Here is a 57,671-nt window from a genome sequence, read left to right on the forward strand (position 1 = left end):
CGATGTAGAAAGGTAGTGAATGTAACAGTGAACGTATCTCGAAAAAAAGGACCATTATATTTACAAATTAAGAATATCTTAAAAGATCGGATTTTACACGGTGTATATCCTATTAAAACGAATATACCTTCTGAACCGCAACTGGAGAATGAATTTAATGTCAGTAAAATTACCATCCGAAATGCAATTAAAGAACTTGTTCAAGAGGGATATCTCGAAAAGAAGAGTGGTAAAGGGACAAAAGTCATTCGCAATACTTCCGCTTCAAAACTTTCTAAAGGGAAACGTTTTACAGAAGTTTTAGTAGAAGAAGGTCATAAAATTCAAAGGCAGTTGTTGCAGGCAGAAGTTGTATGCAATGAAGAGGGAACAGAACCGTACCGATTATTTGGAGAGCATTGTCTTCGTGTTGAGCGACTTTATCATCTTGATGATGTACCGTATATCCATTATACACATTATGTAACGACACAAATTGAAGGCACTGAACGCTCAGACTTAAATACTCAATCCTTGTACGAAGTGATTGAAGAACAAGATATTTCTTTAGAAAAGTTTCGAGATCAGTTTGCTGTTGCTATTGCCCCTTCTTATGTAGAAGATAGATTACATGTAAAAAGGAAGACACCTTTACTAAAAAGATTACGCTATTCTTATGATGAAATGGGTAATTTGATTGAATATAGTGAAGGGTACTACAATACGGAAATGCAACATTATGTTGTAAATTATGATGTATAAAGGCAGCGAGAAAATGTAGCACTCTTTTCTCGCCGCTCCTATGAAAGCGTTTACTGCGCGGGGGAGAGAGGGATTCAATATGGATATATATGTATTAACTATTACTTTATTATCTATTGTAATTGTTATTTTAGGAGTATCATGGTGGAAATGGCATGCCTTTATTAGTTTAACTGTTGCAAGCTTATTTTTAGCCATTATGTCGGGATTATCAATGGATAAAATTGTTGGTGCTTATGAAACTGGGGTTGGAAGTGTTTTAGGGCATTTGGTTGGAATTTTAGCATTAGGGACAATTTTAGGGAAAATTATGTCAGATTCAGGTGCTGGAATGCAAGTAGCCGATTTCTTTGTTCGATTGTTTGGAGTGAAGAAATTACCGTGGGCAATGTTATTTTCAGGTTTTATCATTGGAATCCCTGTCTTCTTTGAAGTAGGAATTGTCATCTTATTACCTCTTGTTATTTCTATTCGTAAAACAACAAAACAAAATATTTTGCTAATTGCAATACCGGTTATTGCGGGGCTATCTATTGTACATGGTCTTGTACCCCCACATCCAGGAGCTATGACTGCAATCGGTATTTATAATGCTGATCTTGGAAGAGTCCTTCTTTACTCACTCATTATTGCCCTACCTACAGCTATCATCGCAGGTCCATTGTTTTCAAAATGGGTGCATAAACGAGTGATTCCTGAAGGAGAGCCAGAGTTAGTTCGTGTGAATACAAGTCTACAAAAATTACCAAGTGTAGGAGTTTCATTTTTCGTTATTCTATTACCTGTTCTATTGATGATCTTGTCTGTTGTCGCACCATATATCACAATGCCTAATGCATTGATGAATTTCTTTGTATTTATTGGTAGTCCTGTCATTGCGCTTCTCATCTCTTGTTTCGCAGCCTTCTACCTACTTGGAATGCGTCAGGGGATGGATAAAAACTTCATTAAAAAATTAACAGATGAAAGCTTATTACCAGTTGGCTCAATTATTTTGATTATTGGTGCTGGTGGTGGTTTCAAACAAATTCTTATTGATAGTGGCGTAGGAACAACGATTGCGAATATGTCTGAAAGTTTATCTCTATCCCCCATTGTTTTAGCATTTATGGTAGCCGGATTAATTCGAATTGCAACAGGTTCAGCAACAGTTGCTTTAACAACAGCAGCCGGAATTGTTTCCCCTATTATTGCAAATATGTCAGGCGTGAACTTGGAATTACTTGTTATAGCAACGGGAGCAGGATCACTCATGCTCTCACATGTAAACGATGCTGGTTTCTGGCTAGTAAAAGAATACCTAGGATTAACAGTAAAAGAAACCTTTAAGACATGGACAGTAATGGAGACATTGCTTTCATTTATCGCTTTCGGAGCTGTGTTACTGTTCGATATGTTCATTTAAAGACAAACTCCTTCTACAGATCTGTAGAAGGAGTTTGTCTTTATTTTTATAAGGAAAAAGTACTTTGATGAACACGTAAATTTGAAGTACAGATATGGGAGCGGGAAACTTTGGTGAAACGGATATACTAGGGATATAGTCGGAAGGAAGAAACAAGAAAATAATAGAAGACTATATACATAACTAAATTCAATTTGATATAGTCACAGTACACCTAGGCCATCGAAATTTCTATATGTTATATCTTCATGAAAAACGGGAACAATAAACATAACGTATATAGAGGAGGAAAAAAACTTGCTACCAGAACAATCATTTCAACCACTTGTTCCAAGATGTAACACTGAATATGAACCATTACGTGATGTGTTTTTATGTGAACCAAAGCATATGACAATTGTCGATGTGATTAACGAAACACAGAAGCATTTTAAAGATGAAAATATTAACGTCGAAAAAGCCATGGCACAGCATAAACAGTTTGTAGATACGTTAAGAAAGTATAATGTAAATGTTCATCTTTTAACTCCTGGTGAAGATCGTCCAGAGCAAGTTTTTGCAAGAGACATCGGCTTTACGATTGGAGATAAAGTGTTTATTGCTGGTATGAGCAATGATATTCGTTTTGATGAGCAGAAAGTGTTAAAGCAGGAGTTAAAAAACTTAGGAATCGATTACATAGATTTACAAGGGACGAACATTGAAGGCGGAGATGTTGTTGTTGATGGAGATCATGTTTTTGTTGGAATTAGTGACCGTACAACAGAAGAAGCAGTAGACGTATTGAGAGGGCACCTGGAAGGTTACGAAGTTGTTCCTATTCCATTTCATCCTAAATATCTCCATTTAGACTGTGTATTTAATATTTTATCTCCAAAGGAAGCTCTTGTATTTAGAGGAGCAATGGAAGAGAAATATGAAACTGTATTAGCGAAACATTATGATTTAATTCATGTTGAAGAAGATGAACAGTTTACGTTGGGAGTGAACGTGCTTTCAATTGGAAACAAAAAGGTCATCAGCTTGCCAATTAACAAGAATACAAATAAAGAATTGAAAAAACGCGGCTATGAAATCATTGAAGTGGATATTACAGAAATTATTAAATCAGGCGGTTCCTTCCGCTGTTGTTCAATGCCTATTGTAAGAAAATAAAAGAGCGGCTTTTAAAGCCGCTCTTTTATTTTATGCACTTTTAGAATTACCTTCTTCTTTATTCGTACTATAGAATAGTGTGTTTACAACATCATTTCTAGAACGCTGTGCTTTTTTTACAAAGAAAGGGTTTATAATGGCCATTGTTACAACGTTTGCGCTAAGGCCCCAGAAACCTTCATAGATACCAAAGGATGAACCTGTTGAATAAACCGTAAAAGTTACAATAAGTCCAACTAAGAGTCCAAAGGCAGTTGCTTCTTTTGTTTGATTACGCCAAAATAAGCTGATGACAATTGCCGGGAAAATCTGAACCATTCCAGATACTCCTAAGAGTTGTAAAGAAACAAGAGCTTGTGGGAAAAGGAGCCCAAATAAAAGAGCAAGGCCAATAACAACAAATACCATTGAACGAGTTACAAGTGTTAATGTTTTAGGATTTACATCTGGCTTAATCAAATCGCGATAAATGTTATTCGCAAATAGATTTGATGCTCCGATTGCCATGATTGAACAAGGAATTAAAGAAGCAAGAGCAATTGTTGAGTAAGCAAGTCCTTGTCCAACTCCACCATATGAAATTTGAATGAGATTTAATAGAGCGAACTTTGGATTTGTATCTTCAGGAAGAACCAGAGCAGCGACAAATCCAAGGAAAATAACGAGAATAAGCACAATATTATATAAAGGCAAGAAGATAGCATTTTTGCGAAGTGAATCTGCACTTTTTGCTGTAAATACACCTGTTGCTGCATGAGCCCACATAAAGAGAGCAAGTGCTGATACAAGGGAAGCGGTAATGAACCATGGAATCCCTTTTGGACCTTCCGTTGGGAGTGTAAGCATTTCAGGTGCTTCTTGTGAAATCTTATTAATCATTGTTCCCCAGTCCCCAAAATGAATAATAGGAAGAGACACAACCATGAAAAGCATAATAACCCACACTAGAATATCTTTAATAATAGCTGTATACGTAGGACCTTTAATTCCGCTAAAAAATGTATAAAGACCAACAAGAAGAAAGGAGATAATAACAACTACCTTTACATTGATATAACCTGTACCTGCAGCAGTAAGAGTATCTTGAATCCCGCTAAGCTGTAAGCAAATGTAAGGTATAAGCATTAGTACACCAACAATAGCGATTAAAGAAGAGAGAAACTTACTGCTAAACCGTTCACGAGCATAATCGGCAAGTGTTGTTAAACGATGTTTGTTTGCGACACTCCACAGTCTTGGTAAGAAAAAGTAAGAGATGAAAAAAGCAATAACGGAATACGGAATCGCAAAGAAAGCAGTGCTTCCTCCTTGGTAAGCAGTACTTGTTAAACCGAGGAACGTATATGCTGTATAAAGATCTGCCCCAACTAATAGCCAAACAAGAATACTACCAAAACGTCTTCCTCCAACAGACCATTCTTCAACAGAGCTTCGCGATGATTTGTCCCGCCCTGCTAGAAAACCAATAAAGACAACAGCTAAAATGATACAACATGTGATTAACAGTGCTGTTAAATTTCCTTGCATTACTCAACATCTCCTTCTGTTTTTTGTACACGATAAATAATAAATGTAATAATAGGCGTTAAAATAATCCAAAGAAAGAGCCAAAAATGAAGTAGTGGTAATCCGAAAATAATAGGATGAATGCGGTTTACAAGAGGTAAAAAAGCAAACTGACCTAAAAATGGAATTAATGATAATAAGAATATTGTGAATTTTTTGTTCAATTTAAATCCTCCTATACTTATGTATGTCCAACTAGGTTGTGATAATGTTCACTATGATAGCAATTCTGACATGATTAAGCAAGAGAATATTGTTAAAATAGTTTGATAAAATAGAAATTTTAGAGAATAGCGCTTTCATCTTAAGTTATTTATTTTTAATATTGTTTTTCAATTTACATAAAGAAAAAAGAAAATGTTTATAAAAAATAGGCTACGGACATCTTCCTGACACATTCAATTGTTACATTATGAAAGAAGAACAAAAGAGCTTATGCTTATCTCCATAAAGATGCCTCTCTCCGGCATAAGCTCTTTCCTGTAAAAAGTACATGCCAGACAAGCATTATAAAATAGAAAAAAGGAGTTTAAAAGATGAAGAAACTATTTAAACGTAAGGTTATGTATATTATTTTAAGCGTAGCTCTTGTCGCTCTCATTGTTTGCGGTGGATGGGTTTATTCAAAAGAACAAGTTGTTGCGAGCGTTGACGGAAGCGATATTACCAAAGACGATGTGTATAACCTTCTAGCAGATCAAAATGGAGCAGCAGCTGTTGATACTCTTATTACCGAGAAGATTATCGATAAAGAAGCTGAAAAAGAAGATATTAAGATTACAGCTAAGCAAGTGAATCAAGAGTTGGATGATTTAAAAGAACAATACGGTGGAGAAGATACATTTAATCAGACACTTGAAGCAAGTGGTGTGTCGTTAAGCTCTCTTAAAGAAGACATTAAAAAGAATAAAGAGATTGAAGAACTTTTACGACCATCCATTAAAATTACAGAAAAGGAAATGAAAGAATACTTTAATGAAAATAAAGATAGTTTTGCACAAGCAGCGCAAGTGAAAGCAAGTCACATTTTAGTTGATGATGAAAAAACAGCTAAGGAAATTAAAGAGAAGTTAGATAAAGGAGAAGATTTTGCAACATTAGCGAAAAAGTATTCTACAGACACGGCAACAAGTGAAAGTGGTGGAGAGCTTGGGTACTTTGAAGAAGGCACAATGACTGATGAATTTGATAAAAAAGCTTTCTCGATGAAGAAGGGAGAAATTAGTGACCCTGTCAAAACAGACTATGGCTATCATATTATTAAGGTAGAAGATGTTAAAGAAGCCAAACAAGCAAGTTATAAAGATAGCAAAGCACAAGTAAAAGAAGCAATCTTCAACGAGAAACTTCAAACAGAATATTCAACATGGTTAGAGAAGAAGAAAAAAGAATATGATATAACGAATAGTTTTGAATAATAAAAGACCTTCCTTTTTAGCATACCTATGTTAAAAGGGGAGGTCTTTCTTGTTTGAAAATGAATCTTTTGGATTATATGGAGAAATTCCAAAAAAAGTTTTAGCTATATTATCTATGTGGAGTAATACATATTAACTATATATGTGTAAGAATCTGTAACAAGCTTGTTTACTTTGATAGAGAAAGGTGTTAGAATTTACTAAAATATCAGAAGATTTTGACATAGACGCTCTTTAACTTTATATAATTGAAGTAAGCTTATCTTTATTTAAACATGCATAGATAAAAAGCACTTAGGGGGCCCATTATGATTACATTTGAGGGAGTTAACAAACATTACGGAGATTTTCATGTTTTAAAGGATATTAACCTCGAAATTCATAAAGGAGAAGTTGTTGTTGTAATTGGTCCATCTGGCTCTGGAAAAAGTACAATGCTTCGCTGTATTAACAGGCTTGAAACCATCTCAGATGGCAAGCTTCTTGTGAACAGCGCAAGAGTAGAGGATAAAAACACGGATATTAACAAGCTTCGTCGCAACATTGGAATGGTATTTCAGCACTTTCATCTTTATCCACACAAAACAGTGCTTCAAAATATAACACTTGCTCCAATGAAAGTACTAGGGATTTCCCAAGAAGAAGCAAAAGAAACGGCTATGTATTACTTGAATAAAGTTGGCATTCCTGACAAAGCTTCCTCGTATCCATCACAGCTATCAGGAGGACAGCAGCAGCGTGTTGCCATTGCAAGGGGACTTGCAATGAAGCCTGAAGTCATGCTTTTTGATGAACCAACCTCTGCTCTTGATCCAGAAATGATTGGAGAGGTATTAGACGTTATGAAAGCTCTTGCGAAAGAAGGAATGACAATGGTTGTTGTAACACACGAGATGGGTTTTGCTCGTGAAGTAGCAGACCGTGTCGTCTTTATGGATGAAGGAAGAATCATTGAAGAGGCTACACCGGCTGAATTTTATGCGAACCCGCGTGAAGAGCGAGCTCGTTTATTTTTAAGCCGTATTTTAAATCATTAATTATTTAGGGGGAGTAGCTGTGTCGATGAAAAGATTACTAAAGATAGGACTTATTTCACTACTAGCTGTTGTTTTACTTGCAGGCTGTGGAAGCGGCGGAAGTAAAGAAACTTCTTCTTCAAGTGATGGGAAAAGTACACTAGAACAAATTAAAGAGAGAGGCAAGCTTGTTGTTGGAGTTAAAACTGATACTCGTTTGTTCGGATTGAAGAACCCGAGCTCAGGAGACATTGAAGGATTTGACATTGATATTGCCAAACAGCTTGCCAAACAAATTCTTGGAGACGAAAATAAAATTGAACTCAAAGAAGTTACGTCAAAAACGCGTATTCCAATGCTCCAAAACGGAGAAATTGATGCAATTATCGCAACGATGACCATTACAGATGAGCGCAAGAAACAAGTTTCATTCTCAGATGTTTATTTTGAAGCAGGACAGTCTTTACTTGTGAAAAAAGGAAGCTCTATTAAAGGAATTGATGATATTAAAGCAGGAACTAAAGTTTTAGCTGTTAAAGGTTCAACATCAACTCAAAATATCCGTGAAAAGTCTCCGGAAGCAACTGTTTTAGAATTTGAAAACTATGCTGAGGCATTCACTGCTTTAAAATCAGGGCAAGGGGATACGTTAACAACAGATAATGCTATTCTTTACGGTATGGCAGATCAAGATTCAAACTATACGCTTGTTGGGGAACCATTTACAGATGAGCCATATGGAATTGCGGTGAAAAAAGGCGATGACGAGTTTGTAAAAGAAATCAATAAGGGTCTAGAAAAAATGAAGTCAGATGGAACCTATGATGAAATTTATAAAAAGTGGATTAAAGAAGATCCATCAAAATAGAAAGAATATTTTAAGCAGGATAAGCATTTGCTTGTCCTGCTTCCTTTACTAGAGCAAAGGAGTGAACATCTATGCTTGATTTCTCAATTCTCACCAACAATTGGGATTTATATATACAAGGATTTAGAAACACAGTTTTAGTAAGTTTAATTGCACTTGTAGCAAGTTTTGTATTAGGTGCTATTATTGCTGTTATAAGGATTGCTCCTATTAAAATATTAAATGTGATTGGAACTATATATGTAGAATTTATTCGTAATATCCCGCTTTTGCTTATTGCCTTTATTTTTTTCGTTGGTCTTCCTTCTATTGGAATTCGCTTAACTGGATTTGTAGCGGGAACAGTTGCACTCTCCATTTACACCTCGGCTTTTATTGCAGAAGCCATTCGAGCAGGGATTATGGCAGTTCCTAAGGGACAAACGGAAGCTGCCCGTTCATCCGGGCTTACCTACTTACAAACTATGTTTCAAATCATTTTACCACAAGCAATCAAAATTGTTGTTCCACCGCTTGGTAACCAGTTTATTAACCTTGTAAAAAACTCTTCAATTTTAAGTGTCATAGCAGGACTTGATTTAATGTATTTTGGTGACTTAGTTGCATCTGCAACATTCGTAACATTTGATGTTTACATTTTCGTTGCTCTATTTTATCTTGTGCTTACAATCCCGCTTAGTTTGGGAGTTGGCTATTTAGAAAAACGGCTTGCACGTAGCAACTAGAAAGGAGTGGAACAATGGACTTTATTGGAGCTTATTCAATGGATCACTTGCAATTTTTGTTTCAAGGTTTTTTTGTCACACTAAAAGTTGCCTTTATTTCAATTATTCTCAGCTTTGTTATTGGAAGCATTGTTGGAATACTACGTTATGCTAAAATTCCCTTTGTTTCCCAAGTGCTTGCTGTCATTGTTGAAGTCATTCGAAATTTACCATTGTTGTTAATTATTTTCTTTACGTACTTTGCACTCCCTGAAATTGGAATCAGCTTAGGGATTACAGTTTCTGCTATTGCTGCTTTGACCATCTTTGAATCTGCTATGTTATCCGAGATTGTAAGAAGCGGTTTAAAATCAATTGAAAAAGGACAGATTGAGGCTGCTCGTTCATCAGGTCTTACTTATACTCAAACAATGTTTGGGATTATTCTTCCTCAAGCATTAAAAAGGATGGTTCCTCCGATTGTAAGCCAATTTATTTCCCTGTTAAAAGATACGTCTCTTGCTGTTGTTATTGCATTACCAGAGTTAACTCATAGTGCACAAATTATCAACGGACAAAATATTAACTATGTGTTGCCAATCTTTTTATTTATTGCTGTTATGTATTTTGTTGTAAATTATGGTTTATCTCTTGTAGCAAGAAGACTTGAGAGTAAAACAGCATAGCGATAAAGAAAGGAAGGCGTTTAAGGCGTGCTTCCTTTTTTATTCGGCAATATAGTACCACTCTTGTCTTTCTTCCCTTATAATGAAAATAATGAAGAGAACTTGGAGTACATTCACAACGAGGGAAGAAAGGATTGAACAGAATAGATGATGAGTTATATGAGACAAATCCCTGTCAGGGAAAAAAATATTGTATTAATTGGTTTTATGGGTGTCGGAAAAACAACAATTGGTCAACTTGTAGCAAAAAAACTGTATAGAGATTTCATAGATATAGATGTGGAAATTGAGAAAAATGAAAAAATGCTTATCAAAGATATTTTTAGTAAATATGGAGAGAAAGAATTCCGCCGTATTGAAAGGGAAACAATCTCTGATATTTGTCAGGCTAAACGTTGCAAAGTTGTCTCCCTAGGAGGAGGAGCTTTTCAACAAGAAGAAGTTCGCAACGTTTGTTTAGAAAATTGCATTGTCCTATTTCTTGATTTATCATGGGATCGTTGGAAGGAACGGCTGGATCTTATTATTGAAAGCAGACCTGTTTTACACAATCGTACACTTGAAGAAATGCAGGAGCTTTTTAATGCAAGACAAGATGCCTATTCAAAGCATAACTCAAGAGTTCAGACAGACAATCTTGTAGCTGAAGAAGTTGCTGATTATATTGTTGAGACCTTAAAACTCGGTTGGGATATTTATCAACCTCAAAAAGATTAAGATAGAAGCCTAAAGCGATCAAGCTTTAGGCTTTTTTAATTTTGGAAGATAGAAGTTGACCACTAAATGGAAAAATTTACGATAATTTAATATATAGTTCATTTCGTGCAAATATTCGCCATATATCCTTTTAAATAGAACGAACATATTACAAGGTGGAGGAGATAAACAAATGTTACATAGGTGGTTAGGAAAATGTGGTCTTGTAATGCTTATGCTTCTAGGCATATTTATGATGTATCCACTAACAAATGGACAAGCTGAAGGACCAAAAGATCCGGCTCCTGAAATTGTTCCTAAAAACGCAAATGGGTTGAAAGTTTTATTTGACAATACTCATGCCCAAACAGCAGGAGCAGCAGATTGGGTGATTGATGGAGCCTTTTCAGATTTTGCTAACGGAATTGCCAACAATGGTTATTATGTAAAAGAATTACGAAAAGAGACGCCTATTACCCTCGATGATTTATCTCAATATGATGTGTTTGTAATCCCAGAAGCAAATATTCCTTTTAAAACATCTGAACAAGAAGCAATGATTCAATATGTGAAAGAGGGAGGAAGTATCTTTTTTATTTCAGATCATTATAATGCTGATCGAAATAAAAACCGATGGGATTCATCAGAGGTAATGAACGGTTATCGTAGAGGAGCGTATGAAAATCCTGCAAAAGGTATGACAATAGAGGAAGCTTCTTCAAAAGCGATGGAAGGAGTCGAAAGTTCAGATTGGCTTTCAGATCACTTTGGCATTCGTTTTAGATACAATGCACCAGGAGATATTAATGCAAATAAAGTTGTTTCTTCAAGTGAATCATTTGGTATTACAGAAGGAGTTCAAACAGTTGCAATGCATGCTGGTTCTACACTTGCTATTACAGATCCTTCTAAAGCAAAGGGAATCGTTTACTTGCCTGAGGGGCTGGATGCAGGGGATAAGTGGAATAATTCAGTTGACCAAGGAATTTACTTTGGTGGAGGAGAAGAAGAAGGACCTTATGCAGCTATTTCAAAATTAGGATTAGGAAAAGCAGCATTCATTGGAGACTCTTCTCCTGTTGAAGATATAACTCCCAAGTATAAACGAGAAGAAACAAGTGGAACAAAACGTACGTATGATGGTTTTAAAGAAGAGGACGATGCAACTCTTTTACTTAATACAATCGATTGGCTTGCAAAAGAGGAGAGTTATACTTCGTTTGAAGAAAAGGGTATTCCCCTTGATGAGCCTTCTCCTCTACTAGAAACGGAAGAGCCAGCAAATTCAAAAGAGCCTCAAGCAGAGCCTTGGTCACAGCCTGCAAAAGGGTATAAGTGGTACGATGCTTCAACATTTGCTTCTGGTTCATATGGATCATCAGAAAATCCACCCGTTCAGGCTTCTTATGAACTTATTCATCAAGATATATTGCCAAGTAACGACGAATTCCAACTTCGTATAAGTGCAAAAGGGGTAGAACCAAATGCAGAAATAAGTGGTTTGCAGGTCGGAATGTACGTTGAAGGAGGAATGCAAGTAGCCCAAGTAAAAAGTGAAAATGGTACATGGCCATCCTCTTATGGATACAGCACGCCTTTTTCGTTAAAAGCGGGTCCAAACGGTGAAGCAACTATAGATTTAAAAATGAGAGTGAAAGAAGGGACAAAAGGAGACGTTAATCTACGCTTAAGGAAAGACGGAGAAAATGTACTAACTAAGTCTGTAAAAGTTGATGATGTGGCAATCTCCCCCCTTCCAGAAGAAATTACAAAAATAACAGCAATTAAACAAGCTAGACAAAGTGAACTTGGCCAAATGGTAACAGTTGAAGGGATAGTAACATCTCAACCAGGAATTTTTGGTGGGCAAGGTTTTTATATACAAGATGATACAGGAGGCGTCTATGTTTTTCAGCATGAAGTTGATTACAATGTTGGAGATCAGCTAAGAATAACGGCTCAAACAGATGTATATAACGGAGAATTTGAATTAGTTAATCCATCCTCCATTGAGAAAATTGGAAAGGCACAAGTTCCAGCACCAAAAGTTGTTACCAGCTTAAATCAGGAAAACCAAGGCGAGAAAGTTCAGCTTAAGGAAGGCAAAATAAGCAACATTACTTCTGGTCAAGGAGCGTTTGAGTTTGATCTTAGCCATGAGAATGATATAACAAAGGTTCGAGTTGATCATAGAACAGGAATAACACAAGATGAATTCCAACTTCTATATAAAGAAGGAGAAATAGTTACGATTAACGGAATATCATCTAATTTTAAAGGAACATATCAGCTTAAGCTATTGAGTTTAGATGCTATTGAGAAAGGCGTTTCTCAAGATATTACACCGCCAACAATCGAAGACATGAGCAATATGTCTGTATTTGTAACAGACGAGTTTTTACAAGAAATTCAGGTGAAAGATGATCAAAGTGGAGTAAAGGATGTTATTGTCATACTCAATGGAAAAGAAAGCAATAACCTTCACTTAGCGCCAATGGAGTTACCTCCAGGAAAGTATCCTGTTACAATTCGCGCAACAGATAAGGCAGGAAATGAGACATCTAAAACATATGAGCTTCTTGTTAAGCTTGACGTAGATCATCTTGATGAGTTACTAGAAGCTGGAAAAGAAAGAGGATATCTTAACAATAAAGGAGCGGTTGTTTCTCTTTCAAAGCAGATTTCAAATATACAAAAGGCAAAGTCTTCTTATCTTCAAGAACAAAAGTTAGAAAAACTGCTTCGTCATATTGAGAAACAAAGTGGAAAAAAAGTAGCCGAAGAATTTGTTCCATACTGGAAAATTATAGAGTAAGAAAAAACCTTAGTATAGACCCTATACTAAGGTTTTTTCTGGATATTCGCCCATTCTATCTAGATTACTTCACCATCTCTTCTAAAATACATACGATACAAGTAACAGCTCAGCAAAAAGAGCTGCTCACAAAAAATGATTTTGTAAAAGGAGAGGTTTACTTATGGGTCAAGGATGTAATGATGGTTACGGTGTAGGTTTCGGCGGAGGTTTTGCTTTACTAGTTGTTCTTTTCATTTTGTTAATCATCATCGGCGCATCTTACTGTTGTTAATAAGAAATAAAAGGTGGCTCTCAGGAAGAGTCACCTTTCGATTTTATAAAATAGATGTAATAAATTCTGACGAATTTACAGAATATTAATCCAAATTAACATATAATTTACAGCGAGAAAATATACAGTAAATATTTGGTTGGTAAAGTTTGTATGTACGACAAAACATTACATATTTTTTAGGGGGCATAATATGTTTAAAAAACTGATAGGAGTTAGTATGTCAGTTGCACTTGCTGCAGGTGTACTAGCTGGTTGTGGAAACAATGAGGAAGCATCAACATCTTCTGGATCTAGCGGAGAAGGCGCAGAGAAAAAAGAGCTAACTGTACAATTTGTTCCGTCACAAAACGCTGATACGCTTGAAGCAAAAGCAAAGCCGCTTGAAAAGCTATTAAGTGACGAGCTTGATAGAGCTGTGAAAGTTAGTGTTTCTACAGATTACAATACAATTGTAGAAGCAATGGCTTCAAAGAAAGTAGATGTTGGCTTCTTACCACCAACAGCTTATGTTTTAGCAAAAGACCAAGGAGCAGCTGACGTTATTCTACAAGCTCAGCGCTATGGAGTAAATGATAAAGACGGTTCCCCAACGGACGAGCTTGTTGATTCTTACAAGTCTATGTTCATTGTGAAAAAAGACTCTGGTATTGATAGTTTAGAAGATTTAAAAGGGAAAAAGATTGGCTATCAAAACGTAACATCTTCAGCAGGTTATGTATGGCCAGCAGCCTCTTTAATGGACGTTGGACTCGATCCGCTAAAAGATGTACAACCTGTGACATTGAAAGGTCATGACCAAGCTGTTATTTCTTTATTAAATGGAGATATTGATGCAGCTGTAACATTCCAAGACGCACGTACAATCGTTCAAAAAGATTACGAAGATGTATTTGATCAAACAAAAGTAATTCATTATACAGAACCGATTCCTAATGATACTGTTGCTGTTCAATCTGATATGGACGAAGACTTAAGAAAAGAAATTCAAGAAGCGTTTATTAATATTGGAAAAGATGAAGAGGGTAAAAAAATCATTCGCGATATCTATACACATGAAGGTTATGTAAAGTCTGATGATAGCAAGTTTGAAATTGTACGAGAATATGGAGAAAAAGTAAAAACCGAGTAGTGAAATGAGGATTTTAGAGAGAAAAATCAAGATGGCTGAGCCTTCAGCCATCTTTCTGTTGTCTATACTTACAAGAGTGGGGGATTCCAAATGATTGAATTTAAAAATGTATCTAAAGTTTATCCAAATGGAACAAAAGGACTAAACAATATTAATTTAACGATGCAAAAAGGAGAGTTTATCGTTGTTGTAGGACTTTCAGGAGCTGGGAAATCTACTCTTTTACGTTCAGTTAACCGTCTACATGAAGTAAGCGGGGGCGAGATTATTGTGAATGGAAAATCCATTACAAAAGCAAAAGGGAGAAACTTGTATGAAATTCGCCGTGACATTGGAATGATTTTTCAAAACTTTAATCTCGTGAAGCGTTCATCAGTTCTTCGTAACGTTTTATCTGGTCGTGTTGGTTATCATTCAACATTACGTATGATGTTAGGGATGTTTCCGCAACATGACAAAGAGCTTGCTCTAAAGGCGCTTGATCGTGTAAATATTCTAGAAAAGGCTTATTCAAGAGCAGATGAGCTTTCAGGAGGCCAGCAACAACGTGTTTCAATTGCAAGGGCGCTCGCTCAAGAGGCAAAAATTATTTTAGCTGATGAACCTGTTGCTTCTCTTGATCCTCTTACAACAAAGCAGGTGATGGATGATTTAAAAAGAATTAATGAAGAGCTTGGTATTACGACTGTTGTTAATCTTCATTTTATTGATTTGGCACGTCAATATGCGACAAGAATTATTGGTCTTCGAGCGGGAGAAGTAGTATTTGATGGGAGTGTTGATGAAGCAACAGATGAGAAGTTCGCCGAAATATATGGGCGTCCAATTCAAGATGAAGAACTGATGGGTGTTGCAAAATGAAAACTGTTCAAGTTAAACAAAACAAAACCGTTCACTATAACAAAATGTCTTCAAAGAAAGTGAAACATATCCTAACTTTTATACTTTTACTTCTATTCATTTATTTGAGTGGAAAGCAAGTTGAGTTTTCCCTTTCTAGCTTAGCAACGGGTTTACCTAACATGGGTGACCTTATTGTTCAAATGGTCCCACCAAACTGGGCATACTTTTCAAACATTACAGCTCCAATACTAGACACTTTGCGTATGGCAGTTCTTGGGACAACATTCGGAGCATTGCTAGCTATACCAATTGCCTTATTATCTGCTCGTAATATTTTTCAAACAAAGCTTATTACAATTCCAGCTCGCTTTGTTCTAAATTTAATCCGAACAATTCCAGATCTACTTCTGGCGGCAATCTTTGTAGCGATTTTTGGAATTGGCCCGATTCCAGGCGTATTTGCTTTAACTGGCTTTTCACTTGGGATCATTGCTAAGCTTATCTATGAATCAATTGAATCCATTGATAAAGGACCGCTTGAAGCAATGACAGCTGTTGGAGCTAATAAAGTAAAATGGATTATGTTTGGAGTTATTCCTCAAGTTCTTCCACAGTATATTTCTTTTGTATTATATACATTTGAAGTTAATGTGAGGGCTGCAGCTGTTTTAGGTCTCGTAGGCGCGGGAGGAATTGGTCTGTTTTATGAACAGACGCTCGGATTTTTTGAATACGACAAAACATCTTCACTTATCGTCTATACTCTTATTGTTGTATTAATTATTGATTATATTAGTACAAAAACAAGGGAGAAGTTAGTATGAATAATATATTGTTGCAGTCACCGAAAAGAACAGGGAAAAAGATTCGTAATGGTGCAATTTTAGCCATTGTTATTGCTATTTATATTTGGGCTTTTGCAGGGATGCCAGCTCTTGAATTTAAAGATACGTCTAAAGAAATCGTTTCTGCTATTTTCTCAGGACTTCTTCACCCAGATTGGGATTATGTGTATTACCCAGATGGAGAAGACTTGCTTCGAGGGCTTTTAGATACGTTGGCAATCGCGCTTTTAGGTACTGTTATTGCAGGGTTATTATGTGTACCTTTTTCATTCTGGGCGGCAAAAAATATTGTGAAGAATAAAGGGATTTCTGGTGCAGGAAAGTTTGTACTAAGTTTTATTCGTGTTTTCCCAGATATTATTATGGCCCTTCTTTTCATTAAAGCTGTTGGTCCTGGATCATTTTCTGGAGTGCTTGCTTTAGGTATTGGCTCTATTGGAATGCTTGGTAAACTTTTTTCAGAAGATATTGAGAGCATTGATTTAGGAGCAACAGAGGCGCTTGTTGCAACAGGAGCAAATCCTATAAAAGCAATCTGGTTCGCTGTTCTTCCACAAGTATTACCGAGCTATCTGTCATTTCTTTTGTATCGATTTGAAATTAATGTTAGAGCAGCAACTATCCTTGGGGTAATAGGGGCTGGAGGAATTGGAACTCCTCTTATTTTTGCCCTAAGTGTAAGGGATTGGGAACGAGTAGGGATTATTTTGCTAGGTATTATTATTATGGTCGCAATAATTGATTTCTGCTCAGGGAAAATCCGAGCACGTCTCACATAGAGAAAAAACCGTCTTTCACTAAAGGCGGTTTTTTTGTCCTCATTTTATAAAAGAAAGAAAATTGTTCTATAATATAAGGGAAAATAAAGGAATTATATAGGAGAATTTACACAGTTGAAATTTAAAAGTATAGGCACAATTGTAATGAGTAGCGAAAAAGAGAGAAAAATGTAGTAGATTATCGTTCTATGTTTCGCTAAAGGTATGTTATAATTTGTTTCGTGCTTTTAATAAAAGCACAAGCTGCAGAACGGATGAAAAAAGGAAAAAAGGATAGGCTAAAATGATAAGTCGTTTATTTTAAAGAGATAATGATGAACGAGCTTTTTTAAGTAAAAATAAAAATGCTCTTTTTTAGAGATGCTTTCATAGAAAACGTTTTTAAAATGAAGCATATTTCTAATTTATTATTGTATATAACAGGTAAATGTTCATTTTGGCTCTATGATAAATATTGGAGGGTTTGAAAGTGGCAATGAAAAAGAAAAAAGATAAATTTTCATTACTCTTAATGGAAATTGCGAAAAACTTGGATGAAACAGCAGATTTCTTTGTAAGCTTTAAGGTAACAAATCAATCCACTTTGAAAGAATTTGCGGACAAACTTAAAGAGTTTGAAACAAAAGGAGATAATCACGTACATGTTATTATTCGCGAATTGAATAAAGCGTTCATCACGCCGATCGAGCGTGAAGACATTCTTCAACTTACGATGAGTATGGATGATGTTTTAGATGGTATTGAGGCATTTTCGGCTTCGATGGAAATTTATTCAATAACTGAGACAGATGAGCATATGGATAAGTTTATTGGCTATATCCGCGAATGTGTTCGCGAAATTTTAGTAACAATTGAGCTTTTATCAAACAATCGTCTTAAAGATATTCAACCACATGCGATTAAGATTAAAGAATACGAGCACAATTGTGATAATTTACTTCGTAAATCTTTGAAGAATCTGTTTGCGCTTGTGAAAGATCCAATCAAAGTTATTCAATATAAAGAAATTTATGAAACACTTGAAGAAATTGCAGATAGTTGCCAAAATGTAGCAAACAATCTAGAAACTATCATCATGAAGAACGCGTAATGAGGGATTAGTATGGATTCTTTATTTGTCTTAACTATTTTAATTGTCATTTTTGCTTTAGCTTTTGATTTTATTAACGGGTTTCATGATACAGCAAATGCAATTGCAACATCTGTATCAACGAAAGCTTTAAAACCACGTCATGCAATTATCTTAGCCGCAGTTATGAACTTTATTGGAGCAATGACGTTTACAGGGGTTGCTAAAACGATCACCAAAGATATTGCAGATCCCTTCAAGCTTGATAATGGACTAGTGGTAATTCTGGCTGCCCTTATCGCTGGGATTGCATGGAACTTGATTACTTGGTACTACGGAATTCCAAGTAGTTCTTCACATGCCATCATTGGGGCGATTGCGGGAGCAGTTATTGCTTCTTCTGGTTTTGGAGCTATTAACTATAATGGATTTATTAAAATTATTGAAGCACTCCTTATTTCACCAGTTCTTGCCTTTGTTGTTGGGTTTATTATGTATACTATTATTAAATTGATTTTTAAAGATAGTAACTTAGCCAAAACAAACAAGCAGTTTCGTCGTGTGCAAATTTTGACTGCAGCTGTCCAGTCTTATACACACGGAACAAATGATGCTCAAAAGGCAATGGGGATTATTACAATGGCTTTAATTGCAGCGAACTTACAAGAAACAGATGAAGTTCAATTTTGGGTTCAAATTGCTTGTGCAACAGCAATGGGTCTTGGAACATCTATCGGTGGATGGAAAATCATTAAAACTGTTGGCGGGAAAATCATGAAAATTCGTCCTGTAAATGGAGTAGCGGCAGACTTAACAGGAGCAGCTATTATCTTTGGAGCTACATATATTCATCTTCCTGTTAGTACAACACACGTTATCTCTTCTTCTATTTTAGGAGTTGGCTCTGCTCATCGTGTGAAAGGTGTAAAATGGGGAACAGCTCAGCGTATGGTGATTACATGGATCATTACGCTTCCGATTTCTGCAGCACTTGGAGCAATTATGTATTTTATTTTAGATTTATTTTTATAAGAGAAAGCGTGGGAGGTATTCCTACGCTTTTTTGTTTGTTAAAATAAGGTTAAAAAAGGGGGGAGAGTTTTGCTAGGGCAAATAGTATCCGTTAATGTTGGAAAACCAAAAGAGTTAATTTATAAAGGAAAAAGTATTCAAACAGGTATTGAGAAACAGCCTGTAGATAAACCTCTTTTATTAACTAAAGTAAATTTCGTTGGAGATGGTCAAGCAGATCTTGTAAATCATGGGGGAGAAGATAAAGCAGTATGTGTTTATCCATTTGAACACTATGCTTATTTCAGTAGTGAAGTAGGGCTTTCCCTTTCTTATGGAGCCTTTGGAGAAAATTTAACGCTCCTTGGATTGACAGAAGAAAAGGTATGTATAGGTGATGAATTTCAGATTGGAGAAGCTGTTGTACAAGTAAGTCAGCCAAGACAGCCATGCTTTAAATTAGCTCATCGGCACGACACAAAAGATCTTCCACTTCGTTTTCAGGAGACAGGTTATACAGGGTTTTATTTTCGTGTTCTTTCAGAAGGAGTAGTGTCCAAAGAAGACTCAGTACAATTTTTAAGAAGGCATCAAGATGAAATTACGATTTCATACATAAATGAAGTACAGTATAAGGATAAAAGTAATAAAGAAAAAGTGAAAAAAATTTTAAGGGTGCCATTTCTATCTCAAAGCTATCAAAAGACGTTTATGAAACGGTTACAGTTATTAGAAAAGCAGAACTAGGACAATCTAGTTCTGCTTTTTTAATTGTGAAGGACGTGTAAAGAATTAACATATTTTTTATAAATGAAACCATAAAAAATCAAAAATAAGCCTAGTTATAGCCCTTTTGCTTACTCAATTCTTTAATCATTAGCATATAGGACATTTACATAATGAATAAAAAAGTATAAAGAACATTTATATGTCCTTTATAAATATTCTTTAAAATAAAACTACAAGAAACATGTTATAAATGGTTACGGAAAGAAAGAGAGGTGAACAATTCTATGCGTTTCTTAATTACAAGCAGTAGCGGAATATTTTCACCTGCTGTAGGATCCATCGTTGAAGTTCTTAACCATTTTGGTGAAGTTTTCGTTGTTTGCCCTCATAAAGAGAATTCTTTGGCAGGTTATACGGTTACATTACATAAGCCACTAAAAGTTACAGAGCTAACAGCTTTTGGTGCTGAAATAAAATCATGGGTTGTAAATGGTACTTCAGTGGATTGTGTGAAAATTGGTATTGAGAAGTTGATTAAGAAAAAAATTGATTTTATTGTCTCAGGTATACATATAGGCTCACCGTCCGGAAGAGACCTTGCTTACTGCGGAGATATAGCAGCAGCAATGGAGGGCACATTTTTTCAAATTCCGTCTCTTGCTCTTTCAATAGATGGTATAGAAGAAAATGAGGTAAACTTTTCGTCTTTTAAAAAATATTTTAATGAGCTTATAGAAGTATTCCTGGCTCATAAATATCCAAAAGGAGTTTGTTTTCATATTCAATTCCCCACTTTGACAGAGAAAAACTGTCAAGGTGTAAAAGTGGTGGATTTTGAATTTACTTCTAGTCGCTACAAGTACGTTACCATACATGATGATCATCAGGATTTTTATGTACTACAACAAAAGGTGAGCGAAAGAAAAGATAAAGAAACGAGAGAGAACAACTCAACAAGAGCGAGTTACATAACTGTTACACCTTTAGAAAACTTAATAAGTCAGCGAAAGCATATTCGTCAATTAGAAAGATGGTTCAAAGACAAAAAAATTATAGAGAAGGAGTTGCCATAATGAAGAAAAATTGGTTGCTGAACGCCTGTCTTGTTCCAGTTCTTTTACTTAGCGCGTGTGGAACAGAGAGCAGCAGTGGAGAAGAACGTAAGCAAGGGGATGTAGGAGGCACGCTTGAATTTTATACTTCACAACCTGATGAAGATGTTACAAAGCTCATTGAAGGCTTCAATAAAAAATACCCTGGTGTAGAAGTTAAAGCTTTTCGTTCTGGAACAGAGGAAGTAGTGGGGAAGGTTCAAGCAGAGAAAAGAGCAGGGGATGTAAAAGCAGATGTTATGCTTGTAGCAGATAGCGTTACATTTGAAAAGTTAAAAGAACAAGATTTGCTTTTGTCCTATAAGTCGAAAGAAATCGAGCATATACCAGACGATTTTGTGGATGATGATTATATGTATACAGGCACAAAAATGATGGCAACAGTGCTAGCTGTAAATACGACAAATGTGAAAGAACCTAAAGAAACGTGGAGCGTGTTAACTGATAAGAAAACAAAAGGGAAAGCTGTGATGCCAAGTCCTTTATATTCAGGAGCTGCGGCTTATAATGTGGGTGTTATGAGCAGACAGAAGAATTTAAATTGGGATTTCTTTGACGAGTTAAAGAAGAACGATATGACTGTCGTACAAGGAAATGGCGCAGCATTAAAAGCAGTGGCGAGTGGCCAAAAAGACTACGGACTTGTTGTTGACTATCTTGCTTTACGAGCTAAAAAAGAAGGGTCACCTATTGAACTCATTTATCCTAAGGAAGGAGTTCCGGTCATTACAGAACCTGTTGGTATTATGGAAGGTACAAAAAATGAAAAGGCTGCAAAGGCATTTGTTGACTATATTCTGTCAGAAGAAGGACAACAGCTTTCTGCTAACCTTGGTTACGCACCTATCCGCCAAGAGGTAGAGGCACCGGATGGTTTAAAATCGATGGAAAGTATTCAAGTATTAGACTCCCCGTTATCAGAGCTGTATAAATCTCGAGAAGAAGATAAGGAGCGGTTTAAAAGAATTTTCGGAAACTAGAGAGGTGCTATAAATGGAACGCTTTTCGTTAAGAAGACAAATTTCTTTGTCTTCTCTTTTGTCGACACGTTTAACACATGCTTTATTCATTAAACTTGGGATATTTTGTCTTCTATTTTTCTTTTTTCTGCTTCCTATTGTTCGCCTTATTATAATGAGCTTCACAGAAGGTCATGAAATAAGTTTTTTGAATTATAGCTCTATTTTATCAGAAACTGCTACATGGTCGATGTTAAAGAATACAGCTATCGTTGTTGGGGGAGCAACGATAGTGTCAATTTGTGTAGGGGTTTTGTTCGCTTGGCTTGTTGCTTACACAGATATTCGTTTGAAAAAACTTCTACAACTCTTCATTATGTTACCTTTTTTGATTCCATCCTATATAATGACGCTTGCTTGGACTCAATTCACAGAGAGAAACAGCTTTTTTATCAATTTTCTAAAGCCTTTTTTAGGGGTTTCTCATCTTAATCTTTATAGCTATGGTGGACTAATCTTTTTGCTTGGAATCGTTCATTATCCACTTGTTTATTTGCTGACTCTTCATGTATTACGAAAGATTCCAAGAGACTTGGAATGGGCAGTAAGAGCTTCAGGAGGAACGCGATTTACGATGTGTAAGACCGTTACACTGCCTCTCGCACTTCCAGGTATTATTAGTGGGGCAATGCTTGCCTTCTTAACAACTATTGATAATTTTGGTATACCAGCTTTTCTTGGTATACCAGCTAATATCCCTGTTTTAAGTACGGCTATTTATCAAGAAGTGATTGGGTTTGGAGAAGATGCTTTTGCAAGGGGAGCAGCATTATCAGTCTTACTCGGTGTTATTGTGTGCCTTGTTACTTTTCTTCAATATATATTGCTAAAACGATTTTCTTATCAGGAAACAGGTAGAGTAGAACATGAACCACGCATTTTTTTAAAGAAAGGGAGATGGGCTGTAGAAATAGTGTTATGGTTATTTCTTCTTTTTATAAGCATTATCCCTTTATTTTCAATGGTTGGGACTTCTTTTATTAAGGCATATGGCTTACCATTTTCATTTGAAAATATGACGATGGAACATTATAAATATATTTTGTTTCAGTATGAGAAAGTAAAAATTGGGATTGTAAATAGTTTAAAGCTTGCTTCCTTTACAACTATAATTTGTCTTTTTATTGGAACGGCTATAGCTTATATAAGAATACGATTTGATCGCTATGAAACAAGATTAACGGAAGGAATCATTAGCTTACCATATGCACTTCCAGGTATGGTGCTTGCTCTTGCTATGATTTTAGCTTGGGTCCAACCTATTCCAGGATGGAAACCGGGAATATATGGGACAATATGGATTTTGCTTATTGCATACGTTACAAGGTTTCTCATTTTGCAAGTTCGAAGTAGTATGACGGCTCTTTCACAAGTTTCTACTGAGATGGAGGAAGCTGCACATATTAGTGGTGCTAGAGGTATAGCAAAATGGCGTTATATTATGCTTCCGCTTCTATTTTCAGGAGTACTCAGTGGAGCTTTTCTCGTTTTTATTACAACATTGACAGAGCTTACGGTTTCCTCATTGCTATGGTCGAGCGGATCCGAGACAATCGGATTGTTAATCTTCAATTTCGAACAAGGTGGATACACAACATATTCGACAGCTCTTTCAACTCTCATTTTACTGTTATTAATACTCACAAGCCTCATTATCTATTTGCTTATAAAATGCTTCAACAAGAAAGTAGGGAAAGTATGAATACAGTTGTTAAAAATGTATCAAAAAAGTTTGGAGAAACATCAGCTTTATCCAGAATTAATTTAGATATTGGCAATGGAGAATTCATTGCAATTTTAGGTCCATCTGGGTGTGGGAAAACAACTCTTCTGCGCCTTATAGCTGGGTTCGATTCACCAACGGACGGAGAAATTATAATGAATAAAGAATGTGTGGCTGAAAAGGGAAAAGTAGTTCCACCTGAGAAACGAAATATTAGCATGGTATTTCAATCTTTGGCCCTTTGGCCACATTTAAAAGTAAAAGAGCAAGTGATGTTTCCATTGAAGCACCATAAATTTATTGATCAGGAAATTAAAAAGAATGCAGATCAGCGAGTACAGCAAATGCTTGAACTTGTTGGCTTACAACATTTAGCAACACGTATGCCTCATGAATTATCAGGAGGCCAAAAGCAGCGAGTTGCCATTGCAAGAGCTCTTGCTCCAAAGCCTTCTCTTTTATTAATGGATGAACCGTTAAGTAGTTTAGATGCTGAGCTACGGGCTGAATTGCGCAATGAAATTCAAACGATTCATAAGGTTACAAATACCTCTATTCTCTATGTTACTCATGATCAAACAGAAGCTTTAGCAATGGCAGATCGTATTGTTGTTATGAAAGAAGGAGCAATTGAACAAATTGGTACACCAGAAGATATTTATCATAATCCAAAAACTTCTTTTGTAGCCACATTTGTTGGGAAAGCGAACCTTATCCCTGGTAATTGGAAAGGAAATTATTTTCATCCTTTTTCGCATCAGACGCTAGCATGGAATATTCCTTTTTCAACCTTTTTAAAAGAGGAAGGAAGCTGTGCAATAAGACCTGAACAACTTTTGTTAGATCGCGTAGGAGAAGGAATTCCCTGTACTGTTAAAAATGTTCTTTTCCAAGGAAAAGAAATTCATTACACAATAAAGCTTAGCAACTGTACAGTGCGTGTTATAGGTAGTTTAAAAAAAAGATTTAGCGTTGGAGAGAAAGCTGTCTTAAAGCTGAGAAGTGTTGAAGAACCAAGTCAAGAGATGGCTTCTATTATCGGAGTGAATTGAAAGTAGCTAAAAATTTAAATATAAACTTAAAATTAAAGAACATTAAAAAAGAGGGTTAATAAGACTCTTCAAGAAACTATATATTATAGAAGGTTTATATTACTACTATAAAAAAGGATGGTGCGCAGACATTGAAACGTGTATGTGTTTTTGCAGGATCTAACATGGGACTTAATCCAGAGTATGCTAAACAAGCGAGAGAACTTGGGCGAGTCATTGCAATGAATGGGTTTCATCTTGTTTATGGTGGTTCTAAACTAGGGCTAATGGGAGAAGTAGCAAATGGCGCTCTAGAACAGGGGGGGCATGTTACCGGAGTTATGCCTAGAGGTTTATTTAAAGAAGAAATAGCTCATAGAGGTGTGAGTGATTTTATTGAAGTAGCGGATATGCATGAGCGAAAAGCGAAAATGTCAGAGTTAAGCGATATGTATGTAGCTTTACCTGGAGGATATGGAACATTTGAAGAACTTTTTGAGGTCATCTGCTGGGCTCAAATTGGTATTCATAAAAAACCAATTGGATTATTAAATGTGGAAGGATATTATGATCCACTTCTACAGCTTATTGAACATACTGTTAATTCAGGGTTTATGCCGCGTGTGCATGGACAGTACGTTATGCAAGGATCCAATCCAAAATGTTTATTAGAATATATGCTTGATTTTATTCCAGAAGGATACAAGAGTAAGAGAGTTCCTCCTGCTGGTTGAGAAATAAAACAATAAAATAGAAAAAACGGTCATAACAAGTTATGACCGTTTTGTTTAGACGGAAATCTCCTCAGAAGAGAAAATTTCATTATTTAATGAGACTCTCATAGAACAAAGCTTTCAATACGTCCCATGTTGGTGAAGAGCTTACTTTTGAACGTTAGCAGCTTGTGGACCACGAGCGCCTTCAACGATTTCAAATGTAACAGCTTGACCTTCTTCTAAAGTTTTGTAACCTTCACCTTGGATTGCAGAGAAGTGAACGAATACATCGTCTTGACCTTCTACTTCAATAAAACCAAAGCCTTTTTCAGCGTTGAACCATTTTACTTTACCTTCTAACATGTTATTGCCTCCTACTTGTGGAACAAAACCACTTGAAAATGTATATCCATTTGTACTCTTCTTATTCTAAAAAAGCGTTTTCTAAAATAAAGAAAGAGCTATAATGAACAATTATAGTTTAGCAATTTTTTTGAATAATTACAAGACTTTAAATGTTGTATTTAGGAATAAAATGTTAAGAAAGTGTTTTCTAAGGTATTTTTAGCGATATACATGGATTCTTACTTGTTAAGAAAATGTAACTTCACTAGTAAAATAAATTTCACTCTTGCATAATAGCAATTATTAGAATATATCAAATAAATACAAAGGAGCAGTTATATGGAGCTAGTTATTTTACAAACGAGCGATATACATGGACATGTATTACCAATTCAGTATGGAACAAATGAGAGAGCAGATCTCGGGATAGCTAAAATAGCAACGATGATTAAACAGGAGGAAGAAAAAAGTGAATGTGTGTTAAAAATAGATAACGGAGATTTAATTCAAGGAAGTCCTTTGCTTACATACTATATGAAATATGAACGAAATCATAAAAATCCAATGATCGCTATCCTAAATCATTTAAAATATGACGGGGCAGTGGTTGGAAATCATGAGTTTAATTACGGACGTGTAGCTTTAGAGGAAGCTGTCGCACAATCAGACTTTCCGTGGCTGTGTGCTAACATTTTGGAAAAGGAAAAAGAAACACCTTTTTTAGAAACACCTTATATAATTAAAGAACTAAACGGAGTAAAGGTAGCTGTTTTAGGAGTAACCACTCACTATATTCCAAATTGGGAAGAACCTGCTCATATTGAAAACTTAGTCTTTGCAGATGCTCTAAAAGTAACCGAAAAATGGGTATCATATATTCGTGAACACGAAAAACCCCATCTTCTCGTTGTGTCTTATCATGGGGGATTTGAGCGGGATTTGGAAACAGGTGAAGCTACTGAAACATTAACAGGAGAAAATCAAGCCTATGAGATGTGTCAGTGTATTAAAGGTATTGATGTTCTTTTAACAGGGCATCAGCATCGCTCCTTAGCAGGAGAAGTAAATGGTGTGACAATTGTCCAGCCGAGCTTTTTTGGACAAGAAGTAGGAAAAGTTGTGGTTAAGTTTGTAGAAGAGGAAGAGGGCTATTCTATTCTAAAAAAAGAGAGCATGACACTATCTACAAAAGAAATTGTTGAGGACGAAGAAATAGTAGAACTTGTTCGTTATTATGAAGAAGGAACACAAAAGTGGCTTGATGAGAGAACTGGAACTGCAAAAGAAAGTATGAAAATCGATGATGTCTTCCAAGCAAGAATAAAAGAACATCCACTTATTGAATTTATAAATAAAGTCCAAATGTACGCATCAGGGGCCCAAATTTCTTGTACAGCTTTGTTTAATGACAGTATAAAAGGATTTGATAAAGAGATTACAATGCGTGACATTGTCTCGAATTATATTTATCCTAATACATTAAAAGTTATTAGAATAACAGGATCTGATATGAAGGCAGCTTTAGAAAGATCTGCTTCCTATTTTGCGTTGGATGAAAATGGAGAATTAACCGTAAGCAAAGACTTTTCTTATCCAAAACCACAAGCCTATAATTACGATATGTGGGAAGGCATACAATATAAAGTTGATGTTTCTAAAAAAGTAGGCGAGCGTATTGTATTTCTAGAAAAAGATGGAGCGCAAATAGATGAAGAAGACTTTTATGAAATTGTCACAAATGCGTATAGAGCAGGTGGCGGCGGGGATTATGAAATGTTTAAAAATAAGGAAGTTGTAAGAGATATAACCGTTGCAATGACAGACTTAATTGCTGAATATATTACAACGTTCTCTCCTATAGATGTCTCTGTTAATCATAATTGGGAAGTGATAGCTTCTGAAAAACTAGAATAACGATGTTCTTTAGAAGGAGATGAAAGAATGAATTTTACTAGGTTAGTAGAAGAGAAAATTAAGAAATCAATTGCTGACGGGGATTTTGAAAATCTAGAGGGAAAAGGAGAACCGCTCAAGCTAGAAGACTTATCACATGTGCCAGAGGAACTTCGTACTAGCTACAAAATTTTGAAAAACTCAGGATATCTTCCTGAAGAAATGATGTTGAAAAAAAATATTGCAGAATTAGAAGATTTGCTTGCTGTTTGTGAGGGTAAAGAAGAAAAGGAGCAACTGGAGGAGAAAATAAGTGAGAAACTGCTTCGCTTTAATCTTCTGATGGAGAAAAAGAAGCTAAGCCATTCACGTGCATTTAAGCAATATCAATCTAAAATTCACAACCGCTTGTTTTAATAAAAGCGCTCCGAAGTACAAGAACAATAAGTCAACAGGAGGAGCAACAATTGAAAGCATTTATTATTGGATTACTAACATTGCTTATTGTTTTCCTTGGAATATGGAAAACACAAAAAGCCGTTGGTGAGCAAGGACGATATGAACCTGTTTTGCTTTTCCATGGTTTTCTAGGTGGAGAACGTTCTTATAAGACTCTTATGGAGCGATTTGAGGAAAATGGTCAAGGGTATAAAGCAGCTGTTTGTCGTGTTAACGAACGTGGTGTTGTTTCGTGTGTGCATAAATACCATTTTCAGCAAAAAAAAGATCAGTTTCCTCTTGTACAAGTCATTTTTGAAGATGATCATGCAAGCATAAGTAAACAAGGGAAATGGGTTCAAAATGTAGTAAAAAAACTTAAAGAAAAGGAAAAAATGGAAGGTTACCATCTTGTGGGTCATAGCATGGGCGGACTTGCCGCTATTAAGTATTTAGAAGAGACGCAAGATAAAAGTGTTAAATCTCTTACAACGATAGGTACCCCTGTTGGAGGATTGGATATTGATGAACTTGCTGTAAACTATCCTAAAACAGAAAGCAATCGTATGTCAGAAGGAGCAAAAGATTTACAATATCACTCAGAGGCCATTACAAAGCTTCAAAAAGAAGCGACAAAGCTGAAAGAATTACGTATTCCAATTCTTTCAGTTGCCGGAAATGTAAAACATAAAGGCGGAGATGGGAGCGTTCTGACAGAAAGTGCATTTTCGTTAGAAAACTATGTGCCTAATGTACAGAAAAAAGAGTTTCCTTTATTACACCCAGCTCTTCATGAAAGTTCCGCAGTTGATAAAGTGCTCTATACTTTTTTGAAGGACAGTGAAAAGGATGACCGCATCTAGCGGTCATCCTTTTTATTTGTTAATCAATTTTAAGTGTCCAGTTCAGTTCATCCTCTACAGTACCTGTTTGAATACCTGTAATTGTATTGTAAACGTCTAGAGAAAGCTGACCAACTTTTCCATTACCTACTGTTAATTCACGTTCTCCCCATTTTAATTTTCCAACTGGAGAGATAACTGCAGCTGTACCTGTTCCAAAAATCTCTTCTAATTCCCCACGTTCAGATGCTTCAAAAATTTCTTCAACTGAAATACGTTTTTGTTCTACTGGGATATTCCAATGTTCGAGAAGTTCAATCACTGAAGTTCTCGTAATCCCATCTAGAATACTTCCGCTAAGTTCAGGGGTATAAACTTTCCCACCGATTTTGAAGAAGATATTCATACTTCCTACTTCTTCAACATATTTCTTTTCAATTGCATCAAGCCAAAGCACTTGATCATAGCCAAGTTTCTCTGCTTCTGTTTGAGCACGAAGGCTTCCCGCATAGTTTCCTGCTGTTTTAGCAATCCCTACGCCACCGCGTACAGCACGAACATATTCATTTTCAACGTAAATACTAACAGGTTGAAGCTGCTCGCCGCTGTTGTAATACGCACCAACAGGAGAAAGAATGATCATAAATTTATATGTTGATGAAGGACGCACACCTAAAAATGCATCTGTTGCAATAATAAATGGACGAATGTAAAGAGAACATCCTCCTTCAGTTGGAATCCATTCTTTATCAATTTCAATTAAGTTTTTTAAAGCTTCCATTGCTAAATCTTCAGGGATTTCCGGCATGCTTAAACGTTCGTTAGATAGATTCATTCGTTTTACGTTTTTAAGAGGTCTAAAGAGTTGAACACGATTGTCCGCTGTTCTGTATGCTTTAAGGCCTTCGAATACCGCTTGACCGTAATGGAATACCATTGAAGATGGTTCTAAAGTAAGCGGAGCGTAAGGAGTGATTCTTGGACTATGCCACCCTTTGTCCGTAGAGTAATCCATTGTAAACATATGGTCTGTGAAAAATTTTCCGAAACCAAGTTCACTGTGATTGGGTTTTGTTTTTTTCTGAGAAGTTTTTGTTACTTCAATTGTTTGTAGCATATTTCTTACACCTCTTATAAAAAGAATTTTCAATCTATTTTTTTATTTTATGATATTACTCTATATTAATTTAAGTAATAACGCAATCATTAGAAAACGCTTACAAGATAAAAAATAAGAATTTATTCACTTTCTAAATGGTTTACTATGTTTAATAAATAAAACTTATTATCTGTCATATTAAGAAAATGAGTATGATAGAATAAGAGGATTAAAATTTTTGACGAAAAAAGGAGCGAAAAACATGCTGTATTTAGTTCGCCATGGTCAAACTGATTGGAATAAAAATGGACTCGTTCAAGGGCAGACAGATATTCCATTGAATAGTACAGGAGTTGAGCAAGCTCAAGCGTTAGCAAAAAGATTTCAAAAGGAAAATATTGATGTAATTTATGCTAGTGATCTTAAGCGTGCATATGGAACTGCTGAAGAAATTGCGAAAGTAAAAAACATGAAAGTATTAGAAGGCCTTCGGGAACTTCGGGAACGATCATTTGGGGAGCTAGAAGGAGCGGATCTTCCTTTACTGCAAGAAAAATTTCCTAATCTTAGTACAGATTGGAGAGCGGATCTTCCTCTTAATATAGAATCACTAGGAAATATGCAAAAACGAATGGTGAAGGAACTTACAAATATTATGACCAATCATCAAGATGAGGATGTTCTTGTTGTAAGCCATGGAGCAGCTATTAACGTATTTATTCACTATGTTACAGAGGGGGAAAACGGAACAGGAAAAATGCTTTTAGCAAACACAGCTGTTAGCACGTTTACTTTTGAAAATAAAAAATGGGCCATAGGTACGCTAAATGATGCATCACATTGGATAAAAGAAGCAAAAAATAGCTAAAAAGTTGTGAGAAAATGTCTTAATTTGTTGACATATGTCGAAATGTGTAGTAAATTTGTAAATAACTTATTAATACTGTAACAAAAAACATCTGAAAAAGCGATCAAATTTTACATTTGGCGTTTTATTATTCTCTTTTTTAGTCTTTATTTATTCTGTGATCCCAACCTCACATTACGATCTTCCAGTCATCGTAATGTGGGGTTTTTTAATGTCTTGAAAATATACACTATAGAAGATTAGCGTTGATAGATGAGACGTTTAGAAGCGAAGGAAACCAAGGAAGATAACCGTGTATAAAACGTTAAAAAAGAGGTGTAGAGTCACTTTTTGTAAACGGTTGCAATATAGATGAATTACAGAAGGGGGAGAGAATAATGAAACAGAAGATTTCCATTATTGGTGTGCCGATGGACCTTGGTCAAATGAGGCGAGGAGTTGATATGGGACCTAGCGCAGTCAGGTATGCAGACTTAAATGAAAGACTAAAAAATTTAAATTATGATGTTACTGATGAAGGAGATATCAAAACTGAAATTAAAGAAAGGGCAGATCTTCATGCTCATACATCTTTAAAAAATCTAGAAGCTGTAGTAAAGGGAAATGAGCGACTAAGTACAAAAGTAAGGGAAGTAGTGGAAAAAGGAAACTTTCCTCTCGTGATTGGGGGGGATCATAGTATAGCAATTGGTACGCTTGCAGGACTAGGAAAACGGGCTAACAATCTAGGGGTAATTTGGTATGATGCACATGGAGACTTAAATACACTTGAAACCTCTCCTTCAGGGAATATTCATGGAATGCCGCTTGCAGTTAGTTTAGGAATAGGGCATGAAAAACTAACGAATATAGGCGGATATATGCCAAAGCTAAAACCGGAAAATGTAGTAATAATAGGGGCTCGCTCTCTAGATGATGGAGAGAAAGAATTAATACGTAATAAGGGAATTAAAGTTTATACAATGCATGAAATTGATCGATTAGGAATGACTAAAGTAATGGAGGAGACTATCTCTTATTTAAAGAAACGTACAGATCAAGTTCATCTTTCTCTTGATTTGGATGGTTTAGATCCAAGGGAAGCTCCTGGAGTTGGTACTCCTGTTGTTGGAGGGATTAGTTATAGAGAAAGTCATTTGGCAATGGAAATGCTTGCAGAAGCAGAATTTATTACCTCAGCTGAATTTGTAGAGATAAATCCAATACTTGATGACTCCAACAAAACTGCCGAAGTTGCGGTTGCTTTAATCGGTTCTTTACTAGGAGAAAAGCTTCTTTAACAAGAAAGAACTCTCTAGGTTTAGAGAGTTCTTTCTTGTTAAGGGAAGATCGTTATTTTCTAATTAGAAAGTACAGAGTGAATTTTACGAATAGCCCAATCCAAATCTTCTTCGGAAATAATAAGCGGGGGTGCAAAGCGAATGACAGTATTATGGGTTTCTTTACAAAGAAGTCCTTCTTCTTTCAAACGTTCACAATAAGGACGAGCAGGTGTTGTCAATTCTACACCAATAAAAAGACCGCGTCCTCGAATTTCCTTAATAACAGAGCTGTTAATTTTCTTGAGTTGTTCTTTAAAATATTCACCTAATCTAAAAGAGCGTTCTGCTAAATGTTCCTCTTCTAACACTTGGAGAGAAGCTAATGAAACGGAACAAGCTAGAGGGTTTCCGCCAAATGTCGAACCGTGTGAACCAGGATTAAAAACACCTAGAATATCTTTGTTTGCCACAACACAAGATATAGGAAAAACCCCACCTCCCAATGCTTTACCTAGGATAAGCATATCAGGTTCTACATCTTCCCAATCGCATGCAAACATTTTACCAGTACGAGCTAAACCAACTTGAATTTCGTCTGCAATAAATAAAACATTTTCTTTTTTACATATGTTTGCTGCTGCTTTTAAAAACCCTTCTGGAGGTAAAACAATACCAGCCTCACCTTGAATCGGTTCAATGAGAAAAGCAACTGTGTTTGGTGTAATAGCTTTTTGTAAAGCTTCCAGGTCACCGTAAGGAATTCGCTTTATTCCAGGAAGTAGTGGACCAAAGCCTCGCTTATATTCTTCCTCAGATGAAAGAGAAACAGCTGACATTGTTCTTCCGTGAAAATTTCCATCACACGCGATAATTTCTGCTTTATTTTCTTGAATCTGTTTGTTTGTATATCCCCATCGTCTTGCAGCTTTAATAGCTGTTTCAACAGCTTCTGCACCTGTGTTCATTGGGAGAGCCATCTCTTTTTTCGTCAGTTTACAAATTTTTTCGTACCAAGGGCCAAGTTGATCGCTATGAAAAGCACGAGATGTGAGTGTTACACGATCTGCTTGTTTTTTTAACGCATCAATAATTTTTGGATGACGATGCCCTTGGTTAACAGCTGAATAAGCGCTAAGCATATCCATATAACGATTCCCTTCAGGGTCTTTTACCCATACTCCTTCAGCTTCTGAGATAACAATTGGAAGAGGGTGATAATTGTTTGCTCCATATGCTTCTGTTTGGTTAATAATTTCTTCAGAGTGACTGTATTTTAAGTTCATTGTAAAGCCTCCTAATTTATTCTTAATCATGTGATAGATCCTGTTTATTCGAGCTATAAGAACTTTTGTACTTCTGTCTACTTTATGATGCAAGAACTGTGCCAACTATTTTTGTGCAGTAAGGATAGGGTTGCTCTAAACATATAGAGATAAAAAGCAAAAAAATTAAGCGTTTATGCAGAAAAGTGAGCATTAAAATTTGGCATTTTCTTTTATCTCGTCAGAAATATCATAAAAAATTTTGCGTATTGAAATTGTTTCTGATTAAATAAAAACAAGCAGTGTAAAAAGGAGAGAACTTAAATGTATGAAGAGAATGTAGAATATTTAGAATATTTAAAGCGAACTTATGAGCGAATTATGGATGAACTAGATGTGGGATTACATGTTGTAAATAAAGATGGTAAAACCATTTTATATAACAAAAAGATGATGGAAATGGAATATATGAAAAGTGAAGATGTGTTGGATAAAGATTTACTTGAAGTGTTTATGTTTAAAAAAGGTCAACAAAGTACACTTCTTAGAGCATTAGAGGCAGGGGAAGAAACAAAAAATGAAAAGCAAACGTACTTCAACAACAAAGGGAAAGAAGTAACAACGGTCAATAATACATTTCCTATCGTAGAAAAAAATGAGATTCAAGGAGCGGTAGAAATTGCCCGGGATATTACCAAAATTGAGAGATTAGTAAGAGAGAATATAAAGAGAAAGAAAGAAAGTAAATTTACTTTTGAGAACATCATTGGGAAAAGTCCAGCTATTCAAGATGTAATTGAAAGTGCTAAACGAGCAACGCGTACCTCGTCTTACGTACTGATTGTAGGAGAAACAGGAACAGGCAAAGAACTTTTTGCTCAAGGAATCCATTACGAGAGCAATCGTGCATCACGTCCTTTTATTTCTCAAAATTGTGCTGCTCTTCCAGATAATTTGATTGAAAGCTTGCTTTTTGGTACAAAACGAGGTGCTTTTACCGGAGCTGCTGATCATGCGGGATTATTTCAACAAGCAGAAGGAGGGACATTGCTTCTCGATGAGATTAATTCTTTAAATATTCATCTTCAAGCTAAGCTGTTGCGTGTTTTGCAAGAAAAGAAGGTGAAGAGAATAGGAGATACGAAGGAAACGTCTGTTGATGTAAGAATTATTGCACATATTAACGAAGATCCAATTGATGCTATTGCAAACAAGCATTTACGAAAAGATCTATATTATCGTTTAGGAGTTGTGACTCTTTTTATTCCACCGTTACGTGAAAGAAAAGAAGATATTTCGCTTCTTGCTCGGCATTTTATCCTAAAATATAATAAGCTTTTTCAGATGGACGTTCAAAACATAAGTGAAGATGTTTTACAACTATTTTTATCTTATGAATGGCCCGGTAATGTAAGGGAGCTAGAGCATGTTATTGAGGCTGCCATGAATATTATGGGGGATGAAGAGGAGAGGATTGAACGTTATCATCTACCTATGCAATATAGAACAAAATGGGAAGCGCGTGAAGAAGTAGAAGAGAAAGATCCTTCGTTTAAAATGAAGGCTTTTCAAACTCTTTCTCTGAAAGATCAAATGAAATCATTTGAGAGATATTGTATTGTCCATGCTTTAAGAGAAAACAATTTTAAAATCTCAAAAACAGCTCATATGCTAGGTTTAAGTCGTCAAAGTTTACAATATCGAATGAAGAGGTTAAATATTGAGAAAGAATGAAAGGAAAAAATGTGAGTATACAGTTGTTTTTCTTATAATCTATAACTAAAAAGCTCTCCTGAAAAGCAGAATAACAGGCTAAAAAGAAAAATGTTCGATAATTTAAATATGTATAAATAATCAAAAAATTGTCGAGTTGAGTCATTTACCCTTTATCACTTACACTAAAAGATAAGAAACGAGAGGGGGAGAAACATGAAAAGGGAAATTTCGATTATTGGAGCACCAATGGATTTAGGTCAAGCAAGAAGAGGGGTAGATATGGGCCCAAGCGCAATTAGATGTGCAGGCTTAAGTGAAAGACTACAACGTTTAGGATACGAAGTATATGATGAGGGAGATATTGAAATTGAAATTAGAGAAAGAGCAAAATCAACGTCATCTACTCACTTGAAAAACTTAGAGGCTGTTGCAGAAGGAAATCAACGGCTGTGTACAAAAGTTCAAGAAGTCATTAGTTTAGGGCGTTTTCCACTTGTTGTTGGTGGGGATCATAGCATTGCAATTGGAACGCTTGCAGGTGTATCAAAACGTGCTGAAAATTTGGGCGTGATTTGGTATGACGCACATGGAGATTTAAATACAGCTGAAACATCACCATCAGGAAATATCCACGGTATGCCGCTTGCTGTAAGTTTAGGAATGGGTCATCCGCTTCTAACAAACATCGGTGGATACCTTCCAAAAGTAAAGCCAGAAAACATCGTTATCATTGGCGCTCGTTCTCTTGATATAGGAGAAAAAGAATTAATAAGAGAAAAAGGAATTCGCGTATATACAATGCATGAGATTGATCGTTTAGGAATGACAAAGGTAATGGAGGAAGCGATTTCATACTTGAAAGAAAGAACAGATCATGTTCACCTTTCACTTGATTTAGATGGACTTGATCCAAAAGAAGCACCTGGTGTTGGAACACCTGTTGTTGGTGGAATTAGCTATAGAGAAAGTCATCTTGCTATGGAAATGTTAGCAGAAGCTAATTTTATTACATCTGCTGAATTTGTCGAAATTAATCCTATTTTAGATGACCTTAATCGAACAGCTGAAGTCGCTGTCGCATTAGTTGGGTCTCTTTTAGGAGAAAACTTGCTCTTTGAACAAAAGAACTTGCTCACATTAACTTCTTCTTGATAAAGACTAAAAGATTAAGTGAAAAGAAAACAAGATAACCAATCTCCTGTTAATTTTTAATTGCAGTGATGATTGGTCTCTTTTTTAGTAAGGAATGCCAAGTTTTTTGGCAGGATAATTAAAAATTTGGCATTTATATTAATCTGAATACTCGTTTAACTAGGGATGTTTATATGGCATAAAACTTGCACTATATATTTAACAAGTAAAAGATAGCTTACTCACTTGATCAGGGATAGAAAACGAAGGGGTGTTTCTATGGGAAGAGAAAAAGAGCAACAATATGAATTAAAGAGGACAATGAATTCCAGGCACTTGTTTATGATTTCTTTAGGTGGGTGTATTGGGACAGGCTTCTTTATTGGGTCAGGATATACGATTTATGAAGCTGGTTCAACAGGAGCCATTTTTGCATACTTAGTTGGTGGATTTATTATGTACTTAACCCTGCTTTGTCTAGGTGAACTTTCTGTTGCAATGCCTGTGTCAGGATCATTCCAAACATATGCAACAAAATTTATCGGATCTGGAACAGGATTTGCTATTGGGTGGCTCTATTGGTTAGGATGGGCTGTAACGATTGCTTTAGAGTTTTTGTCGGCTGGACAGCTTATGCAAAGGTGGCTTCCGGGTTCACCTGTTTGGATGTGGTGTATCATTTTTGCTGCTCTTATGTTTTTCTTAAATGCTCTTTCTGCAAAAGCTTTTGGTGAAACAGAGTTTATCTTTTCAAGTATTAAGATCCTTGCCATTATTTTATTTATTGGAGTTGGCGGAGCTGCTATGTTTGGTTTGATTGAAATGAATGACGGTCAAGCTGCTCCCTTTTTCTCTCATTTTACAACTGATGGTCTTCTCCCGAACGGGGTAACAGCTCTTCTTATTACAATGATTAGTGTTAATTTCTCATTTCAAGGAACAGAACTAATTGGTATTGCAGCAGGGGAAAGTGAAAATCCTGAAAAAACAATTCCTCGTTCCATTCGTCAAACGGTTTGGAGAACACTTTTTTTCTTTGTACTTTCTGTATTTGTTCTCGCAGGTGTTATCCCAAGGACGGAAGCAGGAGTTTCTGAGAGCCCTTTCGTTGTTGTTTTAGACCGCATTGGTGTCCCGTATTCAGCTGATATTATGAATTTTGTTATTTTAATTGCTCTTTTATCAGTAGCCAATTCAGGCATGTATGCTGCAACACGTATGTTGTATTCTTTGTCACGGGAAGGAATGGCAAGCCCTCGTTTAGGAAAAGTAAACAAGCGGGGCGTTCCAATTAACGCTTTGCTTATTACACTCGCTATATCAGGTCTTTCATTATTATCAGGAGTATTTGCTGCTGAGACGGTTTTTGTTTGGTTGCTTTCATTAGCAGGACTAGGTGCTCAGATTGGGTGGATTGCCATTACGGCTTCTTTGCTTGGCTTTAGAAAAAAATACATTAGTCAAGGTGGGAAAATAGAAGATTTAAAGTTTAAAGCACCACTTTATCCCATTTTACCTGCTGTGGCTCTAATTGCAAACTGTATTGTTATGGCAAGTTTGGCCTTTGATGCTGAACAGCGTATGGCCCTATATTGGGGAGGAGGATTTTATATTTGTTGTTACCTTGTTTATCATCTTAGAGTGAAGAAAAACCACCACATTAAAACATACGAACAAGAACTTCAGCTTAATGAAGGAAAAAAGATGGTCATGTAAAAAAGCAGCTCGCATAGGAGCTGCTTTTTTATAATTTATGTTTGCATAGTACAGATTGGATCATAAAATATTCAATTGATGCTGGAAGTTCTTCTTTAATTGGTTTTAATCGCTCTGTTCCCACTTTTTCAATAGCCGTTAAAATGGCTTCTTCTTGCTCACCTGTGAAAATTTTACCCCATTCCATTGGATAGCCTTCTTCTACAGCTCGCAAAATGTGTTTTTCAACCGTTTGCTGGGTCATAGAACGCTCTTTTGCAATTGTTTTAGTATCATGCCCTTGTTGAAAAAGATCATATGAAACAACATAACTTTTTTGATCTCCTGTTTCTTGTTTAGAAGATGAAGTATCTGATAGCTTTTGGATTGGAGTAATATTATTTTCTAATACAAAAGCTGAAATAGCCTCTAAAAACGGCTGACCGTAACGTTCAAACTTAATTTCGCCCACTCCATTCATATTCAGAAAGGCTCCTTTTGTTGTTGGATAATAGCGACTAAAATCTTTAAGAGTTCCATCTGCAAAAATTAAATATGGTGGATAGCCTTTTTCATCAGCTATTTCTTTTCGCAATGTTCGCAAACGCTCAAATAATTGTTCATCTATCATTTGCTCTGGAGCTGTTTTTGTTTCAATCTCACGTTTCCATACCGTTTCTTTTCCTTGTAAAAGGGAGTATCCTTTTTCGCCGATATAAACGGTCGGATATTGGTGGTTTGTAAGTAAAAGGTACTTTTCAGCTAACAAATAATGAATAAGGGAAGAAATTTGTTTTTCGGTTTTCTCTTTCATCAGTCCGTAGGTTGACAAAGTTTGAAAGTTAAACTGGAGAATTTTCTTGTTTTTAGAGCCTTTCAACACTTGAGCAACTAATGTAACACCGAAGCGTTCTTTCATCCGTTTCACACAAGAAAGAATCATGAGCGCTTCTTTTGTAATATCAATTTTTTCTCCCGTATCAAGGCAATTTGAACATTTGCCACATGTGCTCTGATCTTCTTTTCCTTGAAAATAAGAAAGAATATAGCTCTGCAAGCATTGCTCTGTATGACAATATTGAACAATTGTTTGTAAGTTCTCATATTCTTGTTGTTGTCGTTCTGCTGATGTAGATTGTTCAATAAGAAATTTCTGGACACTCACATCTTGAGAATGAAAGAGAAGAATACATTCGCTTTCTTCTCCATCACGGCCAGCGCGTCCTGCTTCTTGATAGTAATTTTCAATATTTTTAGGCATGTTGTAGTGAATGACATATCGAACATTAGATTTGTCGATTCCCATTCCAAATGCATTTGTCGCAACAATTACTTGACAGTTGTCATAAATAAAATCATTTTGAGCCTCTTGTCGCTCAACGTCTGAAAGACCAGCATGATAAGCTCGAGCTTTAATTCCTTTTTTAGTTAATAATGTTGAGAGTTGGTCACAGAGTTTGCGAGAAGCAACATAAATAATCCCTACCTCTTTTTGATGATTTTCAATGTACTGTAGAAGGTATTTTTGCTTATCAACTCCACGCAGAACTTGAAACGATAAATTTTCTCGTGCAAAGCCTGTTACATAGGTATCTTCTTTTTCAATAGAAAGAAGAGTACATATATCGTTCATTACTTCTTCTGTAGCAGTTGCTGTTAAAGCTGCTACAACAACATTTTGAGGAAGAGAAAAAATACGGTTTACAATAGACCGATAGCTTGGACGGAAATCATGACCCCATTTTGAAATACAGTGAGCTTCATCAAAAGCAATAAATGTTAAAGGGAGCTTCTCAAGCCATGTTACAAATTCTAAAGACTCAAACCGTTCTGGTGCCACATATACAATTTTATAAATGCCGTTTTCAATTTCCCACATTATATCTGATATTTCTTCATGTGAAAGAGAACTATTTAAAAATGTAGCAGGGATATGAATAGAGTTTAAAGAGTCTACCTGATCTTTCATGAGGGAAATTAATGGGGAAATAACGAGGGTAATTCCTTCAAAAAGAAGAGCCGGAATTTGATAACAAATTGATTTCCCACCGCCAGTTGGCATAATACCGAGCGTATTTCGTTTTTCGAGGATGCTCGTAATCACTCCTTCCTGTCCAGGACGAAATGTTTCATATCCAAAGTGTTTTAATAGCATACTTTCTGCGTTTTTCAATTCTACCAAAATAATCACCAGCCTAATCTAAAAACATATGATGGATAGATTAAAATTCATAATCTACTATTCGTATTTTATTATACATGAAGAAAGAAGAGGAAGAAAATGAAAGCCGTTTATTTATAGTTGACGAGACATGTATATACAAGGTAAAATAACAATGTAACTTGTATATACATGTTTTTGTTTTTATTGAATTTTATTAAAAAGGGAATTAAATGATTGATTTGTAAGCGTTAACAAATAAGGGGGCGTTTCCATAGTGAACAGAGCATCTGTAGAACAGATTGTCCATGCTTTAGGAGGAAAAGAAAATATTTTAACAGCAACACATTGTGTCACACGTTTACGACTTGTGTTAAAAGATGAGAGTAAAGTAAATCATGAAGATCTAAATAATATAGATCTTGTTAGAGGATCTTTCTCAACAAATGGACAATTTCAAGTTGTTATTGGACAGGGAACAGTTGATAAAGTGTACAAGGAATTTGTAAACATTACAGGTGTTGGAGAATCTTCAAAAGAAGAAGTGAAAGATGAAGCATCTAAAAAAATGAATCCGCTTCAACGTGCTGTCAAAGCTCTTGCTGACATCTTTATTCCGATTCTTCCAGCTATCGTAACCGCAGGTCTTTTAATGGGGATTAATAACATATTAACAAATCCAAATATCTTTTTTGATAGCAAATCTGTTGTTGATGTATACCCACAATGGGGAGACTTTGCAAATATTATTAATTTAATTGCTAATACAGCCTTTACCTTCTTGCCTGGATTAATCGGTTGGTCAGCGGTGACAAAATTTGGGGGGAGTCCGATATTAGGAATTGTTCTCGGATTGATGCTTGTCCACCCAGATCTTTTAAACGCGTGGGGATATGGAGAAGCGCAAACTAAAGGTGATATTGCAACATGGAACTTATTTGGTCTTGAAATTGAGAAAGTTGGTTACCAAGGGCAAGTTCTGCCTGTGTTAGTAGCTTCGTACGTTCTTGCTAAAATTGAAAAATTCTTAAGAAAAAGAATACCAGATGCGATTCAGCTGTTAGTGGTAGCTCCAGTAGCTCTTTTAGTAACAGGGTTCTTATCCTTTATTATCATTGGTCCAATCACAATGAATCTTGGTGGTCTTATTACAGACGGAGTTGTTTATTTATTTGATAAAGCTCCAATTGTTGGAGGACTTGTATACGGAGGGCTTTATGCGCCGCTTGTTATTACAGGAATGCATCATACGTTTTTAGCAGTTGATCTTCAGCTTATTGGTACAATTGGCGGAACTTTCTTGTGGCCTATGCTTGCTCTTTCTAATATTGCACAAGGATCAGCGGCTCTTGCGATGATGCTTGTTACAAAAAATGAAAAAGTCAAAGGCCTTGCAGGTGCTTCATCTCTTTCTGCTTACTTAGGTGTTACAGAACCAGCCATGTTTGGCGTCAATTTACGTTTCCGCTATCCTTTTATTGCGGCAATTATCGGTTCTGCTATTGGAGGAATAGTGTTAGCAACAAATCTTGTTAAAGCTTCATCTGTTGGAGTTGGAGGTTTACCAGCCTTTTTCTCTATTATTCCATCATTTTGGCCTGTCTTTTTCATAGGAATGGGCATAAGCATTGTTGTTCCGTTTTTATTAACCCTTGTAATGGGGAAATTCGCAAATCGAAAAGAAGTGGAAGTAAAACGTTCTATAAGCCAATAAAGAGATAAAAAGAGGAGAGGATAAAAGGTTATGAAATATGAATGGTGGAGAAAGGCCGTCGTTTATCAAATCTACCCTAAAAGTTTTTATGATACAGAAGGAACAGGAGTTGGCGATCTTAAAGGGGTTACAAAAAAGCTTGATTACTTAAAAACATTAGGTGTTGATGTTATTTGGCTAACCCCAATTTATGAATCACCTCAAAACGATAACGGTTACGATATTAGTGATTATTATAAGATTTATGAACCTTATGGAACAATGGAAGATTTCGAAGACCTTCTTTTTCAAGCGCATGAAAAAGGATTAAAAATTGTTATGGATATTGTTGTTAATCATACATCAACAGCCCATAAATGGTTCAAAGAAGCAAAGAAAGGTCCCTCTAACCCTTACCGAGATTTCTATATTTGGAAAGAAGGAAAAGAAGGGGGGCCACCAACGAACTGGAAATCCAAGTTTGGTGGATCTGCATGGGAATATGACGAAGATAGCAACCAATATTATTTGCACCTTTATGATGTTACCCAAGCTGATTTAAACTGGGAAAATGAAAAGGTACGCCAAGAAGTTTATAAAATGATGAACTTCTGGTTCCAAAAAGGTGTGGATGGTTTCCGTCTTGATGTTATTAATGTGATTTCAAAAGATCAGCGCTTTTTAGATGATGATAATGGAGATGGACGTAAATATTATACAGATGGTCCGCGTGTTCATGAATATATGAATGAAATGAATAGAACGGTATTTTCAAAATATAACGTAATGACAGTTGGGGAAATGTCATCAACAGCTCCAGAGGAATGTGTAAAGTATACAAATCCGGAAAGACAGGAGCTGAATATGACCTTCAACTTTCATCATTTGAAAGTAGATTATAAAGACGGTGAGAAATGGAGCAACGCACCATTTGATTTCTTACAGCTCAAAGAAATCCTCTCACACTGGCAAGAATATATGGACAAAGGGGACGGCTGGAATGCACTTTTTTGGTGCAACCATGACCAGCCGCGAGTTGTCTCCCGCTATGGAAATGATCAAGAATATCATAAAGAATCAGCAAAAATGCTCGCAACTGTTGTTCATATGATGAAAGGAACACCATACATTTATCAAGGTGAAGAGATTGGAATGACAAATCCCTATTTTAGTGATATTAAACAATATCGCGATGTTGAATCACTGAATATGTTTAAAGAAAAAAAGGAAGAAGGATGGTCAGAGGAAGAAATTCTAGCCATTTTAAAGCAAAAGTCTCGGGATAACTCGAGAACACCAATGCAGTGGAATGGTGATGAGCATGGTGGTTTTACGACAGGAACACCATGGATTTCACTTGCTCCGAACTATGAACATATTAATGTGAAAGAAGCGTTAGAAGATGAAGAGTCCATTTTTTATCACTATCGAAAATTGATAGACCTTCGAAAAACGTACAATATAATTACAGAAGGAGATTATAAGCTATTATTACGAAAAGATGAACGAATTTTTGCGTATACACGTAATACAGAAGAAGAACAGCTTGTTGTACTCAATAACTTTTATAGTGAAGACCAATCATTTTCTTTACCTGAAAGTGTGATAGAAAATGGTGAGCTTCTGTTAGGAAACTACAATGATGCTCCTTCATTACAAAGAACGATAACGTTACGACCTTATGAATCAGTTATTTATCTTTCGAAAAAGTAATAATAGCTATTGCCATATGTAATGAACAACAATTACACTTTATAATGGTGATGAAAATGAAAGAAAATAAATATATGAGTATATATCAAAATATTGTACAGGACGTGAAAAGAGGGGAGTACAAGCCAGGTGACAAACTTCCCTCAGAGCACGAACTTGCCGAGCATTATAAAACATCAAGAGAAACAATTCGTAAATCGCTAAACTTGTTAGCTCAAAACGGCTATATCCAAAAGATTCGCGGAAAGGGATCCATTGTTCTGGATATGACACAATTTAACCTCCCTATTTCAGGCCTTGTTAGCTTTAAAGAGCTTTCTAAAGAGATGAGTAATCCACCTAAAACAAAAGTAAACGAGCTTACGGAAATGGAAGGGAACGCATTTTTAGAGAAAGTGTTAGAACTCTCGCCAGGAGAGAAGGTGTGGCAAGTTGTCCGCTCACGAAATTTTGATGGGGAAAATGTTATTTTAGACAAAGATTACTTCAAACAAAGTATTGTTGAGCAATTGACAGTTGAGATTTGTAAGAACTCTATTTACGAGTATTTAGAGAAAGACTTAGGGTTGATTATCAGTTTTGCTAAAAAAGAATTTGTTGTGGAAAAATGCACAGAAGAAGACTACGCATATTTAGATTTAAAAGGATATGACCACGTTGTTGTTGTGCGCAACTACGTTTATCTTGAAGATGCGACTCTTTTTCAATACACGGAATCAAGACATCGCCTTGATAAATTTCAGTTCGTCGATTTCGCCAGAAGAGAAAAATAAGACACGGCATACAGCCGTGTCTTATTTTTATTGTGAAGAAAGAAGAATGAGGATTAAAATAATGGTTAGGAGGGAAACTATGAAGAGAAATTCAAAAAGCGTAGGAAGCCATATCATTGCTATAACTTTAATTGTACTTCTCGTCTTATTTTCAGTTAGTGTCATTTTCTTTGGTGTTTTATTTGGAACAGTTGGTTTTTTTCATATTTCAAAGTCGAGTTATGACTCTATTTGGTCTATTTGCTTATTTATTTTACTTCTTTCTTTTGTAAGTGGATTTCTAGAGCTTTTGAGTATCTATTGAAGATTATAGTAACAGGGATCTCTGCACAGTTTAAAGTAACCGTTCTTTTAAAGTATGGAGTAGAACTTCTCTTTCTTTATGGATCTCTTTCCATTGTAGACGACTGGATGGAGAGTATATCGCTATCTTCGTATAGTAAACTATTTTTCGCTATTTTACTTCTTATCATAGGGCATATTGATTCTTTACAAAACAAGAAGCATAAAAATAAATGAAGAGTCATGAATAGATTAAATTTCTAGTTCGTTAGCCCCTTAATAAAAATTCGCTTGTTATGTATAATGATGTAATTATTGTGAAAGAAGAAAAAGTGGAGTGCCGGTGGAAAATGTGCTGTACTGCCTTTTTACCGGCTATTTGTGATGAGAAAAAAACCAAGTGTAAAATTATTCAAATAAACTAATATTCAGTCTATTTATTTACCTCTAGAACTTCTCTTTCAAGTTCAGTAGAATAGAGAAATGAGCTTATTTTATGTATAACCTATTCATTATTTTGAATATGGTTAAAGGAGTGTTTTAATGAGTAATAATGAACAACAAAATAATGGCTTACAAAGAACAATGAAAGCCCGACACTTGTTTATGATCTCCTTAGGAGGCTGTATTGGAACAGGCTTCTTTTTAGGGTCAGGATATACAATTAACCAAGCAGGTTCACTAGGTGCGGTTTTATCATACTTAGTAGGTGGACTTGTAATGTACTTAACCCTTGTTTGTTTAGGTGAGTTGTCTGTTGCAATGCCTGAATCGGGATCATTCCAGACATATGCTACAAAATTTATTGGTCCTGCAACGGGATTTGCGATTGGCTGGCTATACTGGTTAGGTTGGGGTGTAACGGTTGCCCTAGAGTTTTTATCATCAGGTCAGCTTATGCAACGATGGTTTCCAGATTCGCCAATTTGGATGTGGTGTTTAATCTTTACTATAGTTGTCTTTTTACTAAATGCTTTATCAGCAAAGGCATTTGGGGAATCTGAATTTGTCTTTTCGAGTATTAAGATATTAGCTATTTTATTATTTATTATTGTCGGCGGAGCCGCAATGTTTGGGCTTGTAGACATGAAAGGTGGAGAAAGCGCGCCGTTTTTCTCTCACTTTGTTAGCGACGGTCTTTTTCCAAATGGCGTAACGGCTCTTCTTATTACGATGATTAGCGTAAACTTTTCGTTCCAAGGAACAGAGCTTATCGGGATTGCGGCAGGAGAGAGTGAAAATCCTGAAAAAACAATTCCAAAATCTATTCGACAAACGGTATGGAGAACGCTTTTCTTCTTTGTTCTTTCTGTAGTTATCGTAGCAGGGGTATTACCAAGAGAGCAGGCGGGCGTTGTTGAAAGTCCGTTCGTGGCTGTGTTAGATAAAGTTGGAGTACCGTATGCAGCAGATATTATGAACTTTGTAATTTTAATTGCACTTTTATCTGTTGCAAACTCAGGTCTTTATGCAGCAACTCGTATTCTTTATTCGCTTTCTAAAGAAGGAATGGCAAGCCCTTCAATTGCTAAAGTAAATAAAAAAGGGATTCCAATGAATGCGTTGCTGATTACACTTGCTGTAGCACTCTTATCGCTTCTTTCAAGCGTTTTTGCAGCAGAAACCGTATTTGTTTGGCTTCTGTCACTTGCAGGATTAGGAGCGCAAATTGGTTGGATTGCCATTACCTGGTCACATCTAGCATTTAGAAAGAAATATGTGCAACAAGGCGGAAAAGTAGAAGATTTAAAGTTCAAAACTCCGCTTTATCCATTTTTACCTGCAGTGGCTTTAATTGCAAATCTTATCGTTATGGCAAGCATGGCGTTTGATGGAGAACAACGATTAGCTCTTTATTGGGGAGGCGGCTTTTTCATTGCTTGTTATATTTACTACTTTATTCGAGTAAAAGGCAAGCGAGAAGGAAAAGAGTTTAAACAAGAAGTAGAGCTAAAAGAAGGAAAACGAATGATGATGTAACACAAAAGGAGCGAGTTCTCGTATGAGAAATCGCTCCTTTTTGTGTTAAAACGTAAATTGAAAAAGCTTAGGAGCATAATAGCAAATGGCCATCACGAGGAAAGTGGAGAGAAGGAAAATGGCATCCTTCTTTTTGATAGACGTTGTTTTATAAAAAACGCGTCCTTTCGCTCCTGTAAATCCTTTTGACTCCATAGCAAGTGCTGTTCGTTCTGCTTTACGAATAGCACTTGCTAAAAGAGGAATAATATAACGCTTCAACTGATGAATTCGGTCTTTAAGCGTTGTTGCTCGTTTAATTCCGCGAATACGATGAGCATTTTGAATGGTTTGAAACTCATCCTTCATCTGGGGTAAAAAGCGATAACCTGCTAGTATACCGTAAGCAAATTTAGGTGGCAGCTTACATTGCTGCATAAGACTTAACATCAGCTCTGTTTTATCTGTAGTAAAAATAAATAACAATGAGAGAGAGGCAAAACCAAGCACTCTTAAAGCAAGGCTAAGTCCATTTTGAAGCGTTGTCTCTGTAACCGTAATAAACCAAACATGAGCGATAACTTTGCTTCCTGTTTTAAATTCTTCATCCCCAAAAACAATAGAAGTCCAAAAGTAGCCAAAAGCCACAAGCAGAAAAGGAAGCAGAACAAGGAGCCATTTTTTGAAAGAAACCTTGCCAAATGCAAATGTGGCTAAGACGGTGATGATAAAGAATAATAAAGGCGTCCACACTGTCAAAAAGAGCGATAAGAAAATAACAGACAGTAAAACAACAAGTCCTTTTATGGCAGGATTAATCTCTTCAAGTTGCAAGGAGGTCACCTTCTTTCTCTAGCGCACATTGAACTTTTATTTCGAGCGGGAGGTCAAGATTGGCTTTTTCAAGCAAAGCTTGTTCTTCCCAAAGGAATTCTGTCGGTCCATTAAAAAGCAACTTTCCTTCATGTAAAACGAGAACTCGATCAGCTTTTTCGTGAACAAGCTCCATATCATGAGTAATTAAAAGTACTGTTGTCCCGTCCTTGACACGTTGATCTAAAAGGGTTAGTAGCTCTTTTGTTGTTTGTGCATCTTGTCCAAACGTTGGTTCATCTAAAATTAAAAAGGATTGTTCATCGACAAGCATTGTTGCTACACTTAAGCGTCGCTTTTGACCTTGACTTAGTGAAAAGGGATTTTGATCTCTAACATGCAAAAGCTGGAATACCTCTAGCACATGTTTCGTTTTCTCTGTTACCTCTTCTTCTAATAAACCTTGTAGACGAAGGCCAAATGCTACTTCTTCAAAAACACTATCTGTTACGAACTGATGCTCTGGGTTTTGAAACACATAGCCTGTTTTTTGACGAAGTGTTTTTTCATCCCATTCTTTTAAATTTTTATTTTCTAATAAAATTTGGCCTGAAGAAGGTTTTTTTAAACGAGAAAGCAAGGTGGAGAGCGTAGACTTTCCAGCACCATTTGTTCCAATAAGAGCTACGATTTCGCCTCGGCCAATTTTAAAAGAAAGATTGGTAAGAAGTGAAGGGCCTTTCTTTTGATAAGAAAAAGAAACATCTTGAACATCAATAAGCGTTTCTTTTTCTCTTTTCTTTTTCTTTCTATTGAAAAAGGGAGGAGAAGACTGAAGTCCTTTTAGAAACTCTTCCATTGAAAGAGGGAGAGCTCCTTTTTTGTACCAGCCTTTTTCAATTCCTGTATAGGCAAGGGAACTAATATGCGGAATCCATGTCCCATGTTCAATCAAAAGTTCATAATGATGTTTAAAACAGTCTTCTAACGAAGTATCAAGGATCATTTCTCCGTCTTTATTAAAAACTAAACAGCGCTTTATGAGATGAACCCAATCATCTAATTTATGTTCAATAACTAAAAGCGTAAATTTATATTCCTCCTGTAGCGTTGAGACGAGTGAAACAAGTTCTTTCGTTGAAGCAGGATCAAGATTTGCAGTTGGTTCATCTAGAATAAGAATGTCTGGTTGAAGAGCGAGCACACAAGCAAGTGCTAGCTTTTGTTTTTGACCTCCAGATAGAATTGAAATAGAGCTTTGTTTATAAGGAAGAAGTCCAACAAGGGAGAGCATTTCATCAATTCGCTCTTCCATGTTTTCTTTTGGATAGTTAATATTTTCAAGCCCAAAAGCAACTTCATCTTCGAGCGTTAACATACAAAACTGATTATCTGGATTTTGAAATACTACCCCTACATATTGGCAGGCTTCTCCAGTTTCAAAGGAAGAAAGGTCTCTTCCGAAAATTTGTACTTCTCCATTCAAACTACCGTCAACAGCCTCTGGATACAATCCATTAAGGCAAAGCGTGAGGGTACTTTTGCCTGCACCACTTGGTCCTAATACAAAAATACTGTCACCTTTAGAGGCTGAAAAGGAAATATTCTTCAGCTTTTTTTCTTCATCTTCTTCAAATGAAAAACTTAAATTTTTAACATTAAGAGGCAGTCGATTTTCGATCATTTTTTGTTCCCACCCGTTTTTTATGTTCTTTTCCAAGCGCAAACCCATTTAAAACACCTGTGTTTGCCAATTGATCACTTAGCCATTTACCAAGTAAACCAGCGAGAAGAGCTCCGCTGACAAGTCGGACAGTAAGCATTGTACTAACATAAGAAGGGTCAAGAGCATTGTAGCCGGACAAGAAATAGCCCATAATAAAGCTTGTTACAGAGGCACCCATACCAGCTAGCATAAGAATCGGCAGCGAGTATCGTTTCCAACCAGTAGCTGCGAATACAAGCTCAGGACCTATCCCTTGGACAACTCCTGTTAAAAGAAGACGAGGACCTGAGGCGTTTCCAATCAGCAGTTCAACAGCAGCAGCAATTGTTTCTGAAATGAGGGCTGCTCCTGGTTTTCTAATGATATAGGCTGTAATAATTGAAACGATAAACCATATTCCGAAAATAAATTCATATACTAAGAGTCCGAACATTCCAAATAAAATGTTTCCAAGCTGTGTGAAAAGAAGGTACACAACAGCAAACACAACAGCTAATGCCGACATTACGACAATTTCTTTTAGTTTCCAGCTCTTTGTCATTTTCCATCACCAGGCTTTCTTTTTGTTGAAGGGCTGTTTGCTGATAAGTTGACGGTCATTACAACGTGACTTGCTTCTTTGTGAGAAGAAAGAAAAGCATCCTTAATTGTCCTGAAAATAGTGTGCGTATCGCCATCAAGATGTGTTGCATAGTGAACACCAGCAACAAATACTCCCTCGTCTTTTGCTGTGTTAACGCCATCCACAATCACGTCCATATAGTGAGGAATCCCCATTGGATAAAGAGCGAACTGCATAGCTGTTTCAATCGAAATATCCTTGCTTTTCTCCTCGTTTAAGAGCACATCATCTTCGGATAAGTAAACATCACCTTCAGAATCTCCAGGACATCCAACAGAGAAGGAACCATTCAATACAACGTGAGTTCCTGTTTTAGCTGCATGAAGATAAATAGCTTTTACAACGTCGAAAACATGTTCATTCCTTCCGCGTACACATGTGCTCACATTATCCGTTTTAATCCATACTTTTGATGTATCAACCTCTCTTAGCGCCGTTTTAATCACTTCAATAAAGTTATCGCACATTGGATAAAGAGAGAAGCGACATCCATAGATCCTACTTGTTCCACAAAGCTGTTCATTCATTTCTACTTCCTCCTAAAAGTTTATGAACACAAAAAAACTGCATCTTAAGGAAGATGCAGTAAAATAGACAAAAATGTAGAGTCAATCAACATAAAAGTCGTATATTGCTACACTTCCCCACGCTAGTATTATCTAGATCGGGTTATAAGGGATCGGAACAAAAATTCACATCTCAGCTAATTAGCACCCCTAGTGCGTTGTACTATACAGTTTTTTCGCTTATACACATCATAAAAGAAAGATACTTTTTTGTAAATAGAAAGATAGATTACAGACCAGCGGAAATTTGCGTAGGCCGCTTTTTTTTCTTTCTTTTAATGCTAGGAATCTTCAAATATGTCCAAAGTCTCCAAATCCATTCTAAAGGTCCAATAATGAAGAATTGGAGCCACAGTTTGCTAAGGAAAAGCTGAATCGTAAAGAAAACAAGGGTAAATACGATACCGCTTGTAACCCCTACTTTACTGAATAATCCAAATCCATATCCATAAAAAAGGAAGGTAAAGAAGATGGATTGAGAAAGATAGTTTGTTAGAGAAAGTTTTCCAGCTCGAGCTAACGCATTAGATAGCTTTTTCCATCGATTACTATAGGTTAAAAGAGCAATGCTTGAAATATAAAAAATGGCGACAAGAGGAGCTCCTAATGAAGCACTAAGACCTTCTAAACTTTCATTTTGCAAAAATTGTGGGACGATTTTTAATGGAAATCCAATGAGAAGAGAAATCCACCACATTTTCTTATAAAGAGAAACATAGCGATCTGGCTCATGCAGCCACCTCTTAGCAGCAACATATGCTCCTAAAAAGAACATAGGAAGAGAAGCAAGAACACCAAAGATACCAAAAGCAATCATCTCTCCATCGCTTGTATCTTCAAAAGGCATACTATTGTTTCTAAAATGAACAACTTCACTATAAGAGCCTGTTGCATATACTTCTTTTTCTTGTGCAAGGTAGGAAGGACTTGCTTCTAGAGTATCTTCACTTCCTTCCTCGGCAGGAATAAATGAAAAGGCGCTCATCAAACCGATAATTACAAGAGCAATTGTAAGCCATACTTTTGGTTTGCACCAGAGAAACAAAAATAAACAAAAGCCGCATAAAGCGTAAGATGTTAAAATATCACCTTCCCAAATATAAGTTCCATGTAAAAGTCCAAATGCGAGAAGAAGAAGGAGGCGGCGTAAGTAAACGGTCCAAAAACGTCGCTGTTTTTCTCGACTTCGATCTCTTAAAATCATAACACCAAATCCAAATAGAAAAGAAAAAAGGGTTACAAAGCTTCCGGTACCGAAAATATTAATGAAGGAGGCTGAAATCTTTTCCAATCCTTGAGCTGTTTCAATATATTCATATTCACCAAATAGTCCATATTGAAAAATGAGCATATTAACAAGCAAAATTCCAAAGAGAGCAAAGCCTCTCATTGTATCAACAGAAGAAATTCGTTCAGCACCTCTGAGAGGGGAAAGAGCATTTTTCATATATTTAATCTCCTTTATATAAGTTCTAACTCCACTATATCGTATGAACATTACCAGCCTTCAACTACTAGCTTAACAATACCTTAATTATGGTTAAATAGTCATAAAAAGTAATTCTCAATTTTTTAGGATAATGCTACGATTGGATTATTAGGAATAATGTTCCAAGGAGTGTTAGTGATGAACAATGAAAAAATATTACTTGTTGATGATGAGAAGGCTTTAACAGAAATGCTTGGTGTTGTACTAAAGAAAGAAGGCTTTTCAAATATTAAAATAGCTCATAACGTAAAGGACGCGTTTTCATATTGTAAGCAAGAACAGTTTGATTTAATTGTGTTAGATATTATGCTTCCAGATGGCTCTGGATTTGACTTGTGTCCGCAAATTAGGCAGCTTACAAATGCCCCTATTTTATTTTTAACGGCACGTCAGTCAGATCTTGATAAATTAACAGGATTTGCGATTGGAGGAGATGACTATATTACAAAGCCATTTAATCCGCTTGAAGTTGTGGCCCGCATTAAAGCACAGCTAAGACGTCGTGGATTAAATGAAGCAGAAGTCACACGTGAGCAAGAACAGTTTTCATTTGGAAACGTGATGATCTGTGAACGAGCAGGAGAGCTTACAGTGAAAGGACAAAAAATAGAGTGTCCTGCTCAAGTTTTTCAGCTTCTTCTCTTTTTTTGTAAGCATCCAAATCAAGTGTTTAGCAAAGCACAAATTTATGAGAAAGTATGGAACGAACGGATTATTGAAGGTGATGAAAATACGGTAATGGTTCATATTCGTCGCATTCGGGAACGAATTGAAGAAAATCCAAGTAAGCCAAAACATCTAGTAACGGTAAGAGGACTCGGGTATAAGCTTATGACGGAAGGAACTTTGTCATGAAATTAAAAGGAAGGTTTATTTTTCATTATGGATGGCAATCGTTACTTTCTATGATACTCGTTCTTCTTGTCACTTTTGGTGCTTTTATGTTTCTTGGATTTGGTATGGGAGAGTATGAAATGAAACGAGACTTTGCTAGAGGTGGCCTTGAATACATGGGAGATTTTATGGAGGAAGGAGAAGTAGAAGTAAAATTCAGCCAAAAATATTTAGATGCTATTAAAGAACATGGAGGCTGGCTCCAAGTATTAGATAATAAAGGGCATGTAAAAGCCTCTTTTTATACTCCTAGTGATGTTCCAACACGCTACAATCCAGCAGAACTTGCAGATAAATGGGAAAGAAGAACTGAGTCAAACTATCAACTTTTTCTTTATCGAGGAAGCAGTGAGAAGTATACGCTTCTTTACGGTGAAAAACCAAAAGCTGAGCAGTGGATTGAAAAAGCTAAACAGGATGGGGAAGTTAAAGAAGGAGAATTGATACTTCCAGAACAGTTGAAAAAAGAGTTAAGAAAAAATGATGCTTCTCTTCAAGTGTTTAGTAAAGATGGGGGAGAAGAATTCTCTTTTAATAAAACTAAATATAGTAAAGATCAATATACTTTAGAAGATTTAACATCTAATGCCACATATGACGCAAGATATGAAACAGACATTTCTTCTCGCTATGATAAAGAGACAGGAAGAACATGGGTCGTAAATGTCCCGCATGATACTCAGATTCAATTTCCGTATAGCAATGCTCAATCGTTTGAAGAATACGCCATACACATCTTTATTTTTGTAGCCGTTATTATTTTAATGATGTGGATCCTCTTTGCTCTTTGGTATTCAAGGCGTCTTACAAAACCAACGCTACATATGGTGGAATGGCTTCATAATTTAGCCTACGGTAAGTATGAAGAACCGTTAACAAAGAGAAAAGAAAGCAAAGCTTTTAAGAAAAATGGAAAGTTAAAAAGGTCGTATCGCCTTTTCCGGGAAGTCAACACATCCCTTGCTCATTTAACTGAAAAGCTTCGTTCCAACAAAGAAATGCGCCTTCGGATTGACGAGATGCGCGAAGAATGGATTACAGGGCTTTCTCACGATTTAAAAACTCCACTTGCTTCGATTAACGGATATGCACAGCTTCTTGTAGCAGATGAGCAGTATAATTGGAGTAAGGAAGAGGCTCAAAAGTTTGCTCGGACAATTTTACAAAAAGGAGCGTATATGTCTGAGCTTATTAATGATTTAAATTTAACGTACAGACTTCAAAATGATCAAATTTCACTTGACTATGAACAGGTGGAATTGAATGAATTTGTAAGGCGCTGTGTCATTTCGTTTATTAATGATCCAAGTCATGGCCAGCACCTTCATTTTGAAAGTTATCAAGAATCTATTTATGTTTCTATTGATCAAGCGTTATTTCAGCGCGTGTTAGAAAACATTATTGCAAATGCCATTAAGCATAATGAGAAAGGTACAAATGTGTGGGTGTCTATTTTGGCTACAAAAGAGGATGTTTTTATTAGCGTAAAAGACAATGGTTCAGGAATGAGCGAAGAGACAAAAATTAACCTGTTTCAACGCTATTACAGGGGAACAAACACAGAAGAGCGAAGCTATGGAACAGGTCTTGGGATGGCGATATCTAAACAAATTACACAATTACACGGCGCGGAAATTAATGTAGAAAGCGAAGTTGGGAAAGGAACGACAATTACAGTAAGTTTCACAAGTGTTCTTCATAACGCATCTTAATTTAAAGGAGTGGAAAGCGTACTTATTGAAGTATTAAAAGTAGGAGTGAATTTTTTAATCGAGCTTTTTTCTGGAGATCTTCCTTCTTTATATTATATATGGTTTGTTGTTCTGTTTTTACTCTATTTTTCTCTTGGACTAATTATAAATCGCTTTTCAACCTTGAAATATAAAGGGTGGGAGCTCATTGCTGGCTTTAATATTGGTATTGTTATACATATTTCATTAGCAAAGTTTCTTTCAATAATTGTAGAAGATGCCATAAAAAGCCCGAGTGCTATTTCTTATTATTTTCTTGGCTTAGTTATGCTGACAGGAAGCGTTATCGTTGAAACCTTATATCGTTGGATTAGAGTCAAAGCAAAAAGACCACTTGTTACCTTTTTAATTTTGCCATCCTTTATTATTCTTCTTTCAATCTTCTACTTTTCAATGAAGGATATAAGTGCTATTGCGACTGCTTCAACTTCCTTTATTGTTACGTTAAGTATTGTGACAACTGTCCTTATGATGGGCCTAATTATTTTATTAGAGAAAGGGGAATCGGCTTAAGCCGATTCCTCTTTTATTGAGCACGTTTAAATGTTTCTTCTAAATGCTTACCCCATTTTAATGTGTTACCTTCCAATTCATACTTAACAGTACGTACCCCAGCTTCTGTTGAAAGCTGAAGTTCTGTTGCACTGACAATTTGATATTTACCAACTTTAACGCCTGAGCGAAGGAGTTGTCCACTAGGTGTTAGTTCCATCATTGTTCCACTTTGAGTGTTTTCCCATTTTCCTTTTATATCTCCTGCTGCTAGTGTTTGATGTGACATTGTTTCGTATACAACAGGAGCAACCATTGTCCATGATAAAATAAACAGAGAGGCAGCAACTTTAACTACCATCTTTTTCACTTTTCTCACCTTCTATTCAAAGTATTAAAGGTAGTATGTGGAGAATATGACTTTTTTACTCATATTTTTATAAAAAAAGCAACTTTCTTTGTTTATCTAACGTTATAGAAAATGACATGAAGAAATTTATTTTCTATTATATAAGTGAGAAAGAGAGGAGAGGGAACAAGAAGAGAATAAATATGTTAGAAGTTCTTACATAAAGGTGGAGAGAAAAGAGAGTTTCTTTTATTATAAAAATAAGATTAGATTGTCTCCTGAAGATGTATCTTATCTCTCAGTATACATACTGAGGTTCCCTACACCCAAATCCCCATCTTTTGTTATTTTGGGAAAGCCCCACTTCTACTTGGAAAGAAGCGGGGTTCTTACTTATGTTCTTTGTTTATCTGTTCTTTGTTCTAAACGCTTGAAAAAAGCTTGCTTAAAGAGCCACCTCAGAAATGGGGGCATAAGAAATAAAATGAATAAGATGCGAAACAGTTGAAAACTTGTTACAACAGCTAGTGATGCTTTAACTTCTTCTGCTACAACGGCCATTTCAGCCATTCCTCCAGGCGCCACACTTAAGAAAGCAGTTGTTATAGGAATGTTAAAAAATAAAAAAAGAAGCATTCCGGAAAGAAAAGAAAACAAAATAAGTGAAAAAGCTGTGAGAATGGCAAAAAAACTAAAGCGAGCTTTATGTGTGAGTTTGTTTGGTTTTAAAATGAGTCCAAGATATGTACCCATTAAGAGCTGAGCTCCATCCGTAATAAGATCAGGGGGATGTGGAGCTGTCCCGCCTGCAATAACAAAAATACCAGTTGTTAAAATAGGGCCAAGTAAGAAGCGTGTGGGAAGTTTAAAATACTTTCCGGCTATAGCACATAGCAAACCAATTAAAAGAAGCCCTATGTATGTAAAGAGATCATGAAGCGAGAAAGTAGTTAAAATATTTTTCATGGGTGTTCGTTCTTGATTGCTAAAAAAAGAAGCCAAAAATGGAACTGTGAAAACAACGGCCATAAGTCTTGTTGCTTGAATAAACGTAACAACAGTTAAATCAATTCCCTTCAGCTCTTCCCCAAGCACAATCATTTGAGAAAGACCTCCAGGAATGCTGCCTGTCAAAGTACTCTTTAAATTAATATTTGTTACCTTTGAAACATAATAAGCAAGGATGCTGCTAAATACTAAAATAAGAATTGTTAGAAGAAGCATTGATGGAAGATGATGAATCATACGAAGCAACGTCTCTTTTGTAAACGAGCGTCCAAGCATATAGCCGATCAAAAGAAGCCCTACATTTCTCAATTGAACAGGCCAAAGAAGTGGAAAGGATGAAAATCGTGAGAAGACGAGCGTTGCTGTTAATGAGCCAAGCATCCAAGAAAGTGGAATGTGAAAAAATGAAAATATAGTACCTCCGACAACAGCAAGTATGAGTGTGATGAGTAAACGAATGGGACTTGAATAAAATAACATGTAGAATATATCCTTTCTCTATCTACGCTGTGCGTAATATTTGAAAATAAAGACTTCTCTTATTTCCCTAGTAAATCTCTTTTTTTCTTATTATAATATAACGCAATACGTATGAAATGTCAGAGCGGATATTTCCGTTCTTTTTTTCTTTCAGCAAAAAAGGAGTGAAAGAATTTGGAAAAGCAAAAGCCGGAGTCATCAAATGATTCTTTCGCTTTTTTGGATCGTTTTTTTGAGCTATCTGCTCGAGGCACGACGGTGAAAAAAGAAATGCTGGCAGGTCTGACAACGTTTATGACTGTAAGTTATGTTATCGTTGTAATCCCGCTTATTTTATCAGAGACAGGAATGCCAAAAGAGGCAGCATTAGCAGCTACAATTTTCGCTATTGCCTTTAGTACTCTTCTTATGGCTCTTTGGGCGAACTTCCCAGTTGTTACAGGTCCTGGAATGGGGCTTAGCGCCTTTTTTACTTATTCCGTTGTAATCGGAGAAGGACTTTCATGGGAAACAGCACTAGGAGCTGTTTTTATTTCAGGAGTCATCTTCTTCATCCTCACTGCAACAGGGATAAGAGGGAAGATTATTGATGCTATTCCTTCTGTGCTAAAATCTTCGATTACAGTTGGGATCGGGCTTTTTGTGGCCTTTATTGGATTAAAAAATGCCGGAATTGTTGTAGGAGACGATTCTAACTTTGTTGGGTTAGGAAAGTTAGCAAGTTCAGGTCCTATTATTGCGCTAGTAGGAGTTTTGTTATCTGCTGTTTTTATGGCACGTAAGATGAAAGGTGCTATTATATTAGGGATTATCTTAACAACGCTTCTTGCCATGATCACAGGTGTGCAAAGTCTCCCAACTCATGTAAGTGATGTGCTCACCATCCATTTACCGAGTGTTGCGCCGACTTTTATGAAACTTGATATTGGAGCAGCATTTGCATATGGTATCTTTTCTATTGTGTTTTCATTCACAATTGTTGAACTTTTTGATACA

55 protein-coding genes and 1 riboswitch (2 of these 56 only partly in view) are annotated in these 57,671 nt (G+C 36.1%); of the genes, 42 read left to right on the forward strand and 13 right to left on the reverse strand.

What is annotated here, in order from left to right:
- The 4 genes from B9N79_RS17315 to B9N79_RS17330 form a co-directional block, all read left to right on the forward strand.
- Window positions 1–16, forward strand: partial view of a sugar kinase gene (locus tag B9N79_RS17315; RefSeq protein WP_046216723.1) — the 3' end only. It extends 1,001 nt beyond the left edge of the window; only the last 16 of its 1,017 coding nucleotides appear in the window; its start codon lies beyond the left edge, outside the window; its stop codon occupies window positions 14–16.
- On the forward strand, window positions 16–741 hold the full coding sequence (locus B9N79_RS17320; protein ID WP_026009672.1) for a GntR family transcriptional regulator: 726 nt from the start codon (window positions 16–18) through the stop codon (window positions 739–741). Before B9N79_RS17315 ends, B9N79_RS17320 begins: the two co-directional genes overlap by 1 nt.
- Before the next feature lie 79 nt (window positions 742–820).
- The gene (locus B9N79_RS17325) at window positions 821–2,146 is read left to right on the forward strand and encodes a GntT/GntP/DsdX family permease (RefSeq protein WP_040057128.1); all 1,326 of its coding nucleotides are present in this window, start codon (window positions 821–823) and stop codon (window positions 2,144–2,146) included.
- Window positions 2,147–2,443: 297 nt separating this feature from the next.
- Window positions 2,444–3,301, forward strand: coding sequence for a dimethylarginine dimethylaminohydrolase family protein (locus B9N79_RS17330; protein ID WP_019393773.1), 858 nt, complete (start codon window positions 2,444–2,446; stop codon window positions 3,299–3,301).
- Window positions 3,302–3,331: 30 nt separating this feature from the next.
- On the opposite strand, the gene B9N79_RS17335 is transcribed toward B9N79_RS17330, so the two are convergent.
- Window positions 3,332–4,828, reverse strand: a complete 1,497-nt coding sequence (locus tag B9N79_RS17335) for a sodium:solute symporter family protein (RefSeq protein WP_046216724.1) — start codon at window positions 4,826–4,828, stop codon at window positions 3,332–3,334.
- Window positions 4,828–5,031 carry a DUF3311 domain-containing protein gene (locus tag B9N79_RS17340; RefSeq protein ID WP_040057126.1) on the reverse strand — a complete coding sequence of 68 codons (204 nt, stop codon included), beginning with the start codon at window positions 5,029–5,031 and terminating at the stop codon, window positions 4,828–4,830. Before B9N79_RS17340 ends, B9N79_RS17335 begins: the two co-directional genes overlap by 1 nt.
- Before the next feature lie 372 nt (window positions 5,032–5,403).
- On the opposite strand from B9N79_RS17340, the gene B9N79_RS17345 reads away from it, so the two are divergent.
- The 20 genes from B9N79_RS17345 (at window position 5,404) to B9N79_RS17440 (ending at window position 25,371) form a co-directional block, all read left to right on the forward strand.
- Window positions 5,404–6,285, forward strand: a complete 882-nt coding sequence (locus B9N79_RS17345; protein ID WP_040057125.1) for a foldase protein PrsA — start codon at window positions 5,404–5,406, stop codon at window positions 6,283–6,285.
- A 308-nt stretch (window positions 6,286–6,593) separates the two neighbouring features.
- Window positions 6,594–7,322: an amino acid ABC transporter ATP-binding protein gene (locus B9N79_RS17350; RefSeq protein ID WP_040057124.1), complete on the forward strand. Its 729-nt coding sequence runs from the start codon at window positions 6,594–6,596 to the stop codon at window positions 7,320–7,322.
- Between the two features lie 25 nt (window positions 7,323–7,347).
- The gene (locus tag B9N79_RS17355; RefSeq protein ID WP_040057249.1) at window positions 7,348–8,169 is read left to right on the forward strand and encodes a transporter substrate-binding domain-containing protein; all 822 of its coding nucleotides are present in this window, start codon (window positions 7,348–7,350) and stop codon (window positions 8,167–8,169) included.
- 71 nt (window positions 8,170–8,240) lie between these two features.
- Entirely contained in the window at window positions 8,241–8,894 is a 654-nt protein-coding gene (locus tag B9N79_RS17360) for an amino acid ABC transporter permease (protein WP_040057123.1), read from the forward strand.
- 14 nt (window positions 8,895–8,908) lie between these two features.
- Window positions 8,909–9,559 carry an amino acid ABC transporter permease gene (locus B9N79_RS17365; protein ID WP_019393766.1) on the forward strand — a complete coding sequence of 217 codons (651 nt, stop codon included), beginning with the start codon at window positions 8,909–8,911 and terminating at the stop codon, window positions 9,557–9,559.
- Window positions 9,560–9,709: 150 nt separating this feature from the next.
- Window positions 9,710–10,276, forward strand: a complete 567-nt coding sequence (locus B9N79_RS17370; protein ID WP_026009670.1) for a shikimate kinase — start codon at window positions 9,710–9,712, stop codon at window positions 10,274–10,276.
- A gap of 172 nt (window positions 10,277–10,448) precedes the next feature.
- Window positions 10,449–13,070 carry a single stranded DNA-binding domain-containing protein gene (locus tag B9N79_RS17375; RefSeq protein ID WP_040057122.1) on the forward strand — a complete coding sequence of 874 codons (2,622 nt, stop codon included), beginning with the start codon at window positions 10,449–10,451 and terminating at the stop codon, window positions 13,068–13,070.
- A 163-nt stretch (window positions 13,071–13,233) separates the two neighbouring features.
- Window positions 13,234–13,344, forward strand: a complete 111-nt coding sequence (locus tag B9N79_RS17380) for a YjcZ family sporulation protein (RefSeq protein WP_019393763.1) — start codon at window positions 13,234–13,236, stop codon at window positions 13,342–13,344.
- Window positions 13,345–13,537: 193 nt separating this feature from the next.
- Entirely contained in the window at window positions 13,538–14,476 is a 939-nt protein-coding gene (locus tag B9N79_RS17385) for a phosphate/phosphite/phosphonate ABC transporter substrate-binding protein (RefSeq protein ID WP_040057121.1), read from the forward strand.
- 90 nt (window positions 14,477–14,566) lie between these two features.
- Window positions 14,567–15,337, forward strand: a complete 771-nt coding sequence (phnC, locus tag B9N79_RS17390) for a phosphonate ABC transporter ATP-binding protein (protein ID WP_019393761.1) — start codon at window positions 14,567–14,569, stop codon at window positions 15,335–15,337.
- Window positions 15,334–16,143 carry a phosphonate ABC transporter, permease protein PhnE gene (phnE, locus tag B9N79_RS17395; RefSeq protein WP_046216725.1) on the forward strand — a complete coding sequence of 270 codons (810 nt, stop codon included), beginning with the start codon at window positions 15,334–15,336 and terminating at the stop codon, window positions 16,141–16,143. Before phnC ends, phnE (B9N79_RS17395) begins: the two co-directional genes overlap by 4 nt.
- Window positions 16,140–16,943: a phosphonate ABC transporter, permease protein PhnE gene (gene phnE / locus B9N79_RS17400; protein WP_040057120.1), complete on the forward strand. Its 804-nt coding sequence runs from the start codon at window positions 16,140–16,142 to the stop codon at window positions 16,941–16,943. Before phnE (B9N79_RS17395) ends, phnE (B9N79_RS17400) begins: the two co-directional genes overlap by 4 nt.
- A 475-nt stretch (window positions 16,944–17,418) precedes the next feature.
- Entirely contained in the window at window positions 17,419–18,033 is a 615-nt protein-coding gene (locus B9N79_RS17405; protein ID WP_040057247.1) for a DUF47 domain-containing protein, read from the forward strand.
- Window positions 18,034–18,045: 12 nt separating this feature from the next.
- Window positions 18,046–19,044, forward strand: a complete 999-nt coding sequence (locus B9N79_RS17410; protein WP_019393757.1) for an inorganic phosphate transporter — start codon at window positions 18,046–18,048, stop codon at window positions 19,042–19,044.
- 69 nt (window positions 19,045–19,113) lie between these two features.
- Complete coding sequence (locus tag B9N79_RS17415; RefSeq protein ID WP_040057119.1) at window positions 19,114–19,770, forward strand: MOSC domain-containing protein; 657 nt, start codon at window positions 19,114–19,116, stop codon at window positions 19,768–19,770.
- A gap of 266 nt (window positions 19,771–20,036) precedes the next feature.
- Window positions 20,037–20,825, forward strand: a complete 789-nt coding sequence (gene surE / locus B9N79_RS17420; RefSeq protein ID WP_040057118.1) for a 5'/3'-nucleotidase SurE — start codon at window positions 20,037–20,039, stop codon at window positions 20,823–20,825.
- On the forward strand, window positions 20,825–21,844 hold the full coding sequence (locus B9N79_RS17425; protein WP_040057117.1) for an ABC transporter substrate-binding protein: 1,020 nt from the start codon (window positions 20,825–20,827) through the stop codon (window positions 21,842–21,844). The genes surE and B9N79_RS17425 overlap by 1 nt, the downstream gene beginning before the upstream one ends.
- Before the next feature lie 13 nt (window positions 21,845–21,857).
- Entirely contained in the window at window positions 21,858–23,585 is a 1,728-nt protein-coding gene (locus B9N79_RS17430; RefSeq protein ID WP_040057116.1) for an ABC transporter permease, read from the forward strand.
- Window positions 23,582–24,658, forward strand: coding sequence for an ABC transporter ATP-binding protein (locus B9N79_RS17435; protein ID WP_040057115.1), 1,077 nt, complete (start codon window positions 23,582–23,584; stop codon window positions 24,656–24,658). The genes B9N79_RS17430 and B9N79_RS17435 overlap by 4 nt, the downstream gene beginning before the upstream one ends.
- A gap of 131 nt (window positions 24,659–24,789) precedes the next feature.
- The gene (locus tag B9N79_RS17440; protein ID WP_019393751.1) at window positions 24,790–25,371 is read left to right on the forward strand and encodes an LOG family protein; all 582 of its coding nucleotides are present in this window, start codon (window positions 24,790–24,792) and stop codon (window positions 25,369–25,371) included.
- A 147-nt stretch (window positions 25,372–25,518) separates the two neighbouring features.
- On the opposite strand, the gene cspD is transcribed toward B9N79_RS17440, so the two are convergent.
- Entirely contained in the window at window positions 25,519–25,716 is a 198-nt protein-coding gene (gene cspD, locus B9N79_RS17445; RefSeq protein ID WP_019393750.1) for a cold-shock protein CspD, read from the reverse strand.
- A gap of 321 nt (window positions 25,717–26,037) precedes the next feature.
- Between cspD and B9N79_RS17450 the strand changes: the two genes are divergently transcribed.
- Genes B9N79_RS17450 through B9N79_RS17460 form a run of 3 tightly spaced genes read left to right on the forward strand, consistent with a single transcriptional unit; the run spans window position 26,038 to window position 28,892 of the window.
- The gene (locus B9N79_RS17450; protein WP_040057114.1) at window positions 26,038–27,612 is read left to right on the forward strand and encodes a bifunctional metallophosphatase/5'-nucleotidase; all 1,575 of its coding nucleotides are present in this window, start codon (window positions 26,038–26,040) and stop codon (window positions 27,610–27,612) included.
- Window positions 27,613–27,639: 27 nt separating this feature from the next.
- A complete protein-coding gene (locus tag B9N79_RS17455; protein ID WP_019393748.1) occupies window positions 27,640–28,008 on the forward strand; it encodes a DnaJ family domain-containing protein in 369 nt (122 codons plus the stop codon).
- 50 nt (window positions 28,009–28,058) lie between these two features.
- Window positions 28,059–28,892 (forward strand): alpha/beta fold hydrolase, encoded by an 834-nt coding sequence (locus tag B9N79_RS17460; RefSeq protein ID WP_167555133.1) that lies wholly within the window; start codon window positions 28,059–28,061, stop codon window positions 28,890–28,892.
- Window positions 28,893–28,911: 19 nt separating this feature from the next.
- Here B9N79_RS17460 and B9N79_RS17465 read toward each other — a convergent pair whose 3' ends face one another.
- Window positions 28,912–29,988 carry a branched-chain amino acid aminotransferase gene (locus B9N79_RS17465; protein ID WP_085118753.1) on the reverse strand — a complete coding sequence of 359 codons (1,077 nt, stop codon included), beginning with the start codon at window positions 29,986–29,988 and terminating at the stop codon, window positions 28,912–28,914.
- Between the two features lie 244 nt (window positions 29,989–30,232).
- Here B9N79_RS17465 and B9N79_RS17470 point away from each other — a divergent pair, with 244 nt between their 5' ends.
- Both B9N79_RS17470 and rocF (B9N79_RS17475) read left to right on the forward strand, forming a co-directional pair.
- Entirely contained in the window at window positions 30,233–30,838 is a 606-nt protein-coding gene (locus B9N79_RS17470; protein WP_040057246.1) for a histidine phosphatase family protein, read from the forward strand.
- 377 nt (window positions 30,839–31,215) lie between these two features.
- Entirely contained in the window at window positions 31,216–32,118 is a 903-nt protein-coding gene (rocF, locus tag B9N79_RS17475) for an arginase (RefSeq protein ID WP_019393744.1), read from the forward strand.
- Window positions 32,119–32,177: 59 nt separating this feature from the next.
- Here rocF (B9N79_RS17475) and B9N79_RS17480 read toward each other — a convergent pair whose 3' ends face one another.
- A complete protein-coding gene (locus B9N79_RS17480; protein ID WP_019393743.1) occupies window positions 32,178–33,383 on the reverse strand; it encodes an ornithine--oxo-acid transaminase in 1,206 nt (401 codons plus the stop codon).
- A gap of 303 nt (window positions 33,384–33,686) precedes the next feature.
- On the opposite strand from B9N79_RS17480, the gene B9N79_RS17485 reads away from it, so the two are divergent.
- The 3 genes from B9N79_RS17485 (at window position 33,687) to B9N79_RS17495 (ending at window position 37,925) form a co-directional block, all read left to right on the forward strand.
- On the forward strand, window positions 33,687–35,096 hold the full coding sequence (locus tag B9N79_RS17485; RefSeq protein ID WP_040057111.1) for a sigma-54 interaction domain-containing protein: 1,410 nt from the start codon (window positions 33,687–33,689) through the stop codon (window positions 35,094–35,096).
- A 195-nt stretch (window positions 35,097–35,291) separates the two neighbouring features.
- Window positions 35,292–36,230 carry an arginase gene (rocF, locus tag B9N79_RS17490; RefSeq protein ID WP_040057110.1) on the forward strand — a complete coding sequence of 313 codons (939 nt, stop codon included), beginning with the start codon at window positions 35,292–35,294 and terminating at the stop codon, window positions 36,228–36,230.
- A 258-nt stretch (window positions 36,231–36,488) separates the two neighbouring features.
- On the forward strand, window positions 36,489–37,925 hold the full coding sequence (locus B9N79_RS17495) for an amino acid permease (RefSeq protein WP_040057109.1): 1,437 nt from the start codon (window positions 36,489–36,491) through the stop codon (window positions 37,923–37,925).
- A 28-nt stretch (window positions 37,926–37,953) separates the two neighbouring features.
- Here B9N79_RS17495 and recQ read toward each other — a convergent pair whose 3' ends face one another.
- Window positions 37,954–40,086: a DNA helicase RecQ gene (gene recQ, locus B9N79_RS17500; protein WP_197064166.1), complete on the reverse strand. Its 2,133-nt coding sequence runs from the start codon at window positions 40,084–40,086 to the stop codon at window positions 37,954–37,956.
- A gap of 256 nt (window positions 40,087–40,342) precedes the next feature.
- Here recQ and treP point away from each other — a divergent pair, with 256 nt between their 5' ends.
- The 6 genes from treP (at window position 40,343) to B9N79_RS17525 (ending at window position 46,506) form a co-directional block, all read left to right on the forward strand.
- Complete coding sequence (treP, locus tag B9N79_RS17505) at window positions 40,343–41,779, forward strand: PTS system trehalose-specific EIIBC component (RefSeq protein WP_019393738.1); 1,437 nt, start codon at window positions 40,343–40,345, stop codon at window positions 41,777–41,779.
- 30 nt (window positions 41,780–41,809) lie between these two features.
- Window positions 41,810–43,471, forward strand: coding sequence for an alpha,alpha-phosphotrehalase (gene treC / locus B9N79_RS17510; protein ID WP_046216727.1), 1,662 nt, complete (start codon window positions 41,810–41,812; stop codon window positions 43,469–43,471).
- A gap of 56 nt (window positions 43,472–43,527) precedes the next feature.
- Entirely contained in the window at window positions 43,528–44,244 is a 717-nt protein-coding gene (gene treR / locus B9N79_RS17515; protein ID WP_019393736.1) for a trehalose operon repressor, read from the forward strand.
- A gap of 79 nt (window positions 44,245–44,323) precedes the next feature.
- Window positions 44,324–44,548, forward strand: a complete 225-nt coding sequence (locus tag B9N79_RS25865; RefSeq protein ID WP_046216728.1) for a hypothetical protein — start codon at window positions 44,324–44,326, stop codon at window positions 44,546–44,548.
- Window positions 44,545–44,763, forward strand: a complete 219-nt coding sequence (locus tag B9N79_RS17520; RefSeq protein ID WP_046216729.1) for a YrvL family regulatory protein — start codon at window positions 44,545–44,547, stop codon at window positions 44,761–44,763. Before B9N79_RS25865 ends, B9N79_RS17520 begins: the two co-directional genes overlap by 4 nt.
- A gap of 306 nt (window positions 44,764–45,069) precedes the next feature.
- Window positions 45,070–46,506: an amino acid permease gene (locus tag B9N79_RS17525; protein WP_019393734.1), complete on the forward strand. Its 1,437-nt coding sequence runs from the start codon at window positions 45,070–45,072 to the stop codon at window positions 46,504–46,506.
- Between the two features lie 45 nt (window positions 46,507–46,551).
- Here B9N79_RS17525 and B9N79_RS17530 read toward each other — a convergent pair whose 3' ends face one another.
- From B9N79_RS17530 to B9N79_RS17550, 5 genes are all read right to left on the reverse strand, one after another.
- Window positions 46,552–47,319, reverse strand: coding sequence for an energy-coupling factor transporter transmembrane component T family protein (locus tag B9N79_RS17530; protein ID WP_046216730.1), 768 nt, complete (start codon window positions 47,317–47,319; stop codon window positions 46,552–46,554).
- Window positions 47,309–48,982: an ABC transporter ATP-binding protein gene (locus B9N79_RS17535; protein WP_046216731.1), complete on the reverse strand. Its 1,674-nt coding sequence runs from the start codon at window positions 48,980–48,982 to the stop codon at window positions 47,309–47,311. Before B9N79_RS17535 ends, B9N79_RS17530 begins: the two co-directional genes overlap by 11 nt.
- Entirely contained in the window at window positions 48,957–49,565 is a 609-nt protein-coding gene (locus B9N79_RS17540) for an ECF transporter S component (RefSeq protein ID WP_048896701.1), read from the reverse strand. Before B9N79_RS17540 ends, B9N79_RS17535 begins: the two co-directional genes overlap by 26 nt.
- The gene (locus B9N79_RS17545; RefSeq protein WP_046216732.1) at window positions 49,562–50,173 is read right to left on the reverse strand and encodes a YkoF family thiamine/hydroxymethylpyrimidine-binding protein; all 612 of its coding nucleotides are present in this window, start codon (window positions 50,171–50,173) and stop codon (window positions 49,562–49,564) included. The genes B9N79_RS17540 and B9N79_RS17545 overlap by 4 nt, the downstream gene beginning before the upstream one ends.
- Window positions 50,174–50,270: 97 nt before the next feature.
- A riboswitch (TPP riboswitch) is annotated at window positions 50,271–50,374 on the reverse strand.
- 67 nt (window positions 50,375–50,441) lie between these two features.
- On the reverse strand, window positions 50,442–51,659 hold the full coding sequence (locus tag B9N79_RS17550) for a DUF418 domain-containing protein (RefSeq protein WP_046216733.1): 1,218 nt from the start codon (window positions 51,657–51,659) through the stop codon (window positions 50,442–50,444).
- Window positions 51,660–51,839: 180 nt separating this feature from the next.
- Here B9N79_RS17550 and B9N79_RS17555 point away from each other — a divergent pair, with 180 nt between their 5' ends.
- Genes B9N79_RS17555 through B9N79_RS17565 form a run of 3 tightly spaced genes read left to right on the forward strand, consistent with a single transcriptional unit; the run spans window position 51,840 to window position 54,859 of the window.
- Window positions 51,840–52,556 (forward strand): response regulator transcription factor, encoded by a 717-nt coding sequence (locus B9N79_RS17555; protein ID WP_046216734.1) that lies wholly within the window; start codon window positions 51,840–51,842, stop codon window positions 52,554–52,556.
- Window positions 52,553–54,307 (forward strand): sensor histidine kinase, encoded by a 1,755-nt coding sequence (locus B9N79_RS17560; RefSeq protein WP_048896702.1) that lies wholly within the window; start codon window positions 52,553–52,555, stop codon window positions 54,305–54,307. Before B9N79_RS17555 ends, B9N79_RS17560 begins: the two co-directional genes overlap by 4 nt.
- A 9-nt stretch (window positions 54,308–54,316) precedes the next feature.
- Window positions 54,317–54,859, forward strand: coding sequence for a DUF5823 family protein (locus B9N79_RS17565; protein ID WP_040057105.1), 543 nt, complete (start codon window positions 54,317–54,319; stop codon window positions 54,857–54,859).
- Window positions 54,860–54,872: 13 nt separating this feature from the next.
- On the opposite strand, the gene B9N79_RS17570 is transcribed toward B9N79_RS17565, so the two are convergent.
- Together B9N79_RS17570 and B9N79_RS17575 are read right to left on the reverse strand one after the other, a co-directional pair.
- Window positions 54,873–55,208: a hypothetical protein gene (locus B9N79_RS17570; RefSeq protein WP_040057104.1), complete on the reverse strand. Its 336-nt coding sequence runs from the start codon at window positions 55,206–55,208 to the stop codon at window positions 54,873–54,875.
- 372 nt (window positions 55,209–55,580) lie between these two features.
- Window positions 55,581–56,675, reverse strand: coding sequence for an AbrB family transcriptional regulator (locus B9N79_RS17575; protein ID WP_019393724.1), 1,095 nt, complete (start codon window positions 56,673–56,675; stop codon window positions 55,581–55,583).
- Between the two features lie 174 nt (window positions 56,676–56,849).
- Here B9N79_RS17575 and B9N79_RS17580 point away from each other — a divergent pair, with 174 nt between their 5' ends.
- On the forward strand, window positions 56,850–57,671 hold the 5' portion of the coding sequence (locus tag B9N79_RS17580; RefSeq protein ID WP_046216736.1) for an NCS2 family permease. The gene runs 531 nt beyond the window's last position; only the first 822 of its 1,353 coding nucleotides appear in the window; its start codon is at window positions 56,850–56,852; its stop codon lies beyond the right edge, outside the window.

This window comes from Priestia filamentosa (genome assembly GCF_900177535.1).
In the GTDB taxonomy this organism is placed as follows: domain Bacteria; phylum Bacillota; class Bacilli; order Bacillales; family Bacillaceae_H; genus Bacillus_I; species Bacillus_I filamentosa.

Coding starts and splice junctions, on each gene's coding strand:
- B9N79_RS17465 (WP_085118753.1), bottom strand. CDS start 29,988: ATGCTACAAACAATTGAAGTAACAAAAACTTCTCAGAAAAAAACAAAA.
- B9N79_RS17545 (WP_046216732.1), bottom strand. CDS start 50,173: ATGAATGAACAGCTTTGTGGAACAAGTAGGATCTATGGATGTCGCTTC.
- surE (WP_040057118.1), top strand. CDS start 20,037: ATGCGTTTCTTAATTACAAGCAGTAGCGGAATATTTTCACCTGCTGTA.
- B9N79_RS17355 (WP_040057249.1), top strand. CDS start 7,348: ATGAAAAGATTACTAAAGATAGGACTTATTTCACTACTAGCTGTTGTT.
- B9N79_RS25865 (WP_046216728.1), top strand. CDS start 44,324: ATGAAGAGAAATTCAAAAAGCGTAGGAAGCCATATCATTGCTATAACT.
- B9N79_RS17560 (WP_048896702.1), top strand. CDS start 52,553: ATGAAATTAAAAGGAAGGTTTATTTTTCATTATGGATGGCAATCGTTA.
- B9N79_RS17495 (WP_040057109.1), top strand. CDS start 36,489: ATGGGAAGAGAAAAAGAGCAACAATATGAATTAAAGAGGACAATGAAT.
- B9N79_RS17430 (WP_040057116.1), top strand. CDS start 21,858: ATGGAACGCTTTTCGTTAAGAAGACAAATTTCTTTGTCTTCTCTTTTG.
- B9N79_RS17485 (WP_040057111.1), top strand. CDS start 33,687: ATGTATGAAGAGAATGTAGAATATTTAGAATATTTAAAGCGAACTTAT.
- rocF (WP_040057110.1), top strand. CDS start 35,292: ATGAAAAGGGAAATTTCGATTATTGGAGCACCAATGGATTTAGGTCAA.
- rocF (WP_019393744.1), top strand. CDS start 31,216: ATGAAACAGAAGATTTCCATTATTGGTGTGCCGATGGACCTTGGTCAA.
- B9N79_RS17540 (WP_048896701.1), bottom strand. CDS start 49,565: ATGACAAAGAGCTGGAAACTAAAAGAAATTGTCGTAATGTCGGCATTA.
- B9N79_RS17370 (WP_026009670.1), top strand. CDS start 9,710: ATGAGTTATATGAGACAAATCCCTGTCAGGGAAAAAAATATTGTATTA.
- B9N79_RS17550 (WP_046216733.1), bottom strand. CDS start 51,659: ATGAAAAATGCTCTTTCCCCTCTCAGAGGTGCTGAACGAATTTCTTCT.
- B9N79_RS17555 (WP_046216734.1), top strand. CDS start 51,840: ATGAACAATGAAAAAATATTACTTGTTGATGATGAGAAGGCTTTAACA.
- B9N79_RS17480 (WP_019393743.1), bottom strand. CDS start 33,383: ATGAACTTAAAATACAGTCACTCTGAAGAAATTATTAACCAAACAGAA.
- B9N79_RS17325 (WP_040057128.1), top strand. CDS start 821: ATGGATATATATGTATTAACTATTACTTTATTATCTATTGTAATTGTT.
- B9N79_RS17385 (WP_040057121.1), top strand. CDS start 13,538: ATGTTTAAAAAACTGATAGGAGTTAGTATGTCAGTTGCACTTGCTGCA.
- cspD (WP_019393750.1), bottom strand. CDS start 25,716: ATGTTAGAAGGTAAAGTAAAATGGTTCAACGCTGAAAAAGGCTTTGGT.
- phnE (WP_040057120.1), top strand. CDS start 16,140: ATGAATAATATATTGTTGCAGTCACCGAAAAGAACAGGGAAAAAGATT.
- B9N79_RS17375 (WP_040057122.1), top strand. CDS start 10,449: ATGTTACATAGGTGGTTAGGAAAATGTGGTCTTGTAATGCTTATGCTT.
- B9N79_RS17335 (WP_046216724.1), bottom strand. CDS start 4,828: ATGCAAGGAAATTTAACAGCACTGTTAATCACATGTTGTATCATTTTA.
- B9N79_RS17450 (WP_040057114.1), top strand. CDS start 26,038: ATGGAGCTAGTTATTTTACAAACGAGCGATATACATGGACATGTATTA.
- B9N79_RS17435 (WP_040057115.1), top strand. CDS start 23,582: ATGAATACAGTTGTTAAAAATGTATCAAAAAAGTTTGGAGAAACATCA.
- B9N79_RS17380 (WP_019393763.1), top strand. CDS start 13,234: ATGGGTCAAGGATGTAATGATGGTTACGGTGTAGGTTTCGGCGGAGGT.
- phnC (WP_019393761.1), top strand. CDS start 14,567: ATGATTGAATTTAAAAATGTATCTAAAGTTTATCCAAATGGAACAAAA.
- B9N79_RS17535 (WP_046216731.1), bottom strand. CDS start 48,982: ATGATCGAAAATCGACTGCCTCTTAATGTTAAAAATTTAAGTTTTTCA.
- B9N79_RS17365 (WP_019393766.1), top strand. CDS start 8,909: ATGGACTTTATTGGAGCTTATTCAATGGATCACTTGCAATTTTTGTTT.
- phnE (WP_046216725.1), top strand. CDS start 15,334: ATGAAAACTGTTCAAGTTAAACAAAACAAAACCGTTCACTATAACAAA.
- B9N79_RS17575 (WP_019393724.1), bottom strand. CDS start 56,675: ATGTTATTTTATTCAAGTCCCATTCGTTTACTCATCACACTCATACTT.
- B9N79_RS17345 (WP_040057125.1), top strand. CDS start 5,404: ATGAAGAAACTATTTAAACGTAAGGTTATGTATATTATTTTAAGCGTA.
- B9N79_RS17350 (WP_040057124.1), top strand. CDS start 6,594: ATGATTACATTTGAGGGAGTTAACAAACATTACGGAGATTTTCATGTT.
- treR (WP_019393736.1), top strand. CDS start 43,528: ATGAAAGAAAATAAATATATGAGTATATATCAAAATATTGTACAGGAC.
- B9N79_RS17425 (WP_040057117.1), top strand. CDS start 20,825: ATGAAGAAAAATTGGTTGCTGAACGCCTGTCTTGTTCCAGTTCTTTTA.
- B9N79_RS17455 (WP_019393748.1), top strand. CDS start 27,640: ATGAATTTTACTAGGTTAGTAGAAGAGAAAATTAAGAAATCAATTGCT.
- B9N79_RS17410 (WP_019393757.1), top strand. CDS start 18,046: ATGGATTCTTTATTTGTCTTAACTATTTTAATTGTCATTTTTGCTTTA.
- B9N79_RS17360 (WP_040057123.1), top strand. CDS start 8,241: ATGCTTGATTTCTCAATTCTCACCAACAATTGGGATTTATATATACAA.
- B9N79_RS17405 (WP_040057247.1), top strand. CDS start 17,419: ATGAAAAAGAAAAAAGATAAATTTTCATTACTCTTAATGGAAATTGCG.
- B9N79_RS17525 (WP_019393734.1), top strand. CDS start 45,070: ATGAGTAATAATGAACAACAAAATAATGGCTTACAAAGAACAATGAAA.
- treC (WP_046216727.1), top strand. CDS start 41,810: ATGAAATATGAATGGTGGAGAAAGGCCGTCGTTTATCAAATCTACCCT.
- B9N79_RS17470 (WP_040057246.1), top strand. CDS start 30,233: ATGCTGTATTTAGTTCGCCATGGTCAAACTGATTGGAATAAAAATGGA.